Origin of the sequence: Sedimentitalea sp., assembly GCF_039973035.1 — a bacterium.
Classification (GTDB): domain Bacteria; phylum Pseudomonadota; class Alphaproteobacteria; order Rhodobacterales; family Rhodobacteraceae; genus Sedimentitalea.
In genome coordinates this window covers 1-57,671 of sequence record NZ_JBDWLR010000060.1, presented here as the reverse complement: position 1 = coordinate 57,671, position 57,671 = coordinate 1, and the positions used below count along the sequence as shown (strand labels likewise).

The 57,671-nt window shown below is 57.0% G+C and carries 46 protein-coding genes, 1 tRNA gene and 1 pseudogene (1 of these 48 running past the window's edge); 17 read left to right on the top strand and 31 right to left on the bottom strand.

Features of this window, described 5'->3' with window-relative positions; translation table 11 throughout:
* The 4 genes from ABJO75_RS14860 to ABJO75_RS14845 all read right to left on the bottom strand — a co-directional run.
* Positions 1 to 8,609 carry the 5' end (the start) of a malectin domain-containing carbohydrate-binding protein gene (locus ABJO75_RS14860; protein ID WP_348134168.1) on the bottom strand. Its footprint begins 10,453 nt before the window's first position, so 8,609 of the gene's 19,062 nt are visible here — the first part of the coding sequence; its start codon is at positions 8,607 to 8,609; its stop codon lies beyond the left edge, outside the window.
* A gap of 797 nt (positions 8,610 to 9,406) precedes the next feature.
* Positions 9,407 to 10,411, bottom strand: coding sequence for a hypothetical protein (locus ABJO75_RS14855; RefSeq protein ID WP_348134166.1), 1,005 nt, complete (start codon positions 10,409 to 10,411; stop codon positions 9,407 to 9,409).
* Positions 10,408 to 10,671 carry a hypothetical protein gene (locus ABJO75_RS14850; RefSeq protein ID WP_348134165.1) on the bottom strand — a complete coding sequence of 88 codons (264 nt, stop codon included), beginning with the start codon at positions 10,669 to 10,671 and terminating at the stop codon, positions 10,408 to 10,410. The genes ABJO75_RS14855 and ABJO75_RS14850 overlap by 4 nt, the downstream gene beginning before the upstream one ends.
* Complete coding sequence (locus ABJO75_RS14845) at positions 10,668 to 11,006, bottom strand: hypothetical protein (RefSeq protein ID WP_348134163.1); 339 nt, start codon at positions 11,004 to 11,006, stop codon at positions 10,668 to 10,670. Before ABJO75_RS14845 ends, ABJO75_RS14850 begins: the two co-directional genes overlap by 4 nt.
* A 399-nt stretch (positions 11,007 to 11,405) precedes the next feature.
* On the opposite strand from ABJO75_RS14845, the gene ABJO75_RS14840 reads away from it, so the two are divergent.
* The 7 genes from ABJO75_RS14840 (at position 11,406) to ABJO75_RS14810 (ending at position 19,938) form a co-directional block, all read left to right on the top strand.
* On the top strand, positions 11,406 to 13,535 hold the full coding sequence (locus ABJO75_RS14840; protein ID WP_348134161.1) for a polysaccharide biosynthesis tyrosine autokinase: 2,130 nt from the start codon (positions 11,406 to 11,408) through the stop codon (positions 13,533 to 13,535).
* 76 nt (positions 13,536 to 13,611) lie between these two features.
* Positions 13,612 to 14,871: a polysaccharide biosynthesis/export family protein gene (locus ABJO75_RS14835; RefSeq protein WP_348134159.1), complete on the top strand. Its 1,260-nt coding sequence runs from the start codon at positions 13,612 to 13,614 to the stop codon at positions 14,869 to 14,871.
* Positions 14,872 to 14,968: 97 nt separating this feature from the next.
* Complete coding sequence (locus ABJO75_RS14830; protein WP_348134157.1) at positions 14,969 to 15,760, top strand: metallophosphoesterase family protein; 792 nt, start codon at positions 14,969 to 14,971, stop codon at positions 15,758 to 15,760.
* Positions 15,761 to 16,081: 321 nt separating this feature from the next.
* On the top strand, positions 16,082 to 17,119 hold the full coding sequence (locus ABJO75_RS14825) for an IS110 family transposase (RefSeq protein WP_348134155.1): 1,038 nt from the start codon (positions 16,082 to 16,084) through the stop codon (positions 17,117 to 17,119).
* 457 nt (positions 17,120 to 17,576) lie between these two features.
* Positions 17,577 to 17,650, top strand: a tRNA-Gly gene (locus ABJO75_RS14820).
* 417 nt (positions 17,651 to 18,067) lie between these two features.
* Positions 18,068 to 18,997, top strand: coding sequence for an MBL fold metallo-hydrolase (locus ABJO75_RS14815; protein ID WP_348134153.1), 930 nt, complete (start codon positions 18,068 to 18,070; stop codon positions 18,995 to 18,997).
* Positions 18,994 to 19,938 carry an MBL fold metallo-hydrolase gene (locus ABJO75_RS14810; protein ID WP_348134151.1) on the top strand — a complete coding sequence of 315 codons (945 nt, stop codon included), beginning with the start codon at positions 18,994 to 18,996 and terminating at the stop codon, positions 19,936 to 19,938. The genes ABJO75_RS14815 and ABJO75_RS14810 overlap by 4 nt, the downstream gene beginning before the upstream one ends.
* 1 nt (position 19,939) lies before the next feature.
* Here the strand turns inward: ABJO75_RS14810 and ABJO75_RS14805 are convergent, their stop codons facing one another.
* From ABJO75_RS14805 to ABJO75_RS14745, 13 genes are all read right to left on the bottom strand, one after another.
* A complete protein-coding gene (locus tag ABJO75_RS14805; protein WP_348134149.1) occupies positions 19,940 to 20,998 on the bottom strand; it encodes a YeeE/YedE family protein in 1,059 nt (352 codons plus the stop codon).
* 149 nt (positions 20,999 to 21,147) lie between these two features.
* A complete protein-coding gene (locus tag ABJO75_RS14800; protein WP_348134147.1) occupies positions 21,148 to 21,582 on the bottom strand; it encodes a DUF302 domain-containing protein in 435 nt (144 codons plus the stop codon).
* An 80-nt stretch (positions 21,583 to 21,662) separates the two neighbouring features.
* The gene (locus ABJO75_RS14795; protein WP_348134145.1) at positions 21,663 to 22,925 is read right to left on the bottom strand and encodes an NAD(P)/FAD-dependent oxidoreductase; all 1,263 of its coding nucleotides are present in this window, start codon (positions 22,923 to 22,925) and stop codon (positions 21,663 to 21,665) included.
* Positions 22,926 to 22,949: 24 nt separating this feature from the next.
* Complete coding sequence (locus ABJO75_RS14790) at positions 22,950 to 23,657, bottom strand: c-type cytochrome (RefSeq protein ID WP_348134143.1); 708 nt, start codon at positions 23,655 to 23,657, stop codon at positions 22,950 to 22,952.
* Positions 23,658 to 23,659: 2 nt separating this feature from the next.
* Complete coding sequence (locus ABJO75_RS14785) at positions 23,660 to 24,700, bottom strand: c-type cytochrome (protein ID WP_348134141.1); 1,041 nt, start codon at positions 24,698 to 24,700, stop codon at positions 23,660 to 23,662.
* The gene (gene soxC, locus ABJO75_RS14780) at positions 24,684 to 25,955 is read right to left on the bottom strand and encodes a sulfite dehydrogenase (RefSeq protein ID WP_348134139.1); all 1,272 of its coding nucleotides are present in this window, start codon (positions 25,953 to 25,955) and stop codon (positions 24,684 to 24,686) included. Before soxC ends, ABJO75_RS14785 begins: the two co-directional genes overlap by 17 nt.
* Before the next feature lie 64 nt (positions 25,956 to 26,019).
* Positions 26,020 to 27,717: a thiosulfohydrolase SoxB gene (gene soxB / locus ABJO75_RS14775; RefSeq protein WP_348134137.1), complete on the bottom strand. Its 1,698-nt coding sequence runs from the start codon at positions 27,715 to 27,717 to the stop codon at positions 26,020 to 26,022.
* Positions 27,718 to 27,783: 66 nt separating this feature from the next.
* A complete protein-coding gene (gene soxA / locus ABJO75_RS14770) occupies positions 27,784 to 28,629 on the bottom strand; it encodes a sulfur oxidation c-type cytochrome SoxA (RefSeq protein WP_348134136.1) in 846 nt (281 codons plus the stop codon).
* A 57-nt stretch (positions 28,630 to 28,686) separates the two neighbouring features.
* Positions 28,687 to 29,016: a thiosulfate oxidation carrier complex protein SoxZ gene (gene soxZ / locus ABJO75_RS14765; protein ID WP_348134134.1), complete on the bottom strand. Its 330-nt coding sequence runs from the start codon at positions 29,014 to 29,016 to the stop codon at positions 28,687 to 28,689.
* A gap of 34 nt (positions 29,017 to 29,050) precedes the next feature.
* Positions 29,051 to 29,467 carry a thiosulfate oxidation carrier protein SoxY gene (gene soxY / locus ABJO75_RS14760; RefSeq protein ID WP_348134132.1) on the bottom strand — a complete coding sequence of 139 codons (417 nt, stop codon included), beginning with the start codon at positions 29,465 to 29,467 and terminating at the stop codon, positions 29,051 to 29,053.
* Between the two features lie 46 nt (positions 29,468 to 29,513).
* On the bottom strand, positions 29,514 to 29,990 hold the full coding sequence (gene soxX / locus ABJO75_RS14755) for a sulfur oxidation c-type cytochrome SoxX (protein WP_348134130.1): 477 nt from the start codon (positions 29,988 to 29,990) through the stop codon (positions 29,514 to 29,516).
* 131 nt (positions 29,991 to 30,121) lie between these two features.
* Positions 30,122 to 30,700 carry a thioredoxin family protein gene (locus ABJO75_RS14750; RefSeq protein ID WP_348134128.1) on the bottom strand — a complete coding sequence of 193 codons (579 nt, stop codon included), beginning with the start codon at positions 30,698 to 30,700 and terminating at the stop codon, positions 30,122 to 30,124.
* Positions 30,701 to 30,714: 14 nt separating this feature from the next.
* The gene (locus ABJO75_RS14745) at positions 30,715 to 31,455 is read right to left on the bottom strand and encodes a cytochrome c biogenesis protein CcdA (RefSeq protein ID WP_348134126.1); all 741 of its coding nucleotides are present in this window, start codon (positions 31,453 to 31,455) and stop codon (positions 30,715 to 30,717) included.
* 80 nt (positions 31,456 to 31,535) lie between these two features.
* Here ABJO75_RS14745 and ABJO75_RS14740 point away from each other — a divergent pair, with 80 nt between their 5' ends.
* The 4 genes from ABJO75_RS14740 to ABJO75_RS14725 all read left to right on the top strand — a co-directional run bounded on the left by ABJO75_RS14740 (position 31,536) and on the right by ABJO75_RS14725 (position 34,833).
* A complete protein-coding gene (locus ABJO75_RS14740; protein ID WP_348134124.1) occupies positions 31,536 to 31,910 on the top strand; it encodes a hypothetical protein in 375 nt (124 codons plus the stop codon).
* 100 nt (positions 31,911 to 32,010) lie between these two features.
* Positions 32,011 to 32,319, top strand: coding sequence for a metalloregulator ArsR/SmtB family transcription factor (locus tag ABJO75_RS14735; protein WP_348134572.1), 309 nt, complete (start codon positions 32,011 to 32,013; stop codon positions 32,317 to 32,319).
* Between the two features lie 42 nt (positions 32,320 to 32,361).
* Entirely contained in the window at positions 32,362 to 33,423 is a 1,062-nt protein-coding gene (locus ABJO75_RS14730; protein ID WP_348134122.1) for a YeeE/YedE family protein, read from the top strand.
* 387 nt (positions 33,424 to 33,810) lie between these two features.
* Entirely contained in the window at positions 33,811 to 34,833 is a 1,023-nt protein-coding gene (locus ABJO75_RS14725) for a Hint domain-containing protein (RefSeq protein ID WP_348134120.1), read from the top strand.
* On the opposite strand, the gene ABJO75_RS14720 is transcribed toward ABJO75_RS14725, so the two are convergent.
* Genes ABJO75_RS14720 through ABJO75_RS14710 form a run of 3 tightly spaced genes read right to left on the bottom strand, consistent with a single transcriptional unit; the run spans position 34,761 to position 37,692 of the window.
* Positions 34,761 to 35,531 (bottom strand): ABC transporter ATP-binding protein, encoded by a 771-nt coding sequence (locus tag ABJO75_RS14720; protein WP_348134118.1) that lies wholly within the window; start codon positions 35,529 to 35,531, stop codon positions 34,761 to 34,763. The two genes, ABJO75_RS14725 and ABJO75_RS14720, sit on opposite strands and share 73 nt — an antisense overlap.
* Positions 35,528 to 36,580, bottom strand: coding sequence for an iron ABC transporter permease (locus ABJO75_RS14715; protein ID WP_348134116.1), 1,053 nt, complete (start codon positions 36,578 to 36,580; stop codon positions 35,528 to 35,530). Before ABJO75_RS14715 ends, ABJO75_RS14720 begins: the two co-directional genes overlap by 4 nt.
* Positions 36,577 to 37,692: an ABC transporter substrate-binding protein gene (locus ABJO75_RS14710; RefSeq protein WP_348134114.1), complete on the bottom strand. Its 1,116-nt coding sequence runs from the start codon at positions 37,690 to 37,692 to the stop codon at positions 36,577 to 36,579. The genes ABJO75_RS14715 and ABJO75_RS14710 overlap by 4 nt, the downstream gene beginning before the upstream one ends.
* 86 nt (positions 37,693 to 37,778) lie before the next feature.
* Here ABJO75_RS14710 and ABJO75_RS14705 point away from each other — a divergent pair, with 86 nt between their 5' ends.
* Positions 37,779 to 38,699, top strand: a complete 921-nt coding sequence (locus ABJO75_RS14705; protein ID WP_348134112.1) for an alpha/beta hydrolase-fold protein — start codon at positions 37,779 to 37,781, stop codon at positions 38,697 to 38,699.
* A gap of 14 nt (positions 38,700 to 38,713) precedes the next feature.
* On the opposite strand, the gene ABJO75_RS14700 is transcribed toward ABJO75_RS14705, so the two are convergent.
* The 8 genes from ABJO75_RS14700 to ABJO75_RS14665 all read right to left on the bottom strand — a co-directional run bounded on the left by ABJO75_RS14700 (position 38,714) and on the right by ABJO75_RS14665 (position 50,580).
* The gene (locus ABJO75_RS14700; protein WP_348134110.1) at positions 38,714 to 42,598 is read right to left on the bottom strand and encodes an amino acid adenylation domain-containing protein; all 3,885 of its coding nucleotides are present in this window, start codon (positions 42,596 to 42,598) and stop codon (positions 38,714 to 38,716) included.
* Positions 42,595 to 42,840 (bottom strand): phosphopantetheine-binding protein, encoded by a 246-nt coding sequence (locus ABJO75_RS14695; RefSeq protein ID WP_348134108.1) that lies wholly within the window; start codon positions 42,838 to 42,840, stop codon positions 42,595 to 42,597. Before ABJO75_RS14695 ends, ABJO75_RS14700 begins: the two co-directional genes overlap by 4 nt.
* Complete coding sequence (locus tag ABJO75_RS14690; protein ID WP_348134106.1) at positions 42,837 to 44,465, bottom strand: AMP-binding protein; 1,629 nt, start codon at positions 44,463 to 44,465, stop codon at positions 42,837 to 42,839. The genes ABJO75_RS14695 and ABJO75_RS14690 overlap by 4 nt, the downstream gene beginning before the upstream one ends.
* A gap of 61 nt (positions 44,466 to 44,526) precedes the next feature.
* Entirely contained in the window at positions 44,527 to 45,930 is a 1,404-nt protein-coding gene (locus tag ABJO75_RS14685; RefSeq protein WP_348134104.1) for a beta-propeller fold lactonase family protein, read from the bottom strand.
* A gap of 73 nt (positions 45,931 to 46,003) precedes the next feature.
* Complete coding sequence (locus ABJO75_RS14680; RefSeq protein ID WP_348134103.1) at positions 46,004 to 46,771, bottom strand: SDR family oxidoreductase; 768 nt, start codon at positions 46,769 to 46,771, stop codon at positions 46,004 to 46,006.
* On the bottom strand, positions 46,768 to 47,430 hold the full coding sequence (locus ABJO75_RS14675) for an isochorismatase family protein (RefSeq protein ID WP_348134101.1): 663 nt from the start codon (positions 47,428 to 47,430) through the stop codon (positions 46,768 to 46,770). Before ABJO75_RS14675 ends, ABJO75_RS14680 begins: the two co-directional genes overlap by 4 nt.
* A 26-nt stretch (positions 47,431 to 47,456) precedes the next feature.
* Positions 47,457 to 48,560: an isochorismate synthase gene (locus ABJO75_RS14670; RefSeq protein WP_348134099.1), complete on the bottom strand. Its 1,104-nt coding sequence runs from the start codon at positions 48,558 to 48,560 to the stop codon at positions 47,457 to 47,459.
* Between the two features lie 106 nt (positions 48,561 to 48,666).
* Entirely contained in the window at positions 48,667 to 50,580 is a 1,914-nt protein-coding gene (locus ABJO75_RS14665; RefSeq protein ID WP_348134097.1) for a TonB-dependent receptor, read from the bottom strand.
* A 503-nt stretch (positions 50,581 to 51,083) separates the two neighbouring features.
* Between ABJO75_RS14665 and ABJO75_RS14660 the strand changes: the two genes are divergently transcribed.
* Genes ABJO75_RS14660 through ABJO75_RS14640 form a run of 5 tightly spaced genes read left to right on the top strand, consistent with a single transcriptional unit; the run spans position 51,084 to position 53,952 of the window.
* The gene (locus ABJO75_RS14660) at positions 51,084 to 51,482 is read left to right on the top strand and encodes a hypothetical protein (RefSeq protein WP_348134096.1); all 399 of its coding nucleotides are present in this window, start codon (positions 51,084 to 51,086) and stop codon (positions 51,480 to 51,482) included.
* Complete coding sequence (locus ABJO75_RS14655; protein WP_348134094.1) at positions 51,479 to 52,171, top strand: MotA/TolQ/ExbB proton channel family protein; 693 nt, start codon at positions 51,479 to 51,481, stop codon at positions 52,169 to 52,171. The genes ABJO75_RS14660 and ABJO75_RS14655 overlap by 4 nt, the downstream gene beginning before the upstream one ends.
* A 31-nt stretch (positions 52,172 to 52,202) precedes the next feature.
* Positions 52,203 to 52,556, top strand: a complete 354-nt coding sequence (locus ABJO75_RS14650; protein WP_348134092.1) for a biopolymer transporter ExbD — start codon at positions 52,203 to 52,205, stop codon at positions 52,554 to 52,556.
* The gene (locus tag ABJO75_RS14645; protein ID WP_348134090.1) at positions 52,556 to 52,945 is read left to right on the top strand and encodes a biopolymer transporter ExbD; all 390 of its coding nucleotides are present in this window, start codon (positions 52,556 to 52,558) and stop codon (positions 52,943 to 52,945) included. The genes ABJO75_RS14650 and ABJO75_RS14645 overlap by 1 nt, the downstream gene beginning before the upstream one ends.
* Complete coding sequence (locus ABJO75_RS14640) at positions 52,942 to 53,952, top strand: TonB family protein (RefSeq protein WP_348134088.1); 1,011 nt, start codon at positions 52,942 to 52,944, stop codon at positions 53,950 to 53,952. Before ABJO75_RS14645 ends, ABJO75_RS14640 begins: the two co-directional genes overlap by 4 nt.
* Before the next feature lie 82 nt (positions 53,953 to 54,034).
* Here the strand turns inward: ABJO75_RS14640 and ABJO75_RS14635 are convergent, their stop codons facing one another.
* The 3 genes and pseudogenes from ABJO75_RS14635 to ABJO75_RS14625 form a co-directional block, all read right to left on the bottom strand.
* Positions 54,035 to 55,009, bottom strand: coding sequence for a hypothetical protein (locus ABJO75_RS14635; RefSeq protein WP_348134087.1), 975 nt, complete (start codon positions 55,007 to 55,009; stop codon positions 54,035 to 54,037).
* A 230-nt stretch (positions 55,010 to 55,239) separates the two neighbouring features.
* Entirely contained in the window at positions 55,240 to 57,540 is a 2,301-nt protein-coding gene (locus ABJO75_RS14630; RefSeq protein WP_348134085.1) for a S8 family peptidase, read from the bottom strand.
* Positions 57,530 to 57,671 (bottom strand): annotated as a pseudogene (locus ABJO75_RS14625) (IS481 family transposase); the annotation flags it as partial. The pseudogene ABJO75_RS14625 and the gene ABJO75_RS14630, both read right to left, overlap by 11 nt.

The following is a 57,671-nucleotide window of genomic DNA, read 5'->3' as shown; positions in this document are numbered from 1 at the left end:
ATCTCCGGCGTCTGGTTTTGAAGGATGATATTCTCTTCCTTGATACCAGTCAGGCTGTTTTCCTGCGATAGCTGAAGGCGCGGTGTCGCTTGAAAACCACTGATCACGAACTTGATGTAGTCGTCAGTGCCACCGGCCCCAAGCGTTATGCCAAACGAGGCATACTGCAGCGGGATGGCGCCAAGAAAACCGCCCCGGACCACGCTTTCCACGACAAAGTGATCCACACCGGACACATCCGCCGCAGACTGATAGCTGTCTTTCAACGTGTTGCTCGCGCCTGTGCCCGTTGCGTAGGCGTCGGTTTCACTCGACTCGATCTTCAGAACGCCGTCTTCGATAAAGGATGTCGCTTCGGTCGTGCGGTCGCCATATGGATCGGCCTCGGAGGAACCGGTAGGCGAAAAGGCCGGATTGACCATGATGCCGGAGAACCCGCCATCTTCGCTGAACAGATCCGTGGTATCCACATCAAAGTCCTGACGATAGCTTCCACCCAAGGTCAGGGTGTTGCTCAGGCCATTGTCGCCATCATAAGCGAACGGATCCGCAGCGTTCAGGATACCATCGCCATCGATATCCGCAGGGTCGATCGCGTCGTCATCCAGAATGGTGACTGTGGAAACCCCGTTGCCCAATGACACGGGGCCAGTCGAAACGGCATCGGTGATGGTGACGGTGAAATCCACATCGCTGAGTTCCGTTTCATCATCGATCAACGTGATGGGCAGCGTCGCAGACGCCTCGCCCGCTGCAATCACGATGGTGTTGGTGAGTGGTGGTTCATAGTCGGTGCCAGCGATGGCCGTTCCGTCCGCGACGGCAAAGGTGACCGTCATCGCGTCTGTCAAATCGCCGGTACGGGCAAAGACGATGTCTGCAGTTCCTTCGCCCTCTTCCACCGAAATGTTGGAAATCGAGAGCGTCGTTTCGCCAGCTACCACTTCGACCGCTTCGCGGACGACGATGGCGCTGATCTTGCCGCGGTCGGCGCTTGCAAGGAAAGACAGGTCAATCGTGCCGTTTTCGCCCGGCGTGATCGGATCCGGCAATTCGATAATGATCGGAGCATTGATATCGCCGCCGTTGTAGGCCAGCGGGTCGAAGTTATCCAACACGCTGCCTTCGGCAGGTGCTTCGCCTTCGATGGCGACATCAAAGACGCGCACTCCGGGGACAGATGCATAAATCTCGGCGAAATACAGGTCTACATAGTAGCTGCCTGCCGGGTCGATACCCGGGAAGCTGATCGCGGCGCCGAACTCGAAATCACCATCGTCGTTGATCTCGGTTTCATAGACGGTTCCGTCAAAGGCCGGCTGAGCACCATTGCCACCATTCCCGTCAGTAAAGGCCGCGCCCCCGGTGAATGGAGCACCATCGGTACCGCTGGTTCCGGCAACAAAATCAATCCCGTCCTGGGTCAGAGCCGGACCACCTGCGTTGATCGCATAGAGAACCTCGCCGCGTTCATAGGTGCCGGTTCCCGCTGCATCGTCTTCAAGCACCTGGGCCGTCGCCGCAGTCGCATCGACGTCGACATCAAGTGCGCCACCAGCATCCACAGCACCCGTCAGTGTGACGGAAAGAGCTTCGGCACCGTTGTCGGTGTTGTCATTGTTCACCGAGAGAACCAACGCACCCGTACCGTCGACAAACGACACCAGCGCCGTCTCGCCGACAAGGTCCGCGGTGTCATAGGTAATCGTCAGATCGCCCGCAAAGTTGTCGGTTGCAGTCAGATCGAAACTGACGTCTGTCGATCCGAAATCACCCGCCTCGGTCACATCCGCAGGGCTGGCCACCGATACGGTGACATCGGCCGGAGCATCCGTGAGCTGGAAGTTGAGCGTCGCGGTCGACGGGAAATCGCCGCCTTGGTTCAGCCAGATTGTGTAGGTTCCGGCCTCGAGCGGCAGTTCAAAGCCCGAGAAATCGACGCCTTGTTGATTTCCGCCTGCTGCCAGTTCGGCCAGAATGTCGTTTCCGACAAGACCATCGCCATAGATAAGACCGCCCAGCAGATCGCCAACGTTTTCATAGGTGGTCGGGTTGGTCGTAACCGTGTCGCCCACCTGAATGCCGATAAAGCCATTCGTGTCAGTGCCGCCAGTGACGGCATAGCCATCCAGAATGATCGAAGACAGCACCTGCCCTTCTGGGACCTCAATGGTGAAATAGTCTCTGTCGCGGCCACCATCAGCGGCATCGCCCTGTTGGCTGGCCGTGATGACGTTGTCACCGTTCTCCAGCGCGGGAATGTCGGTGGGATCAAGCCCATCGTTTGAGAAGTCGCCGTAAACGACACCATCCGCAGCATCCGTGCCTTCGACAATCTCAACCTGTGGCGAGGTTACCCGCACATAATCCCAAGTGGCATCAAAGCTGTCGACACCGGCCCCGGCGTCATAGTCCGTCGACGTCACCCCGACAACTGATGTACCAGCATTGATCGCGGCAAGGACCGCCGGTGGGAGCGCCTGAGCCGGAGCTGTGGCAAACCCGTCCGTTGCGTCCGGACGGACTCCGCCTAGGACCTCTCCGGAGTCGTCGAAAAGGGTAACGAACTGCGCGATTGTCCCGGCAACTTTGTCAACAACCAGCGCCAGTTCGACAGATGCGACATCAAAGAGCGTGAATGGCGCTGCCGCTGCGTCGCTGATCGCAGTCAAGGAAATTTGTTGGTTGACTGGCAGTTGCGACCACATCTGTACTCCGTTGCCACTGCCACCACCAAAGATCAGCTTGGTGAATTGACCGGAATCCTGGTTGGTTGCGGCGTCATCGGTGGCGATGATGATGCCCTGTTGAAGGTAATTTGGAATGACTTCGCCAGTGATACCCAGACGTGTGAATTCTTCGGCGGTGAACGGGTTGTCAAATCGTGTGCTGATAAACACCTCTTGGAGGGCTGCATCAGAGATATCGACGGTTTGGACCAGATCGTTCTTGGACGCGGTCTGCGCAGGTTGGGACAGATCACCATCCGACGTGGTAATGACCAGCTTTCCATCCACTACCGACACTTTTGCATCCTCAAGCGCAGCGGCCCCACCGAGCAAAGTCGAGAAACCGGTCGCGGCGCTACCGCTGCCTGCTGTTTCGAATTCCAGGCCAAAGATTTCGCCGCCAGCCGGAAGGTCGGTTCCGATATCATTCGCCTCGATCGTCACAGTCGCATCGCTGTTCGCGGCGTCTGCGACCGCATCGCCAGATGTATTGCTGACGCCCGTGATGGAAACGGTGAAGGTTTCAGCGGCTTCCTCTTCGTCGTCGTCAATGGTCGGAATGGTGATGGATGCCGTCGCCTGATCCGCAGGGATCGTAACCGTGAATTCAGTCGGGGCAACAAAGTCGGCGCTGCTTGCACTGTCCAGGGTGACCGTGAACGTGACCTCAACCTCTTCGGTCAGATCGCCGATCCGTGTGAACGCAACCACCGCGTCGCTGCCCTCTGCCACAGTGACATCTGCAACGGAAATGGTGGGCGGCAGATCCGAGGGGATCGCGTCATAGACAACGATCGCACTGTATCCCGCCTGACCGGCCGAACTGTCGACATCAATCGTAATCGTACCGTCAGTGACGGTCACATTGTGCCGGAAGAAGGTGGGCGCATCCGCACCACCCGCATCCGCGAATGCGTCAAAGCCAACCTCGACCGATTCGCCCTGAATGTAAAAGTCTCCGACCCGCGTGCCCGCGCTGGTCTGGTAGAGTTCCGCGAAATGCAATTCCACGACATAGGTGCCGTTGGCGAAACCGTCATAGGTCGCTGTCCATGTGTCAGCGTTGCTGTCGCGATAGGTGTGGTACGCCGATCCATCCAGATCCACGCCGCCAGAGTTGCTGCCAGTGCTGCCTGATTGACCATCGACATTTGCATTCAACTGGGCGTTGGTCTTGGGGCTGGTGTAATATGTGCCGCTGTCAGCCTCGAACGCAATCGCGTTGCCAGCGACATCTGTGATCAGAGTATCGGCCGCAATCGCGCCGCCGTACCGATCGTTGTCGGTTCCGCCCCCAACAAGGTCAGTGCCGAGGTTTGCCGCGGCAGTCAGATCCGTGGTGCCGACGTTGATCGCACGAACAACTGTACCACGGACGAGATTGCCGAGATTTGGCTCTAGCACAAACGCACCGCTGGTCTCTGTCGAAACATTTGCGGCGGCGTCGGAATAGGCACCTGCGGCAACGGTGACCTGGCCTTCGCCAGCGGGCCACGAATTGTCATCGCGTGACAGCGTGTAGGTCAATGTCGCAATTGTTCCACCGGCGCTGAAAACGACCTCAGGGCTGGACACAGTGTCAGGGACGATCCCGCTGAACATCAATTCGGACCCGTCCAGAGCCGTGAAATCGGCCGCATCAAAACCGACATCGTCGCTGAGCACGACGGTCGCAAAACGGTCGCCGTCCTGAACACTCAGCGGGTTATCAACATAGATTTCTTCGATAACAGGAGCGGTCTCGTCAACTGGCGGTGCGACATAGCCCAATTGAGTGATCTGGATCGCGTTGACCTTGGGATTTTCGAACTCGTGCAGGAATTCGAGCGTCAGCGTGTCGTCGGTCGCCTCATAGGTGAATTCGCGCTGGAATGTTGTGCCGTTGATCGCTGCCTTTTGCGCAGCCGTCATCGTGTTTGTAACTGTGCCATAGCCCAGCAGATCGGCGGCTTCCTGGGCCGGGTTCAGGTTTTGGAATTCTGTGGGTACTTCGCCTTCGACCGAAACATCGAACTGGCGGGTCTGCCCACCATTGGCGTCCGCAAATCCATAAATGCCGTTCCAGTTCTCGGTGTAGAACAGCGTAATCGTGTAGGATGTACCCGCTTCGACATCAAATTCGTAGGTCAATTTTGGATCGGCAGCGGTATTGTCGCTCCGCTCATTCGCGAAAACCTGCCAGGGAACCTCGTCCAGATCGACGTTGCCCGAGTCGATTTCCGTCTCGGCGTCGGTTCCGCCGTTTGTATAAGTGTTGGCGGTATTCCCGGTCACCCTCACCGCACCGCTGCCATCAACAAGATCAGCGTCGCCGATCCAATCCGGTCCACCATCAATGGCTGCAATCGTGCCTTGGGTTCCTGCCGGGCCTTTGTCGGATCCGGCATTCACGCGGTAGAGGACGGTTTCAGGGGCAACAAGGCGGAGTTCCAGTCCACCGTCAGTTTCGGTGAACTGGAACATGCCCGGCCCCGTGAGTGGATCGAAATTTTCAAAGTCCGGCCCGGAGAACGTGATAGCCATGTCGCCCATCGTGATGATGGCCGAACCAGCCGAGTAGACGACACCATTGGCATCAGCCACCGTGGCATCGGTGATCAGGACGCGATCCGCCAGAGCGAAATCGGTGATTTCGTCCTGAGAAAGGGTCGCCATGGTGCCGACAATCGTGTCCTCACCCGCGCCGGTCGTGATTGTGTTATCCCCGGCGCCGACAACGAGGATGTTGTCGTTCGCGTTGCCTATGATGTCAAAATCCGCGGCGCTGCCGCTGCCATCAAAGTTCTCGACCGTGGCATCCAGCGGTGCAAGCGCGGTATCGGTGCCGGTGTATATGACTGTATCGAGACCATCTGTGCCCACCTGCCCGACTTCGGCTGCGGTGGTTGCGGCGATTTCGTTGCCAAAGGCTTCGATATCCAGATTGTTGAAATCGATTGCGAGCAGACCGTTAAAGCCCGCATCATCTTCGTCGTCTCCGCCCGTGTCTTCGGCAAGGAAACCAATCGCGGCGCCGGAATTCAGTTCATTGGCACCTGTGCCAATGGTGTAGTCTCCGGTCAGTACGTCCTGCAGAACACCGCTCGGCAGTGAGAATCCGGGCGTACCATCGTTCAGCGGCACATCGGTGAAATCGGTGTCCCCCAGCAGCCTGTACGAAACCGAGACAGCAAAGCCGTCGTCCATGTCGATCTCTAGCCGCAGGTCGAGTGTTTCAACCGAAACGTTCGCCAGTTCCGGCACGGCGATCTGCGCCAGCGTGACATAGTTGGCATCGCCGATCTCATATCCGACCTCGATGCCGGGTGCGCCGTTCACCGACCCAAAGACCGCGCGAACAAAGTTTGACTGCGTGCCATCCGAATAGATCAGTCCGGCCAATTGACCGTCCTGTTCGGTACCACCCATTGCCGGTATCCAGTTCTTCAGGTTCATCGTCGCGACAATGCGATGGACATCGTCGGACGGGCGGATGCCGGTGTGCAGCACGTCACGCGCGGCGTTTGCCGATCCGACGACCGACCCATCCTGTACGTTCTTGATCTGCAAGATCGGCGCGTTACCACCTGGCAGCACGTTGCCGCCGATGTCGTAGAGACCATCCTGCTGCTGATCTATCGAAAAGTTCTCGTCGGCTGTCTGCGCATCCTGGTTGGGGGTCACACCATCCAGCGCCGCCCCCAAGAGACCGGTTCCCGCCAGCGACGTCGGGAAATTCGTGTTCTGTGGGTTGAAGTCCAGCGTCAATGTCTGGCCAGCTTCAAGCGCATAACCGTTTTCGATGCTGTACTCGAACGGGTCAACAATATCGCCGACGCCATCCAGATCGTTGTCGAGCGGATCAACGATATCCGAACCCGCAAGCGCAACAGTCCCGTTTGCAGGCTGGAAAATCTCGATCAGAGGGCCGTTCTGGTTGTAGGTCGCAGCCCAGACCGATCCCTGGAACGGTGTGGTCAGACCCATCGTGTTCACATCGTCGCCCAGTGCCGCAAGACCCAGTGGTCCGCCCCCGGCATCCAGAGTGGTCCGATCAGATGCGACGGCGTACCCGCCATTCATCTCGCTTTCGACCTGCCCGTCCTCGTTCCGGCCCATGATGATCAGGTTGCCCTGGTTCAGCGAGGCCGCGAAGATTGCGCCAGACATCTTGATGCCGTTGGCTTCGTCATCCAGCAAAGTCGATGTGTACTCGGTCAGGCCATTGATCGATCCGTTGCCGGTATCCAATGCGCCATCGTGCTGGCCAGCTTCCAGATAGTCGCCTTCGATCGCATTGGGGCTGACGACAATCTCGGCGATGTCGGAGGGCAATCCGGCGGTGCCGATGAGCGTTCCGCCGGGCGACACACCACCCGTTTCCACGATCAGCGCCGAACCATCGGCCTGCACATAGATATCATAGGCAATGCCCGGAGTAACAGCGATGACCTTTTTGGTCAGCTCACCCGTGTCAGCACCGTAAATGCCGGTCGTCGGGAAATCGGTATCGTTGTCTTCAACCTCGGTCAGCCATGCGATGACTTCATCGTAGTCGCTGCCGCCGCCGTTGCCATAGCTATCCTGATTTGACACCAGCAGAAACGCGTTGTCCGTGCCATCTTCGGGCGAAAACAGAATGCCTGCACGGCTGCCTTCGGCCCGTGTCGGGTTCGGGTGACCACCATAGACAACCGTCAGCCCGGCGTCATTCTGATAGACCTGTTCACCGCCCGCCCCTTGCGACAGCTCGCGCCCATCCAGATCGTCCGAGCGCGTGACCTCGTGAAAGTTGTCCTTGTTGGACGGATTCCAAGCCTCAAGGTTGATGTCGTCGTTGCTGTTGCCTTCGCCATTGTTCAGGTTCGTCGCGATGTACCCAAGGGCCTGGGCGAAATCGACAGTGCCGGTCGATCCAGCCTCCCCAACCGGGCGCCCACCCCAAGAGTTGTTGGCGCCATTGTCATAAGTGAAAATTCGGCCATCGTCGGTGACTTCGACATCATAGGCGTTCCGGTAGCCGGGCGAATAGATTTGAACCGGGCTGTCAGCGGTGATTTTTGCAGAGTTCAAACCATCGTTGCCGCCATGCGGATCCCCGGCATCGTCCGTTCCCGCGCGCGTCGGATCGTCGAGTGTCGGGATATCATAGACATAGCTGCGCCCACTGTCGGGATCGGTCAGAACATCCATTTCGCCGATCGCGTCGAGATCGATTTCAAGGATTGCACCGGAATACGGCTGCTCCTGCTGACCTGCAAAGTTGTTCGACGGAGCACCGGAGTTGGCGTTACCGCCGTTGGCAACGATCAGACGCTCGGAAACCAGCAGTCCTTCAGCATCAAATTCCTGAATGACCTCAAGTCCGTTGAGCGCATGGTTTTCTTCCGACCGCGCCAGACCGCGGACGATATCCACCGCTTCCCAGCTGTCAGGGCCTGTCTGCGTCAGCTTTGTGATCGTTCCGGAATTGGTATCAAGATCGGCGTCGTTGCCTGACCCACCTGCACCGATCCTGCTGTCCGAAGACGTGACATACATCGTAACCGCTGGTTTTCCATCGATAAAAACCTGCTCGCCCGCGTCGTCATATTGCGCGGTCACGTCAATGCCAGTCACCTGACGATTGGACTGACCGCTGCTGGTGCCGTCATCATTGAAATTGGGAATGGACTTGACCTGGCTCAGCGTCAACGAGTCTGTAACGTAGAAACTTGCCGTGGGATCGTCGTCGGTGGGATCAACATCTCCGAACGCTACGGTCAGCACCTTAACGTCGCCATCAACCTCGGTCACGTAGAGCCGCCCATCCGCGCCCCAGACCAGCGCTGTCGGTTGTGAAAGGCTTACCTGTCCATTGAGATCAAGTGTGCTTGAGGCAAAGTTATTCGTTACAGCCATAACTGTTTATCCCTATCTGGGTTAATACAACAGCGCTCAGAGCGCCAAAATTTTCGAGTGAGGTATCGGCTCGTTTCGAAACACAAACCGTTTTCGTAGGCTGATCTCTATCGTTCACGCCATACGGTATATTCCGTACGGCGCGACCTTCATTTCCTGAGAACGCATATTTACTTCAATGCTTCCCTAACACTCACTTCCCTACAGAATATGGACCCCAACTGCGTTTTGCAGGCAAGCATTAATCTTCTGTTAACCTTATTTCGCCACCATCTTAGCCACATTGGAGAAAAAAGTTTCCAGAAAATATTTCTTTATCTCATACCCTTACATGAGATCTTGCCCAGATATTGACAGGTGAATAAATTTTTCGCACTTCTAGCGACCATCAACCGGCGCCTGCGCGTCGAGAAACGAAATTCCCTCATAGCGGTATTAATATTCTGCGGATTGAAGGTGTAAGCTGCCAGAATCAATTCTGTCAATTCCGACTCATTCCCAATCTGGATGAATTCGTAGTCTATGCATTTTGTGCTCTGACGTGGCTCTAATCTTGTGGTCGATTGTCAGAAACACTCTTTAGAAAATGAACGAATCTCCCAATTGTATGAGTATCGGCAACGATACCCTATCTTCAGCAACATTGTTTTTAAAACACAATGATGCATTGGCGAATATATTAATTGAGCAGTACGTATGTTCTGGCCACCGTCTGGTGGCAGCAAGACCCGACCATGTCGCCATCAGAGCTCGATCGCAATCCGCCTAGATGGACGGCGACGTGTCCGGCTGCAGGCTCACATCTCAAGTAAAAAACGATAGTAGATCACCAACGCAAATGTCATCGGCCATGATGCCAAAATCAGGAGTCGGCGGCTTTGGGCGGAGCTCGCTTGCGCGAGGATAGGTAAATAGAAGAAGAAATATCTCGCGTTCTGAAAAGCATGTGTGACTGACGTAAAGAGAAGAACCGTCAGAATGCCAGATCTGACATCGGGCTGATTGAACGCGCTGATATATGATGCCGGCTTGAAGAGCGACCAACCAAAGATCGCAAACAGCAGAAAAGCCGTATAGGTCAGGCCAAACATGAAATCGATCGGAGGCTGTAACGACATGGTCATCGATGCCAGAAAAACAATCACCGATTCAAAATGGCTGAATTCTGGATTCACAATATCGCGTGTCCAGCTATATTTCGCCAAGCTTGGAAACATAGAAGCCAGATTGTTGAAGTTCGCATCGATTACGACGATCGCAATGACTGCGAGCAGGAGAACATATATCCGCGGTCGAAATATCTGAAAAAATATGACGCCGAGACGAAAAAGAATGACGATGATTCCGTTATTATCTCCAGTTATATATGAAGTCGCCACCAGTGCTGAAATCACCACCATTTCCTTCTTCCACCCGAGATTTGTCGAGATCAATGCAAACGGGAAAAAGATGAATTCGATCCTGATTTTGGTCGCAAGATAGGCCGAGAACGGCAGTGCTAAATAGGTCACGAGGACCACTCGTTCCACAAGTCCGACAACCACCAACACGATGACGATGCACAGGGACGCCATCGCCATCAGGACGCGCAGAAAAACTTGGTTGGATTCGTCAAACACCTGCTGTCCATCAAACAACAGCGTGTTGAACTGGTTCCAGCCCCGGACGGCATCCCCATATCCTTGAGCTTCAGGATGAAAGAAGGCAATGCACATCAGCAGGTTTCCGATGAACACGATCCCCGCTTCCAGGACCTGCCGGTCGCTTGCGTTGCTCCTGACTGTTGGTATCGCACTGCTCACTTCTGGGCCAGCTTGTGTTCGTATCTGGCAAACGGTTTATCGACCCAAGAATACAGGAGCGTGGAGGCTATACAAAGCGACCCCGAGATTAACGCAGCAGCTTCGAGCTCAATTAGAACGACGGGCGGGTTCACGACCAGAAATACGGCGATAACCGTATAGATTATGAACTCTGCGACCTGCGCCCAATGTGCGTCGAGTGCATTCTCAAGTTCCAATGTATGCAGAACCGTGGTGATATCTACCGTGCAATCTGTCATACTTCGGCGGCCCGATCAGAGAAAATTGGCATGTTCAACGAATACCAGTGCATTAGATAAACCCGAAATATTCTTTTGGATATGAAATTGTAGATTGCTCCATCGCAGGCCGCACTTGGAATGCCAAGATAGTCTCCACGGAAAAATGACACGGCGCCACCAATTCTACCCGCATCCAAAACATAGATATAGAACAAACCCGAATTATCTGCGGTTTGCGAAAAATCGGCCTGCACTGCAGCTATACCGCCTACCGTTTCACTCAGGAGAAACCTGGCTGGTGCCAGATTGCCCCACCCCGCCTCATCAACAGATTGGGAAAAATCCTGTTTCATGGCTCGGTACTCTTTACAAACATCTTGCTCTAAATCAGAAACGCGGGGCGTTTCCCATACTAGTGATGCGTATAGTCCTTCATCCGGTCATGTAACAAGATGGCATCGTGCTGCAAAGCGCCTGCCTACATCTGCGACGACCATCTGCCCCGCTTTGGCAATCCTGCCTTTGATAGGGCATTTAGACTTGCAAAAGGTGATCGCATTGGCATCCGTGGTTTCATGGGTGTGGACAGGGTGGCTCATTCTTGACTATCTGGGCACACAGTTTTTGTGTTCGGCAAGCGTTTTTTGTTCAGGATGCTGATCCGCACGATCCGCCGCAAGGGACTGGCGAAAGTGTTAGCTTCCTGCACGCGATCTCAATCTGGGTGTCGGTCAAGTGAGAGTAGAAGGTTAATGAGTTTGCACAATACCCCCTCACGACAACATTCCATCTCGGAAGATGGGACCAGACAACTGGCCGAACTGACCAGCACCCTCTGGCGAGGCCGCCATACACTACTGGCGAGCACGCTAGTCGCGCTGGTTCTGGGTGCAGCCTATGTTTTCTATGTCGCGACGCCAATCTACAAGTCTGTCGCAACCTTGGTGCTTGAGGCCCGCGAAGAACAGGTGGTCGATTTGCAGGGTGTCATCAGTGGCCTGCCGCCTGACAGTTCTACTGTGACAACCGAGGTTGAGGTTCTGCGCAGCCGGGGATTGGCCGCCAAAGTCGTCGACTCGCTGAACCTGATTGAGGATCCGGAATTCAATGTGGCGCTGCGGCCCCCCTCTGTTTTGGACAAACTGGTGTCCGTGGCCCGCAGCGTCATACCCCGTCCGAACACCACAGAGATGCTCCCGGCAACCGAAGCTCAGGTCCGCGAGGCGGTCGTCGGCGAACTGCTCAAACGGCAGTCGGTGCAGAATGTCAGCGGCAGCCTGGTCTTTCATGTCTCGATCCTTAGCGGATCGGCAGAAAAGGCCGCATTGATCGCCAATACATTTGCCGAAGTCTACATTTCGGATCAGCTGCAAGTCAAATTCGACGCTGCAAATCAGGCAACCGACTGGTTGACCAAAAGAGTTGGTGAGTTGCAGGTCGAGCTTGAGAGAAGTGAAACTGCCGTCAGGACGTTTCGGTCCAAGACCGATCTGATCGACGCCGAGGCGCTGGCATTGTTGGACCGGCAGCAAAAGGAAGTACGCGCCCGTCTTGATGCTGCTCGCGCGGAACTTGCGGACCAGCGCGCTTATGATGGTAATCTGGCCACGGCATTGGATGCTGAACTGGCGGAGCTGACGCGGGATGCTACTTTGATGCGCATCCTGAGCGAGGCCGACGGGCCATTGAGCCCGGAACAAAGGACAAATTTCGATGCGGTTGCCAGCCGTCTTCGTGAGCAATCCGCACAAGCCCTGAATCAAACAACACAGGACGTTGCGACGCTCGACACGACTGCAAACGCGCTACAGCACCGCATCGACGAGCAATCTGCCGATCTTATCATACTAGACCAGCTCATGCGCGAGGCTCAGGCCAGCCGACTGCTTTACGAGTACTTTCTCAATCGAATGAAAGAAACGTCGGCCCAACAGGGCATCCAGCAGGCGGACAGCCGGGTGCTGTCCTATGCGGTCGCGCCAACCGACGCCGCATTACCGCGCGTTTCGCTGATTCTGGCGGTGGCCGGACTGGCAGGTTTCCTGTTGAGCGCCGCGTTCTGCATCAGCAGGGCAGTGTCTCTGGCAGGTGGGTTTCACACGTCAACCGAGCTCGAAGCGTTCACCGGCAAAGCCGTCCTTGGAGAGGTTCCCAGAATTCGGACCCGCAATCGGTCACAATTCTTCAAATACCTGCGCGAGAACCCGACGTCTGCCATTGCTGAGGCCTTCAGAAACCTTCGGACCTCCGTGCTTATGTCAAACTCAGATACTCGGCCGCGCGTTATACTTGTGTCCTCTTCTCTTAGCGGAGAAGGAAAATCTGGTATCAGTCTGGCTCTGGCCCACCAAATGTCCGAATTGGGTGGCAAGATCTTGTTGGTAGATGCGGATACCCGTCGCGGTGGGCTTGCCAGCTATCTGGGTGTGAACCCGTCGGAACGCACGCTGACCGAAGCCGTGAAAGAAGACCTCGACTGGCGCGACGCCGTGATCCCGGAAACCATCCACAACCTCGATTTTGTGCCCGGTGGTGCAGGGATTTCGAATATCCCCGACTATTTTGCCAAACAGTGGTTTCCCACCTTCATCGAGGAAGCCCTGCAGCAATATGACACCATCGTCATCGATACGCCTCCTGTCCTGCTGGTGACAGATGCGCGCATTCTAGCACGGATTGCCGACACCATCCTGTTCGTCGTGCGCTGGAACAGCACGTCGCAGCAGCAGGTTCAGGATGGTATCAAAAAATTCGAAAGCCTTGGCTATCCTGTCTCCGGGTTGATCATGTCGATGCTCGACGGCAAAGGAATGCGCCGATACGGCTATGATAACCCCTACGGCGCGACAAACGGCCGTGGCACGTCATATTTCAAGAACTGACATGTGCGGACTGTCAACAGACACGTCGCGACTGCGCGACATTCAGATGCCCTGTCAAAATGAAAAGGATTGGTTCTTGCGTTTGTCTATTGAACCCCTGTCAGTTCTCCGAGCTGTCGCCCTGACGGCATCATTCTGGCTTGTTTCGTCATCAGTTCTCATGGCGCAAACCGTTTCCGATTACGCGCTATCGCGCAACGATGTGCTGCGAATTGACGTCGTAGACAGGCTGGCGCAGGTCGATGTGCTGCCTCCCTTGGAGAAGGTTTCGGGCACTTACCAGATCGATTCCAGCGGCAGGGTCAACATTGCCTTTGTCGGCCCAATCACGGCACAGGGTTTGGCCGTTGGCGAGCTCTCAGAGCAATTGGCCAAAGAACTCGGCCGTGCCTTTGGCTTGATCGAACTGCCGGGTGTTGCGGTTTCGGTCGAACAATACGCCCCTGTCTATGTTGCAGGGCAAGTTGAGCTGTCAGGGGCCTACACACTGCCCCCCGGGGCGCTTGCCTTACAGGCGCTGGCTCTCGCGGGTGGTCTCAAATCCGCTGACGAGCAAACCTATGCGGTGGAACGCGATTTGTTCGAAGGCAAGTTCAACAACCTCATGCTAGAGGAAGGCATCCTGCGTCTTGAGGCACGATCTGCGCGGCTTGAGGCGGAACAGTCAGGGGCGGACGTTGTCACTTATCCGGGCTCCCTAAGCCAAGGCGCGCATCCTAATGCCGCCAAAATCATACAGCTTGAAAATCAAGCGTTCGACCTTGCCCGACAGCGGTATCTGGAAGACCTGGCCGCGCTCGACGAGCTCGAAGACCTTCTACGTACTGAACTCGCGTCCAACGAACGGAAACTGACAACGCAAAAGGAGCGGTTGGGTGTGGTTGCCGCTGCCGCGGATGATCTGGACCAACTGGCCGAACGCGGGTTGGTTCGGACCGATCGACTGCTTGCGATCCAATCCACGCAGGCCAGTATCGAAGTGACGGTGATCGACCTTGAGCAATCGATATACCAAGGGCGTGCCCGACTGGCTGAAATCGAACGGGAACGGCGGTTCGCAACAACGGACAGAGGCGAAAGAGCGTTGCTGGAACTGGTTCAGGTCCGCGAAGAACTTGCCATCGCGCAAACCACGCTGGAAATGGAAAATGCACTCTCGCGGGTTTCAGTGAACCACCTTGGCGCGGCACGGGCCGACGCGATCAACGCGACAGAACCAAGTTTCCGCATCCTTCGTGAGGGTCCAAACGGTCTGGAAACCATCGAGGCAACTGGACAAACCCAACTAAGGCCCAATGATTTCCTTGAGGTTCTCATCAATCAGGCGCGTGAGTAGCCCGTCGCATTTGGCTTCTGCATGCGATGAAGTCTATTAATCCATGCACGGTCCTGTCACCGTCACGACATTAATTAGCTACGAATGGCCTTGAATCGTGTCGAAGTTTTCACCTAGTTTGAAGGCGCGCCCGCTGAACTATCTCAGGCGGCTGTTCTCGCATAGGAATGATGACGACACGTTCCCACCCCCCAAACCGGGTGTGAGAATATTAGCCATCGGCGACGTGCACGGCTGTGCCCAACAGCTTGACGCAGTATTGCGCCAGAATGACTGTGAGCGGGTTGTCTTTCTGGGGGACATGATCGACCGCGGCCCTAACAGCCGGACGGTCCTTGAGCGTATTTTTTCGTTGCAGGAAGACAATCCCCAAACGGTATTTGCCCTGAAGGGAAATCACGAAGACATGGCGTTGCGCTTCCTCGATAACCCCGTACGGAACGGACCGTTTTGGTTGCGAAATGGCGGACTGCAAACGCTCGCCAGTTTCGGACTGACCGGGCTGTCGGAACTGTCCCGGCAAAACGCGCTCGAAGACGCCGCCATGAAATTCCGAGCTTCGCTCGGGCGAGAAATGGCAGAATGGTTACAAGACCTCCCCGCGCGCCTGCAATTCAGAAACGTCCATTTCGTACACGCCGGTGCCGATCCCGGTCGCCCAATGGGAACGCAGGACAACGCCTCCTGTATCTGGGGCCACCCGGACTTTCTGAGAGTGGCCCGGCAAGACTCCCAATGGGTCGTGCACGGTCACACCATCGTCGACCAACCGGCCATCAAGAACGGGAGAATTTCCGTTGACACCGGCGCCTATGCAACAGGGACGCTTACGGCAGCGGTGATCGACGATGGAGTGACATTCTTGCGGAGCGATGGCCAAGTTCCATAGCCATATCTGCTGAAAGACAAGTCATGACCTCGCGCGCGACTTGATCCATTTAGAATGCGGACATTAGACACAATAAGCGAAGCCGAGTTAATTAGACCTGTGAATCGCAGCGCATCATCGTCTTTCTGGGATGGTCGGTATTGCAGGAAACTCCGCACCATTAGCTCTGACGCCCGTGTAAATCACCATGTCACAGAATACCAAAGATGGTGTATCGCGGCGGCTGCGATTTCGAATGTCGTATTTGGGTTGCAGCCCCTTCATTTAAGATGATGTGATCGGGGTCATCCTGACCTTGAGCATCAAGGAAGGAATGGCGATATGGCACATTTTGTAGGATTGGACGTTTCGGTACAAGAAACAGCGGTGTGCGTTGTCGATGAAGTCGGTAAGGTGATCTGCGAGCGCAAAGTCCCAACTGAGCCGGATGACATAGCTGCTCTGCTGACCTCGATTGGCGGTGATTGTGCCCGGGTCGGGATTGAGGCAGGACCATTGTCGCAATGGCTGGTGAACGGGCTGACCGAGGCGGACCTGCCTGTCATATGCGTCGAGACACGGCATATGAAAGCGCTGCTCAAGGCCCAGCAGATCAACAAGAGTGATCGCAATGACGCCCGCGGGATCGCCCAGATGATGCGCGTGGGATTGTTCAAGCCGGTGCATGTCAAGACGCTGGCCGCTCAGGAACAAAGGATGCTGCTGACCAGTCGCAAGCTGCTCCAACGCAAATTGCTCGACATCGAGTGTGACATGCGCGGCACGCTACGCAACTTCGGCCTGAAGGTCGGTGTTGTTAGCACAAAGAACTACGACATGCGGATCCGCGAGTTGGTTGAAAGTCTCCCCAGACTGGCCGCAATCGTCGATCCTCTGCTGACGGTTCGGCAGGTGATGCGCCAGCAATTGGCAACCCTTCACAAGATGTTACTCAATATGGTGCGCGACGATCCGGTGTGTCGACGGTTCATGACAGTCCCAGGGGTCGGTCCGGTTGTTGCACTGACCTACCAAGCCTCGATCGATCAACCGCACCGCTTTGTGCATTCCCGGGATGTCGGCGCACATGCCGGTCTGACGCCCAAGCGATACCAGTCCGGCGAGATCGACTATGACGGCGGTATCTCCAAATGCGGTGACGCCATGCTGCGGAGCATGCTCTATGAGGCGGCACAATCGATGCTGACTCGTTCCAAAAATTGGTCATGGCTCAAGGCTTGGGCCATGCGGGTTGCACAGCGACGCGGCATGCGGCGCGCGACCGTAGCACTTGCCAGACGCATTGCTGTCATTCTCCACCGCATGTGGATTGATGGCACCGACTTCCGCTGGAGCAACAGCGCTGTAAAGGCGGCCTGACAAACACGCTCTGGTCCCGAGATCTGCCTCGGCAGAATGATGTCCTCACGGGGACGACGGGTGGGGCGAGTTCGCAGTGGCTGCAGATCCTGCTGCGTTTGCAGCAAGGGCGCCTCAAAGATTGAACCACTCCATTCTTCTTACCCCATCATGAGGCAGCCACACGCCGACCTCGAAGAGAAGCACGAGCTCCGTGACGGCACATCGGCTAGGCAGATCAATAGCTTAAAGGAACATAACATGACATGATAAACCCACTCTTGACATAGGCCGCGATAGAGAAGCAGCCCCTATGGGCGGATCGTACTCCTCTGATACTAAGAAAAGAAATTGACTCCGCCGATAGAGATCGAACCTAGGGACAAACGAGTAACAGCCAATCATAGGGATTCAGCTTCCCGAACCTGGTCTTGACTTGACGTTGGTTTTCCAATGGATTACCTGCTGAAACTATAGAGCGGGCGTTGTGTAGTGGTAAGACCTTAGCCTTCCAAGCTAATGACGCGAGTTCGATTCTCGCCGCCCGCTCCAGAGATACACCCTGAATAATCATATCTATTAGCCATGAGAGAACTGCGCCTGTTTCCCCTTGCACTTTGCTGGGACAAACACGGGTCGCATCAAGATGTTGATGAATGTGACATCAAAGCACATCGTCAAACGCAGGTCAGAACCCACTGAGACGACCTGCGACTCTGTCGGCTGACTGCTTAACAACGTCCCCTCATCTGATCAGTGACTGGGATCGGTTGCCAAACCGTGGTGGCATTGGGCTAGGTCCCGAGTGATGTATCTCTGTTTTTGCATTTCACATCCCGTTGGACAAACGCCAGCAGGACGTCGTTGAGGCACCCTCGTGGATGTCGCCGCCCACCCTATTTGCTGCGCTGCCTCGTTTGGCAGGCATTATCCGTTTACAAATTAATACATTCATCTTAATGATTGTGAATGAACAGAGAGCAACCTTTTACCCGGCGCGCCTTCCTGTATCACGGCGCATGTCTGGCGGCACTTGGCGCGCAGTCTAAACCATTGCTTGCAAACCTGCAGATCGGGGCAGCGGCGCAGATCACGACGCTATCGGACGGGAATTTGTCGTTGCCGCCTGAAATGGTCTTTGGGGCGATGCCGCAGAGAGAACTCGAAGAACTGATGACCCGTTACGGTGCAGATCTGATCAGATACGAGCCGGAATGTAACCTCGCGCTGTACCGTGATGGGGAAAACACAGTGTTGTTCGATGCGGGCGCCGGACCGGACTTTATGGCGACTTCGGGCAAGCTTGTTGACTCGCTTGATGCCATTGAGTTGTCTCCAGACGAAATAACACATGTTGTCTTTACCCATGCACACCCTGATCACATCTGGGGTGTACTGGACGACTTTGATGATCCGCTTTTTCCCAATGCATCGCATCACTTTGGTCGCAAAGAGTGGGATTTTTGGTGGAACCCCGCGACAGTGGACTCGATTGGTGCTGATCGCGCCGCATTCGCAGTCGGTGCTAAGCGGCGCATGCAAGTGATCGAAGACAAAGTTGAATTCTTTGACGACGGGCAAGAAATCCTCCCCGGTATAGCCGCGCGGGCAAGTTATGGGCACACGCCCGGTCATATGGCGTTTGAAATTCGAAATGGCAGCGATGTCGTGATGGTCGTGGGAGATGCGCTCGGCAACCCACATGTCGCGTTCGAACGCCCTGATTGGCACAGTGGCACGGACCAAGACCCTGATACGGCAGCTATCGCGCGCAAATCGCTCCTGGATCAAGTTTCTCATGAGCAAATGAAAATCGTTGGGTTCCATCTGCCCGACGGCGGGTTTGGCCAAGTAGAAAAGACCGGTTCCGCCTATCGATTTATTGGAGAGCCACTATGATACGACCGGTTTTGATGGCTGCCACCTTTGCCCTGCCCGTCTGCGCCAGCGAAGACATCGCCGACCAATACCCGCAGAGTGTGCTGTATTCAAAACCGGTTGAGTACATTCCCGGCGTCTATACGGCTGTTGGCGCGACAGCGCCGCCCACCTATGAAAACTCGGGCCATAACAACAACCTGAGCTTTATCGTAACCGGAGAGGGTGTCGTCGTGGTGAATGGTGGTGCCGCCTATGTTCTCGCCAAAGCCCTTCACCAGGAAATTCAGTCGATCACCGATCAGCCTGTCAAACTTGTCTTTAACGAGAACGGTCAGGGACACGCGGTTCTGGGCAATGCTTACTGGGCCGAGCTTGGCGTTCCCATCGTGGCCCATACAGATGCGGCAGCGGAAATCGAAGAATACGGCCCTCAGCTTCTGGCAGGAATGCAGAGGTACAATCAGGACAAGGCAAAGGGAACGTTTCTTGTGGGTCCCACCGAAACGTTTGACGATGAATATGTGGTCGAGATGGGCGAGTATCGGATCGAAGCAAAATATCTTGGACCTGCCCACAGCCCGGGTGATATTTCGATATGGCTGCCCAATCAAAGTCTCGTCATCGCCGGTGACATGGCGTTTCACGAACGTATGCTGCCGATCTTTCAAGATACCTATACTGCAGATTGGCTTGTGACTTGGGACAACGAATTTGAACCCTTGGGGGCCACCTATGTCATCCCGGGGCATGGCCATCCCACGAACATGAATCAGGTTCGCCGATACACACGTGACTATCTTGTGTACCTGCGTGGCAAGGTTCAGGAACATATGGACGCCGGTGGCGATCTGGCCGAAGCCTACTATGTCGATCAGTCGCCTTATGCCCATTTAGATACGTTTGAAGAGCTCGCAACAAAAAACGCCGGGCGGGTCTTTGAACAGATGGAATTTGAGTAAGTCAGGTTCGCTGAACGAATGGCCTTCGGACCGCAAGCCAATGCGTAGCAATCGCCCCGACCCACATCGAGAACACAGCGAGCCATGCGGTCAGGGACAACGCAGATCCACCGGAGAGACCGGCACCGACAGCGCATCCCCCTGCCAGCATCGCGCCGAAACCCATCAGAACAGCGCCAATGAGGTAGCGTTCCATTGGAGTGTCCGCGCCGAACCTTTCAATCCTCCACTCCCCCGACGCAACGGCTGATGTCGCAGCCCCGATTGCCACACCTGGGACAAGGCCGATACCAAAAGACAGAACAACGTTACGCTCGGCGACCAGTGCCATCAAAGTATCAGTGGCCGGGCCAGTAAACGTGATCGACGAAACAGGCACGACCTCAAACGACGCTTGAGCGATCGCGAATGTCACCAACCAGCCGAGCGCCACGGCCACGCCTACGCCTGCGGCCGCCGTTATCCTTGTTAGGGTAAGGCTCTGGTGTGCCGCAAATGCGATTGCCAACAACAGCCCCATTGCTGCCACGACAGCATAGGTCCCGGACGTCAAACCCAGTATGCTCGATAAGTCGCGCGTCGCCCCACCGGAAACCGTCCAGATATCGGCGAGATTCTCTCGGGCCGGGCTTAGCACGCCTGTATAGGCCGCCTGTGCCAGCAATGTCAGGATCAGCCCTGTCACCAGCGCCCGCAAGTTGCCGCACGACGCCAGAACCAGCAAACGCGACGCACATCCGCGCGACAGAACCATTCCGATACCGAACATCACTCCGCCGATCAATGCCCCGCTGATGCTGCCCGTCGAAGCGATCGCGCGCGTTTCGGACAGGTCCAAAACTTCAAATGAGACAAACCCTTGAACGAGCGTCAGCGCGGATGTGAATGCAATCAACCAAACAGCCAGACGTGGCCCCGGTTTACCCTCAGAAACTTCGACGGTCGCGGCCCGCAAGCAGAATCGGGATTTCTGAGCCGTGATACCAAACAAGAGACCAACAACCATCCCGGCAAGCGCCAAAGCCCCCGCATCCCCCAACTGTTCAATGAGCATCTCCATGGTCAGAAGCTCTCACCTCGTTGCGTGCTTGTCGTTGTTCTTGGTCAAACTCTCATAGGCCCGCATGCCAGATGGCATCGCGACTAAAGCTCGACCAATACAGGTAGAAACTGGTCAAACTGGTCCCGAGCTACTGCTGGTCCTTAACTTCAGTCGCTGACGGCCTCTTTGACAATCCCCGACAAAAGGGCTTCGACCTTTTCCATCGGACCATCAGGGTAGGACCGATAGCCGACCTGAACACCGCTCCCGTCTTCAGCTACGAAGATACCGTAAGGGCAGTAGCCGATATTCATCGGGTCGGCCTCCATCACTTCGCGCGAGACCTTTGCCGAGCAGAAGACAAAGATATCGGCGGCGGAGAATATTTGCGTGTCGCTGCCAACGTCCGCACCCGTCCGGTTCAGCATCTCTCCGACATGGCTCACATAGTCGATAACCAGCCCATGATCGACGATTGCAGATTCAACTGCAAATGTGGCGTCATCAAAGCTGCCATCAAAGGGAGTTGTGATCACCTCCTCAGCAAAGACCTGGCTTGCCAAGACAGCTGAACACGCGACCGCCGCGAGGTATGGTTTCATGATCGTTTTCCTCCAATGTAACCGCAGTTTCACAAATTGAGCGGCGGGAGGCTTTGACATCTGTCAACCCCCCACTCTTCTCAGCCGAACATGTCCGACGTGATGCCGGCATACCAACCAAGCGACTCTTCATAGGTTGCTTTCCTCAGATCGGCGCTTTCGCCTGTCTGGCTGATAAAGCCATCTACCTTGGCGATTTTTTCAGGCGTGGCTTCATAGGTTGCGCCCACCTTGACGCCGTCATCCGTGCCGATAAGCGACCAGCAGGTGTTCGAGAACTTGGCCGGGAACACTTTTGACCCGGTTAGCGCGCCGCGAACGGCATTCGCGCAAACCTTTGCCTGGCTGTTGGCCGAAAAACCGGATTTCGGCATATCACCTTGTTGGCTGGCATCCCCCAAGACATAGATGTCCGGATCCGCTTTCGACGACATGTCAGTGGCATTAACTGGTGCCCAATCTCCAGCGGTCACGCCTGCCATTTCGGCAATGCGACCCGCTTTCATTGCCGGGATCACGTTACAGACGTCAACTTTGGTCTCTTCGCCGTCGATGGTCACGGTCATGGCCTCGGGGTTCACCGAAACATTTCCACCACCGAAGTCTTCGCCAATCCAGTCAACCATGCCCTCATAGCTGTTCGCCCAGCCCTCTTGGAACAAAGCCATCTTTGAGAACTTAGGCTTTGGATCTGCGATGATGATCTTTGCGGATGGGTTGCTGGCTTTCAGCACATGCGCCACCATCGAAACCCGCTCGTATGGTCCCGGCGGGCAACGATATGGATTTGGCGGCGCAACCATCGCAAATGTTCCGCCCTCGGGCATCGCCATGATCTGCGCCTTGAGAAGCTCGGTCTGTGAGCCAGCCTTGTAAGCGTGCGGCATCTTGTTTTGCGCAGAGACATCCCAACCTTCGACGGCCCCATCGACAAAGTCGATACCGGGGCTGAGGATCAGCTTGTCGTAGGAAACGGAACCTCCGCCCGCCAAAGACACGGTCTTGGCGACGGGATTCACGCCAATGGCCCAATCATGAACAACATTGATGCCGTAGTCCGCTGCCAATTTTCCATAGCTGTGCGCGATGTCCGAAAGCTCCTGAAATCCACCCAGATAAAGGTTCGAGAAGAAACAGGTGTAATATGTTTGGGACGGCTCTATCAGGATGACGTCGATTTCACCTTTGCTGTCCTTGGCGATGTAGCGCGCCGCGGTTGCGCCGCCTGCCCCACCGCCGACAACCACAATGCGCGGCTTGCCCTGCGCCAGAACCATCGGCGCCGACAATCCGACGGCAAGTACCCCGGCGGTTCCAAGAAATGTGCGTCTATTAAGTGTCATCGCGTTTCCTCCCCTTAGCCATTGTCACTCTGGATCATTGAAATACGCGGCCAAGGCCGCGATCTCGTCATTGCTCAGCCGACCAGCGATCATCTGCATGACAGGATGCCGCCGTTGTTTTTCCTTGTAGGCGTGCAAGGCGACGACAAAGTCTTCGTCGGGCCAGTAGACGATTGAGGGAATGCCATCATCGCGCCCTTCAATCTGATGGCACGTCGTGCATTCGCTGCTGAGATATGCACCATATTCGGGATCCCCCTGAATCGCGAGTATTTCGGGATCGACTGAATGATCGGTTCCTTTGGCCGTCGGGTCTGCCTCGGGGATGTCACGCGGGTTGTCAGAGAACGCTCGGAGATAGGCAACGACGTTTGCGCGGTCTTTAGGGTCCTTAAGGCCGGCAAAGCTCATCCGTGTACCTGGCGCAAAGGCGCGCGGGTCTTGAATATAGGCGGAAAGGGTGTCGGCGTGCCATTCCAGACCAGAGTTTCCGGCGCGCTTCAGGCTTTTGGAGTATTTGAACCCCTCCAGCCCCGCAGCTTTGCGCCCAAAGACCCCGTTCAGATGTGGGCCGATCTTGTTTTTGGCACCTTCTCCGACTTGGTGGCAGACTTTGCATTTTGCGAATACGACTTTGCCAGCTTCGGCGTCACCAAGGCTTTCTGTTGCACCAACCGTTGTGGCGAGAATCCCGGCGACTGCTGAACAGATCAGGACGCGGGGCCAACGCATGATCAGGGTCCGAACGACTTAAGATAAACAATGACCGCTTCAATATCATCCGGCTTCCTGAGACCCGCAAAGGACATCCGCGTGCCTTTCATGTAGGCCTTGGGTTTGGCGAGAAAGGCGGCCATTTCTGCGTCGGTCCAGATCAGACCGGCGTCTGCGGCGTCCTTCATCGCTTTGGAATACGCAAAGCCTTCGGCGGTCCCTGCCGTGGCTCCGACAATACCATTCAATGCCGGGCCGGTGCGGTGCTTGGCCCCATCACCGACCTGATGGCAGGCTTTGCATTTCTTAAAGACCTTTTCTCCGCTTTCGATCATCTCGGGATCAAGCGCCGCAGTTTCCTCCGTCGCCTCTCCAACCTCTGCAGAAGCGTCCTGAACAGCGGGTTCAATCGCTTCTGCATCCGCCTGTGCTTCGTCCGGTGTCACGTCCAGAACGGCCGCCCGCATGGTGATTTCAACACTGTCCTTGCAATCTGTCATGCAAGGCTCGTCTGTCCAGAAATGGGCCTCGGCAGTCTCGCGATCGTCTACGATAAAGCCATCGGCATTCCGCATTTCGACGTCTAAAAAATTCTCATGCGACAGTGTAAATTCATCATCGACGACGTCGTTAGAGTAGAGAATATATGCCACCATCGCATAGACCTCATCGGTCTCAAGCGACTGGGCATTCCCGAATGGCATCGAACGGTTCACATAGTCCCAAACCGTCGATAGATAGGGCCAATAGGAGCCGACCGTCTTTAACGGGTCCTTGTCGGCAAGGGTCCCTTCGCCACCGGCCAGTTTGGGCCAGTTGCCCACACCTTCGGCAAAATCCCCGTGACATATGGCACACTGCTCGGCAAAGACTTCTTCGCCGGTGAACACATCGCCAGACCCTTCAGGCAATCCGGTTCCGTCAGGTGCGACGTCCAGATCCCATGCCGCGATCTCTTCCGGCAACGCAGCTCGACCAAGTCCGAATTTCTCGGCATTTGCCGGTACGGCCAAACAAAGTCCAAAGGCCCAGGCAGCAAAGAGCTTATGATACTTCGACATTTTCGACCTCTCCGCTTTCCTTGGTCCACCAGGTCTGGATGCAGTTGTTGTGATAAATCGAGTTCTCTCCACGCACTTCACGCAGCTGCGCCTTGCTGGGCTGCACATAACCGGTCGAGTCCTTGGCGCGAGCCTGCAAAAGCATCTCTGAGCCGTCCCAGTCATAGTCCAGATAGAACCGGGTCAGGGCCTTGTCTGTACCGGGTGCCGCCAATCGCGCGGGCTGCCAATTCTTGCCGCCATCGACCGATACGTCGACACCGGTGATCGAGCCCCTGCCGGACCAGGCTAGGCCAGTGATCACCAATGGCCCCGGACCGTGGGCAATCGGTGCCTGCGGGCTGGGTGACGTGACAACCGATTTGGCATCCATCACCCATGTCCATTTGCGCGAGGTGCCGTCTTCGAGCGTATCGGTATATTTGGAAGTCTCTTCCCGGCTTTCGATCGCCATTTCAGTGACTTCGATGCGGCGCAGCCATTTGACCCACATATTGCCTTCCCAACCGGGCACGACCAGCCGGACGGGATATCCATGTTCCTTACGCAGCGCTTCTCCATTGGCCTTGAACGCAACCAATACATCGTCCATCGCCTTTTCCAGCGGGATCGAGCGGCCGTTGGATGACGCATCCGCGCCCTCGACATAGACCCACTTGCCTTCAGGTTTGATACCGGCTTCTTCTAGCAAGGTACGCAAGGACACGCCTGAGTATTCCATATTGTGAATCATGCCATGCGTGAACTGCGCTCCGTTCAATTGCGCTCCGGCCCACTCCATGCCGGTATTCGCCGCGCATTCGCAAAAGTAGACGCGGTTTTCGCGTGGGAAGCGCTCAAGATCCTGGTAGCTGAAGACAAGAGGCGTATCCACCAGCCCGTTGATCATCAGTCGGTAATCCGCCTTGCTAATCTCGATGGCACCAGAATGGTGCCGTTCGAACGCACAGCCTTGCGGCGTGATCGTGCCGTCCAATGCGTGAATGGGCGTAAAATTGATCGAACTTATCGTGTCGGCGGTCAGCCATTCGACATTCTGGCGCACAACATCTTTTTCAAACTCGATCGGCAACCCATAGGGCGTGGCATCAACGCCCTCGCCTGTCGCCTGCGCCCATTCCTGAACCTGTGTTATCAACGGATCCGGCCCCTCAGCGCGGGCCGATCCGGCGCCAACGGCACCAACCCCGACAGCGGCTGCGCCCCTTAGGAACTGACGACGAGAAGGTGCCAATCCTTTGGATTTGTCACTCATTTGGTTTGCCTCCGTTACGCGATCAGCAAATCTTGTTGCCGTATCTCACCTGCGGGTCGCGGCATCAGGCGCCGATAACCTCGACCGATGTGTTTGGTTTGACCGTTACAGTGCCTTGGCTGCGGATGTGGTTTTCGACGACATCCCAGATCGGCGGACCTTCGGTATCTTCGTTGACGCTGGCCCAGCCCGCCACGACGTAGGATTTGGCCGCATCAATCGCCTCGCCGGTCTTGAGCAGCGTCATATCGCTGATCCGCTGCCCCTGTGGCTTGGTGACATCGATGCGATAGCCCAGCCCCCCGACACGAACCATATCGCCGCCCTGTTGGTAATAGGGGTCAGGATTGAACAGATTGTCGCCGACATCTTCGAGAATGACGTGGATGAATTTTCCTGTCATTTCAGTGCGGTAGGCATTCGGATAGGTCATCGAGGTGACGTTCCACAGATCCTCGCGGGTAATGTCTTGACCCGGCAAGACCGACGGACCCCAGCGGACTCCGGGTGACATGGCAATGTCGGCGTCGCGTTCACTCAGCAGCGCATCGCAGATCAGGTCATCCCATGTTCCGTTGAAGTTGCCGCGCCGATAGAGCAGCGAATCCGTTTTGCCAATCACCTCACTCAAGGCCGTTTCAAACGGCGCACGTTGTTCGTTGATGAGCGCCGTGATCGCCGGATCCGGCGCAATCACATCGGAAAAGATCGGGATCAGTTTGTGCTTTAGCCCCATCATCTGGCCGTCGCGCACATCCAGATCGACGCGGCTGATGAACTTGCCGTTGGACCCCGACGCGATGATATGCGTTTTGCCAACAAGAACAGGCTCGGGCAGCGCGTCGTGGGTGTGGCCGCTGAGGATCACATCGATCCCTTGGACCCGTCCGGCCATCTTCTTGTCGACATCGAAACCATTGTGACTGAGGACGACAACGACATCGGCGCCAGCATCGCGAACTTCGTCCACCATCGCCTGCATGTTCTCGTCGCGGATGCCAAAGGAGTACTCGGGGAACATCCAACCAGGATTTGCAATCGGCATATAGGGGAAGGCCTGACCGATAACGGCGACCTTGGCGCCTCCACGTTCAAAGAACTTGTAAGGCTGGAATAACTCGGCGGGTTCGTCCCATTCCGCGTCAAATATATTCTGACCAAGCGATGCAAAGGGCAAACCTTCGACAATTTCGTTAACCCGCTCGCTGCCCAGTGTGAACTCCCAATGGAATGTCATCGCATCCGGTTTAAGCGCGTTCATCACGTTGACCATATCCTGACCTGCCGTCTGATAGCAGGTGTAGGAACCGTGCCATGTGTCACCACCATCCAACAGCAGGGCATCGGGGCGATCTGCGCGGATGGCATTGATAACTGTCGACACCCGATCCAGCCCCCCGACCCGGCCATAGGTCTGGGCCAGTGCGTTGAAATCATTGTAGGTCAGCGCATAGGCGGACGGGCTTCCGTCTGCGATACCATAGGCTTTGCGAAAGGCCGCGCCCGTCACATGCGGCATCTGCCCGCTTGCGTCACCAATGCCAAGATTGACTTCTGGCTCGCGGAAATAGATCGGTTTCAGTTGCGCGTGAATATCGGTGATATGGATCAGGCTGATATTGCCGAAAGTCCCGAACTCCAGCAACTGGTCCTGCGTCAGACTCTGCTGCGCCGCCAGCCTTGCCCAGTTCCCAAATCCGGACGCCCCGTAAAGCGCCGAGGCCGCCATAGAGACCTGAAGAAAATCACGTCGCGAAATCATCTATCGGCTTCCCTATTTCACATATATATGTGTGAATGTTATTCTGCGAGCTACGCGCGCCAAAAGTTACTGACGAACCGCAGGCGTTTCGACCGAAAGTCCGTTGCCGCGCGATGCGACGTAGAGTTCCAGCGCTCGGAACTCGTCTGATCCCTCGGAAAAAGTCTCTGCTCGCGTATCGCGAATGCAGCCACGAAAGCGGTTGTGGCGCGAGATCAGCTTGGCCTGTTTCAAACGGTAGGTCGGAAATCCGTTGGTCATGCCCTGGCTCAGATGGTCGGCCCGGATCATGTTACCCCAGTTTTCTTCATGACAATTGGCACAGCTTAGCTCCAACTGACCATAGCGGGTATAATACATCTCCTTGCCCTGCTCCCAATACGGAGCAGCAGCGCCGTCAATGGCAACGCTCATCGGCATTCCGCGCGATTGCAGGCCAATCAATGCGACCATCGCCTGCATGTCTGCACCCGACCATTTCCAGGCATCCGCCTCCATTCGCTCGGTTCGGCACGTGTTGATCAGGTCTTCCATCACGACCAATTCACCACTTTCCGCATCGACTTTGGGCATTTCAGCGTGCAATCCCTTAAAGCTCTCCACGTCTTCATGACATGAGGCACAGCTTTTGCCTGCGGCTCCGTCAACGGCCTCATAGAGGTCCACAGCCTGATCAACAAAGATCATTGCCGGGTTGTCAAAATCGTCGATCTGAAGTGCCTGCGTTTCGTCAGTACGAAAATGCCAACCCGAGTAAATCGTATCCAGGTTTTCGGTATGCGCCGGCGCCTCGGTGACCGAGATAATGTTCAGTTCGTCATTGATTACGAGGTTGTCGTCGTCGGGTCCGGCGATTGCTGCGACTGGAACTGCCAGAACCACCGCGATCGCCATAAGAGCCTTTTTATTCATTGCATTCCTCCCTTGGTGGACCCGCGCCAGCGCTGATCTGCCTTAGTGCTCGAGCCGTCAGGCGATCTCGATCGATTTCTTGGTGTCGTAGACGGAGCCGTCGTCGTCATACCATGTAAAGACGAACTCTCCCGATTCAGGCACTGTTGCCTCGAACTGGAAATAGGGGTTCGTCGAAATAGCAGGCTCTAGCGTCACATCAATGACCATCCCGCCGTTGAATTCACAGGTGAAACGATTGATGATCGAACGCGGGATGAGGTTGCCCTCCTTGTCCTTGCGCTGACCACTTTCCATCTTGTGGCTGATCAGCGTCTTGATCGTGATTGCGTCGCCTGCTGCGGCGGTCTTGGGAACCTTGACGCGGGGCTTTACACCGGATGCCATGGGATAATCTCCTGTACTTTGGGGCGCGTGGCGATCAGCCGCCGCAGCCGCCAATTGTCACTTTTACGGTCGCCGTGGCTTTGGCAAAGCTGCCATCCGCCATCTTGGCCACCGCGATGACATCCTGCGTTCCTGCAAGACGGATCCGCGTCGACGCCGCCTGTTCCGCTGCCAGTGGCCCGAAATTGAATGTAGCAACGCCCGGTTCCGGGTTGCTTGCCGCCAAGATCAAAATCGACACAGCACCGGGCGCACTGACTTCGATCGGAACAGTGTTGCCGTTCTCTGCAATTTCCGGTGCCGTCAATGTCACGCCGCCTTCTGCAACCTCGGCCCCGCCGGTGAACGCGGCAATCCCGTCTTCGGCAGTCGCATTCGCGCGGAATGGCATCAGTGTCAGAACCGCGGCGCCCAGACCCAAGGTCAGAGTCTCGCGACGAGAGAGTTCCATTATCGATCTCCTTTGAATCCTCAAGAGTTCGCGCCCTCAGACGCGCTCAGTTTTCGTTCAGGGTCGCAAGAAACGCGACCACGTCCTCGATTTCCTGTGCGCTCAGAATAGACGTCAGCGGGGCCGTCGGAGCTTGGCCTGTATAAGCGTCACCCGGACGGATAAAACCATCATCCTTGTAGAACGCCGGCATTACCGTGCCTTCAAACGTCATCTTGGCGTTCGCCACCAATCCGCGAAGTTCTGCTTCGGTCCAACGGTCGCCAGCACCATCCAACATCGGGCCAACCTCACCATGGAACGGAATATCCGCAAGGGCCGTCAGTTGGTGACAAGCGACACAATTGCCTTTTGATTTGTCACCGACTATGGCCGCGCCGCTTACGGCGTCACCGGCGACCCCGGTCAGCGATTCCTCGACCGCTCCGTAGTCGTCAAATTGAACATCTTTTGGGCCTGTCTCTGCCGCGATGACTGCACCGCCTGACATCACACAGACCAGAGTTACAAGTCTCAGCTTCATGATCCCTCCCATTTTCTAACGCGCCAAAGACGCCTTGCGACCCAAAGCCTTTGGGTACCGTAGTCGACGAACGGGCTTTGTCGCAACATTAAATTCATAATGTTGAATTTTTTTATTTGTGACGGAGGTTGTCAATCTTGCGAAACATTGTTGCGTTCCTGGATGCGACGCGCGTGATATCGTTGAAAATCTTCCTCATTATCAGGCGCGTACCGCTTCTCGTTTACCCATGTAAAAAGGTCCAATGTCGTCCCTTTGGAAAACGCCCCCGGCATGACGGCAACCGCCGCTTCGATGGCCGTGGCATCCTCGGGCACATCTTCGGGTAGAAAGACGAGCGTTGGCGTGAACAGAATGCCCCACTTGCGCATCAGTGATCTTTGCTCGGTCTCCTCTCCATCAAAGTCGACGGCTGTTGCGCTGCCATGCAAATCCAGTTGAACAACAAAAAAGTTCTCTTCGATATAGGTTGCCAAGTCTGGCTGAGGGAAAACATCATCATGCATCTTCTTGCAATAGACACAGCCCCGCTGCTCGATGAACAGAACCAAGCGCTTGCCTTCCGCTGTGGCTTCCTCAAGGTCCTCCCGTAGGTCCTTGAACGTGTCACGCATCCAAGGCGCCTTGTGCAGACCATCATCACCAAGTTCGGCGGCAGACAACGCTCCGGCAAGCAGCCATACCACTATCATCCCAAAAATTCGCTTCATGACCTTCTCCTGAATTAGCCGATGGCGGCCAGCCACGGCATGTGGTCAAGCATCCATTGGGCGATTTGATTTACCGAGTTGGTTGCAATCAGCAGGCCAAACAGGATCAGCAGACTGCCCATCGCCTTTTCGATCAACCCCAGGTGCTTTCTGAAACACGCAATCCAACGCATGAATGGTCGCACCAGAAACGCCGCCAGAACGAATGGCGCGGTCATCCCCACCCCGTAGACAAGAAGGAGCGCAGCACCGCGCCAAGCTGTCTCGGTTCCTGCGGCCGTGAACAGAATGGCGGCCAGAACTGGCCCGACACAGGGTGTCCATCCAAATGCAAAGGCCAAGCCGAGGACGTAGGCACCGACCAGCCTTACATCCGAGGTTCCTCCCAAATCCGCACGTAACTGGCGATAGAGAAATCCGATCCGAATAACGCCCAGAAAATGCAGCCCCATCGCGATGATGACCGCCGCCGCCATCCATCGCAGGATGTCGAAATACTCCCGGACCAATTGCCCGAAAATCGACGCCGTCGCACCAAGCGCCATAAAGACCGTTATGATCCCCATCGCAAATGCCAAGGCCGCGACCGTTGCTTTGCGGCGGACATCACGGGGGATTTCGGCGTTGGTTGATATTTGCTCCATCCCGACACCAGCCAGATAACTGAGGTAGAATGGCACCATCGGCAGGATACAGGGCGATAGAAACGACAACAGCCCGGCCACCAAAGCTCCTGCAAATGTGATGTCGAGCATGGTCAAATCCGATCCAGAAGCCTATCATTCACACATTCAAAAATATAAAGATATTCTGTCGCGGTCAATCGGAGCTTGTGATGCGCCACTTCTACTTCATTCTGCTTGCCGTCACGACGCTGTTTGCGCCCGTGACTTTGCGTGCCGAAATGACGCTTTTGATGGCACAAGAAGACGGCTGTATGTGGTGCGCCCGCTGGGATTCCGAGATATCCGGGATCTACCCCAAGACCTCGGAAGGCAAGGCCGCCCCTCTTCGGCGCATCGACATTGACCAGCCCACGCCAGCGGATGTGACACTGGCGCGGCCACTGCATTTTACACCAACCTTTGTGCTGCTTGAGAACGGCGAGGAACTGGGCCGCATCGAAGGATATCCGGGCCAGGACTTTTTCTGGGGGTTGCTCGGTGTTCTGCTGCGTGACGCTGGGGTGTCGGTTGAGACCTCTGGCTAATCCGTGGCAAATCACATAGACTGATTTGAATGCGTGAAGTTATCAAAGCGAGGCGATCTTGTTGGACAAATCTTCGAAACTGCCTGTGTTTTCCACGGACATGTGCGCCGAAGACCAGGACAGAATGATGGAGAATGCTCAGACGGCATCAAACTTCCTCAAGGCGATTAGCCATGAGGGACGCCTGATGATCCTGTGCTATTTGGCGTCTGGTGAAAAATCCGTCACGCAGATGGAGGAAATGCTGTCAGCACGGCAGGCCGCGGTTTCACAACAACTGTCCCGCCTGCGATTTGAAGGCTTGGTCAAGACGCGGCGCGAAGGAAAGACGATCTACTACCGATTGGCAGATGACCGATCAACGCGGATCCTCGAAGTCGTTTACGATCTTTTCTGCAGAGAAAAGTAGGAACACGACGGATACACCGCCAGCTTTGGGAGGAGACTGGCAATGCTCGAACTCTTGGGAGATGCCAACACTGTTGCCCTGATTGGGCTTGTTGGCGGCATTGTTCTTGGTCTCGCCGCACGCATCGGTCGTTTCTGTACCTTGGGCGCGATCGAAGACTATCTCTATGCAAATGATGATCAGCGATTGCGGATGTGGGCCGTCGCGATTGGCGTCGCAATCGTCGGCAGCCACACGGCCATTGCTTTGGGGTGGCTCGACCCAGTTGGCACGACCTATCTTGCGCAGACCTGGAACCCCATTGGCTCGATCGTCGGCGGTCTCATGTTCGGATATGGCATGGCGATCAGCGGAAACTGCGGCTATGGCGCGCTGGCGCGGCTCGGCGGGGGCGATCTGCGATCATTCGTTATCGTTGTGATCATGGCGCTCTCTGCCTATGCCGTGATGTCAGGTCCCTTGGCGTATCTGAGGGTCTGGCTCTTCCCGATCGAAATGGATCTCAGCGCGCCACAAAGCGTCAGTTTTCTTGCCGAACGCCTGACCTCTGTTCCGGCATGGATACATGGTTTGATCGTCGGAGCTGCACTGGTGGTCTTCGCAGTTGCAAACGACCGGTTTCGCAGCACGCCCTCGCAGATCCTTTGGGGCGCAGCCGTCGGCGTGGCAATCGTGTCAGGCTGGCTTGGCACGAGTTGGGTTGCCGAACATGGCTTTGACGCAGAGACGGTGCAAACCCATACCTTCGCTGCGCCGCTCGGGGATACACTACTTTATGTCATGACAGCATCCGGAACCTCGCTGTCGTTCGCGGTTGGATCAGTTGCAGGAGTTCTCATCGGTGCGCTCCTCGGCTCTTGGTCGAAAGGTCATTTTCGCTGGGAAGCCTGCGAAGACCCCCGCGAACTCAAACGCCAGATGCTAGGTGCCGCAATAATGGGGCCCGGAGCCATCATCGCGGTTGGATGCAGCGTAGGACAGGGCATTTCCGCCTTCTCGCTACTCGCCTACAGCGCGCCAATCACGTTTGCGGCAATCTTTGCCGGGGCCGCCCTTGGACTTAAGCAGCTTGTGTCCGGGCTGTCATTTCTTGCCGAACGTTGAGTTCTGGCTCCTTCGCAGGCTGATCACGGCTTCTGTCGTCATGTTCTACGACAAAAAGAGTGGTTTCCGGGGTGTCGAACAAGCCTTTAACTCAAGAGATGACAAGGCGCGTCAACTTGTTCGAAAGCTGCTCAGGTATCGAACAATCGCCTGCCACCGTGATTCTGCTCACGAACGCTTGTGTTCGGTCAAGTTGGTTCGGAAGGCTTGATCTGCTAACGCGATAACGGGTTGTTAACCATTTCCCCAAGGGTCGCCCAATTGCCGTTCATACTCATATACGCCGCCTACGATTTCATTGTTGGTTCTGCTCCTCCAAACGAAGCAGGAGGTGCGGCCGCTGGAAGGCCCATATTCACCTTGTAGCTAAGACCCGGCGCAACACCGGTGAATGTGGAAGTAGACGACGCTGACGGTCAGATTGACGAGATCACTTCGGTAGGTCCGCAAACCTTCACCGAAGCTGTCACTATCGGCGAAGTCACCTACGCCGCAGGGACAACCTACAATTCCGCGTACGATCTTACGAACACAGCAACCGGGCACAAGGTAACGTCCATCCATTTTGGTGGAAACGGTACTCAGCAAGGCAGTGTTCAGGGAATTATTTCGACAGCACCGTTGGTGCCCGGCGTATCCTATACGTTCAACGCTGAAAGATCGTCGTATCTCAGAACCGACAACACATACGAAACATACGAAGAGGCCCCCTGCTTTACATCGGGTACGATGATCGACACGCTCGACGGACAGAAGGCCGTTGAGGATATCGTGGTTGGTGATCTTCTGCGGACCCGCGACAATGGTTTCCAGCCTGTTCGCTGGGTCGGATCGCGCTTTCTCGGACAGAGCAATCTTCAGACCGCTCCACGTCTTCGACCGATCCGGATTTCAGCAGGTGCTTTAGGGATGGGGCTTCCGGGATCAGATCTGCTTGTCTCTCCACAACACCGGATCCTCATTCGGTCTCGCATCGTTGCGCGGTCCTTTGACACGACCGAAGTTCTGGTGGCCGCAAAACATCTGACAGAGTGCCCCGGAATTGAGATTGCCGATGACGTAAAAGAGGTCGAGTACGTTCATTTCCTGTTTGATCAGCATGAAATCGTCTACGCCAACGGTGCCGAGACAGAGAGCCTCTACACGGGCGCGCAGGCGTTGAAATCAATTGGCAGCGCTGCACGAGAAGAGATTTTTTCGCTCTTTCCCGCGTTGGCCGATACAAAGGTCTTGCCCCCTGTCGGCTCGTCAGCTTGCATCGGGACGCCAAGCCCGCAACCTTGCGACGCGTCACCAGAAAAACGACCAACCTTTGGTCGCGCCGCTGCTCTAGCCCGTCACACCAGCCCATCCACGGCTGTGATCAGATTTCCCTTGCTGTCATGTTCGACGCGCGCTGAAATCTTGTAGACCTCGGCCAGAACATCCGGGGTCAACATGTTGCCAGGGCTACCCTGACCGTGAATGCAGCCCTCATGCAGCACGACGATCCGGTCGGCCCAGCGAGCTGCCTGGCTGAGGTCATGCAAGACCGCAATCACGATACGGCCTTCGCGCGCCAGGAGCTGCAGTTCGGACAGGATGCGAAACTGCATCGCCAGATCCAGCGCCGCCGTGGGTTCATCCAGCAACAGCAACGTTGGGTCCCGTACAAGCGACTGCGCCAGACCCACTGTCTGACGTTGACCACCCGACAGGCTCGACAGGGGTCGCTCCGTCAGGTGAGCAATGGAAAACCGACTAAGCAGCGCGTCGAACCTTGTCATCTGCACAGCCGCTTGCATGCGTTTGCCACCGCCCGCGTGCATCGCAACCAAAAGGCTTTCAAGCACGGTCAGATCTGTCTGACTCTGCAAGTTCTGTGGCAGATATCCAACCAGATCCGATCTCAGGCTCTGCTTCATCTTTGCTAGGTCCTGGCCGTTCAGAACCGCGCTGCCCTGATAGGGCAAGGTCTGTGAAAGCGCGCGCAGCAAGGTGGATTTTCCCGCCCCGTTCGGCCCCACAAGCGCAATGAATTCTCCCTGCTTGAACGGAAAAACCGATACGCCATTCAAGATGGATTTGCCCCTTCGTGACACGACGATATCGCGTAACTCTAATGTCATCCGATCGCGCGTCCCCGGCGCAGGATAAGAACAAAGAACACGGGCAAGCCGACCAGAGATGTCACGATGCCGATGGGCAACAGAATGCCGGGCACCAACATCTTGGATGCAATAGACGCAAAGGACATCATCACGGCACCGGTCAATACGGAGGCGGGCAATAAGAACCGATGATCTTCGCCAACGGCGATCCGCGCGATATGTGGACCTGCCAACCCGACAAAGCCGATCACCCCGGCGATGGAAACGGCGCCCGCCGCCAGCAGGCTGATCCGGATCAGCGCCCATTTACGCAGTGTCGCGACGTCCACACCGAACCCTTGCGCCTGCTCGGCCCCGAACCGCAGCGCGGTCAGCTTCCATGAGGCACGCATCGAGAATGGCAGCACGAGGGCGAAGGTCAGGGCCACCAGCAGAATCCCTTCCCATCGTGCTCCGGCGAGGCTCCCCATGGTCCAGAACACCAGTTGTTGCAACGCATCTGCTGAGGCCACGAACTGAACCAGCGCCAAGAGTGATCCGGCGGTAAAGTTCAGCGCGATTCCGAACAGGATGACGACAGTCGGCCCACCGGATCGCGAAACCGCCGCGACCTGCAGGATCATCAGTGACAGCAAGGCAAAGAGAAAGGCATTCGCGGTGACTGCCCAGGTCGCTGGCAGCATCGGCAGGCTCCACCCAAGAATGATGGCGATCCCGGCGCCCAATGCCGCCGATGACGAGACTCCCAGCGTAAAGGGTTCAGCCAGCGGATTTTCCAGAACCGTTTGCATTTCGGTGCCCGCCAGCGAAAGCGCCGCCCCCACGAGCAGCGCGAGCACGGCGACAGGAAGGCGCACGCTCCACACGATCACCTCGGCTCCACGCGTCGTTTCGCCGGTTCCTGTCAGGACCTTGAGCACTTCGCCAAGCGGCAAGCCCGACGGCCCAAGAACGATATCAGCCAGAACACCGCACAGGGCGAGAAACCCCAACCCGAAAACCAGCGCAACCCGGCGCTGATTTCTGCGCCGATGCGCGGCAATATATGTCTGTGAGGTGGCGGTCACGGGGCGTCGATCCACCAAGTCCCCGACACCGAAACCGAAGAGAACCGCCTCTGCATCTCGCGTAATGTCGCAGCTGGGTCGAGGTCCGAAAACACCTCGGGGTGGAATGTGCGGACCAGATGTTCGATCAGCACGATGTGCATGGGAGAGTCATTGAACAGATGCCAAAAGGCCATCGCATTTCCGTCTTCTACCGCGCGCAAATCTTTAACGCCGGGGGCGGCTAACAAGGTTGCAAAACTGTCGCGCGCCTCGTGACTGTCAACGCCTGCCCCCAAGACCAGACCCCCACGGGCCCGCAGATGTTGCCCACCTGAGGCCAGAAAGAAATCGGGATCCAACGCGATCAGGTTTTCTAAGCCCACGTTGCCCATGATGCCCGGCACGGTTTCGGCACCTAGATTACGACCGCCAGCGGCGGTGACAAAATCATGGAACACACCGCCACCAACCGTCGCGCAACACTGATCCGGCGTGGCGTGGACCTGCACAAAAACGCTTGGCCGAGGCGGATCAAGCTTGGCCAGCCGCTCCTGTATCTTCGCCAGATGCGCGTCATAGAACGCGATCAACTCTGTTGATTTGTCGGTGCTGCCCATAACCCGAGACAGAATTCCGATGCTCTTTGTCGTGTTTTCGAGCGGATGGCTAAAGAAATCCACGAAGACGACCGGTATGCCAGCCGCATCCAGCTGACCTAACAGGTATTCCGTATTGGGATCGCGGGCATCGATCAATGACAGCACAACAAGATCTGGCTCCAGCGCGATCGTGCTTTCGACCGACAGGCGACGATTGCCTGCGCCTACTGAGACAATGTCGGCAATGGACGGAAACCGCTCTTGAAACGCCGCAAGGCGCGCGGGATCAAGCGCCTTGTCCTGCCGCCAGCCCACGATGCGCGCAATCGGGTCGTCAACAATCATGTCCAAGACCACAACATGCCGGGCATCGCCCAGCACAATCCGGGTCGCCGGTGCCGCAAGCCGAATCTCGCGTCCGGTGATATCCACCACTGCAATTTCCGCCATCGCCGCAACAGGTGGAATCAAAAGACATGCCCAAACGGCAATCGTGCGCGTCCAGCGCCGGATAGCTAGACGACTCAACATTGCAGCTCCTTGATATTGCGAGAAGAGTTCGAGACCGCTATGGCATGAAAGCGCGTCATTCCCCCTCTCAAACGGTGTGAAGTCCGATGTCGGAAAAATCCGGAGATATAAGTGCTACGGCACCGCTGTTTGAGCCGATTATCCCGGCGGTCGAACTGGATCTGCCCCCCCATGGCGGTCGCAAAAGCGCACATCGGATTTTGCACGAGCCATGCGTGAGCCATGAGATCCAGATGCTTGATATCGAGGATATCGCCCATCTCATGGCAGACGTGAACGATGCGCCCTATCGAATATTTCGCGCGGTTCCCAGAACGCCAGCCCCGGCAGATGGCTGGCCGGTTCTTTACATGCTCGATGGAAATGCCGCCTTTGATTTCATCAGCGCGGAGCAGCTTGCCGATGTCCCGGAACTGGTTGTGATCGGCATCGGGCAGCGCACCGACGAACAGTTTGACCGTATCGCCCGTGCGCGTGACCTGAGTTTTCCGGATCAAACCGAGCGCCCATCCGCGACGGGCAACCAAGACCGTGCGATAGGCGGTGCTCCCGAATTTATCCCATTGCTGTTGCAGGGGTTGCGCGAACGCGCCGAAGCCGGAGTTGCAATAAATCCCGCGAAACGCACGATTTGGGGTCACTCGCTTGCGGGTCTGTTTGTGCTCAATCTGATGGTGTTGCATCCTGACAGCTTTGCGCGCTTTGCGGCGATCAGCCCGTCGCTCTGGCTGAACCCGGAACAATTTGACCGGGTTCTGGAAGCGGGTCTGCCACATCGCTCGGAGAACGGTCTGATCCGGCTCTATCTTGCCAGTGGCAACCGCGAAAAACGCACCGGCAGCCAAGGACCGATCCCCACTGACGCGCCCGCCACATTCCATGCCCTCGTCGCGCGCCTGAGCAAAATTGATGGAGTTGAGGTGTCGCATCAGGTTTATGACGGTGCGAAACATATCGCCAGCCTTCCGACATCGCTCGGCCCGGTGCTTCGCTTTGCAGCGTTCTGAGTGAACCACCCCCCTCACGCTGGCTCCTCCACCGGTCGCGCCAACAAGTCCAAGTACTGACGCACCACCCGGGCAGAGATCAAATCCGCATGGTGACAGTCGAGTTTCAAGCCTTGCACATGCCCGGCATAAGGCTTCCACATATCTACACTGCGGGTCGTGCCCGCTTGATCCCGCATGGCGGCGACATGAAACAACGGCGCGCGCATCGGCGTTTCCCGGTGCCGCCGGACCAGATCATTGGTCGCGCGCACCGAATTGATCACACCGCTCAGCACTGCCTCCGGTAGCTGTGCCAGCGCCTGTCCTTCGTCCTTGAGGAACCCCATGATCGCCGCAGGCGTATCAAGATCCATGTGTGCCTCCGGATCATAGCCGGCAATGGCCAGCAGCGCCCGCATCGCCTGACCTTCGTCCGGTTCAGGCTCTTTTCGCCAGCACTCTGACAGATAGGCATCAAGCAGCACAACCCGCTCGACAATCCGGCCACGCCGCTCTGCTTCGACGCCCATGGCCTGCGCGATGATGCCGCCCAGTGACCAACCCAGAAACACCAGCGGCCCGTCGGGTGCGATGTCTGCGGCAAGATCGACATAGGAGCGCGCCAGGGTGCCGAGGCTCTCGGGCGTATCAGCATCCGCATCCAGAAGTGGCGACTGCAAACCGATGATCGCCCTGTCCGGCATGACCGCTGCGAGCGATCGGTAACACCATGCAAGGCCACCGGCGGGATGCACGGCAAAGATCGGCGGCGCCGTTTCGTTTTTTGTAGATGACAGATGAATGAGCGGGCCAAGCCCGTCGTCGGCACCAGACGTTTCCGCAAGATGGCGGGCCAGATCACCAAGTACAGGGCGCTCAAGGATCGCACCAAACCCCGGATTACGACCCAAGGCCTCTTCTAACGTCAGACCCAGTCGGACAGCCCGCAGGGAATCTCCGCCAGCAAGGAAGAAATCTGTCTCGACAGGAAGCGGCCCGTGAAGCTCTAGCACCTCAGCAAAGCAGCGTGAGACCAAATGCTCCATATCGGTCTCCGGCAAAGACCCCGATATGTCCTGCAAGACATCAGGTTCCGGCAATGCCTTGCGGTCCAGCTTGCCACTCGGCGTGAGGGGCAAGGCATCCATCATGACAAAATGGGCAGGGATCATCGCTTGGGGGAGTCTGGCTGCAAGGTCTTCGCGAATATCTTTCGAATGTGCTTTGTCGCGAGCAACCAGATAGGCCACCAGCCGCGCACCGTTCTGAGTGTCAGGCAAAAGCAACACGGTCGCCTGATCGGCGAGGCCGCTATCCAGAATGGCCTGTTCGACCTCTGCGGGTTCGACCCGGACACCCCGAACCTTGATCTGTTGGTCCAGTCGTCCGACAAAGGTCAGAACGCCTTCCTCATCAGCAGACACCAGATCGCCAGTGTCATACATGCGAGCGCCGGGATTAAACGGGTCTGGCCGGAAACGATCGGCGGTCAGGTCCGGTTGCCCAAGATACCCTCGCGCCAATTGCCGACCCGCAATGAAAAGCCGCCCCGGAACGCCATCGGGTACCGGCCGATCCAAGCTGTCCAGCACATAGCAGGCGGTGTTCCAGACCGGGCGACCGATCGGGACGCTGGCGCTGTTTGGGGCGCCCTGCTCCGTGGCCGCCTTGCAGAATGTGACATCCACGGCGGCTTCGGTCGGTCCATAAAGGTTATGCAATTGTCCGCCGATGCGGCTATGGAACAGACTGGCCAACCGTGTCGGCAATGCCTCTCCGCTGGCAAATACCCGCGGGATCGCCAGCCCTTCGGACGCCGGGGCCGCCAGAAAGAGTTCAAGCATCGAAGGCACGAAATGGACTGCGGTGATGGCGTATTTCCGGATCAGGCCCGCGAGGGCCACTGGGTCACGATGCGCGCCGGGCGGCGCGACCACCAGTGTCGCCCCTGAAAGGAACGGCAAAAAGAACTCCCACACAGAGACATCAAAAGTCGTTGGTGTTTTTTGCAGGATCCGATCACCGGGACCAAAGCCGTAATGCGCGCGCATCCACAACAGGCGGTTGATGATCGCGTCGTGCTCGACCACGACACCCTTGGGTTTGCCGGTCGAGCCAGACGTGAACAGCACATAGGCAGGGTCAAACGGACGCGGTTGATCCGGGTCGGTTTCCGGACTCTCCGAAAATACGTCGATCACGGGGGTGTCGGCGGCTTTGAAACCGGCCTCGGCCAGTATAACCGAGGGGGCTGCACGGGCAATCATGTCGGTGCGCCGAGCGCTGTAATCGTCGGGGTCCAACGGCATAAAGGCAGCACCGGCCCGCAGAACACCGACCAAGGCGACGATCAACTCGACACTTCGCGGCAGGGCAACACCAACGAGACCCCCCCGTCTGACCCCACGTCCCGCAAGGCGCCGCGCCAATGCGGCGGTTAGCGTGTCCAGTTCTTGGTAGCTGAGCGTTCTATCGCCAAACACCACCGCATCCGCGTCAGGGGTTGCAGCCATCTGTTTCTCAATCAAGGCCGCCAATGTGGTTTCGGGGACCGGATGCGCGGTCGCATTGCGTTCGACTATATGGCGTCGGGTTTCCTGCGGAGTCAAAGTAGCAACGTCTGCCAGCCTGTCCGCTTGAGACGCCGCCATAAGAAAATGTGCCAGACGCATGGAATGCGCGCGCGTTTCGGTTTCTGAATAAAGACTGTTGTTGCTGTCGACCTGCGCCAACAGCCCTGTTTCCGGATCACCGCGAAAGCAAAAGGTGATGTCGTCAACCGATCCCGCACTCAGGATTTGCAGACGGGTTTCGCAGTGCAAAAATTGTGGGCAAGCGTCAAATGGCAGGATATTGACCAATGGTCCCCACAGCCGACGCCCTGCCCCGAGACGGCCGAACTCGCGTTGCAGCGCCTCGCCACGATACCGGGAATGGCGTCGCATTTCGGTAAGACGACCGCCGACGTGGTTCAACCAAGCAGTCAGAGGCGCATGTTCGTCCACCTGCAGATGCAACGGCAAGACGTTCACCTGAGTGGACGGTGTACGCGAGATGCGCCCCATGCGATTTTGCAGCGGGATACCCAACACCACATCCGTGCCAGCGCCCGAAGCGACCGAGGGCAGGTTTCGCGCCACATAGGCACCTGTCAACGCGGTCAGAACGTCTGTCCAGTTGCAGCCAGAAGCCTCAGCAAGGCGCAAAAGTGCCGCCCCGACATGCTCTGGTACAATTTCTTCTGCACGATGAAACCAGCGTCCATCCCCGCTTGTTTTCCCTCGGCTCATCGTGTCCACAATGGGCAGGTTTGCGAGTGTTGTACGCCAATAGTCTCGCTGCTTGGTGCGGGCGGGCGAGTGGGCAAAGCGTTCATCTTCTTGCAGGGCATGACGATAGGATGTCAGCGCCAACCCCATTACGCCACCTGTCAGATGCGCGTTGTAGAGCGCGGCAAGCCGTTGCGACATGTTCACCATCGCCTGACCATCGGCGGCGACATGGTGAATGCGTTCGCTGAGAATGTGGTGGTCCGTGCGCAGCTTCCACAGCGTGAAGCTGGCAACAGGGCCATTCGTAAGGTCAATCGGCGCGGTCTGCGCCTCGGCCAGAATTTCACTTTCAACGGATCCAGCCGTATCGCCGGTTCGGTCCTGAATACCAAGCACCGGCGCACCATTCCGTTCGATCCAATGCACTGGGCCTTGTGGGCCATCGCGCAATCGCATCGACAGGCATTCGGCTTCGGCAACAAGGTCCGCAACCGCCCGCTCCAACACTCCAACGTCCAGCGGGCCGCGAATGTGCAGCGCCTGACCGGTCATCAACATCGGGTTGGCGCTATCGCGCTGTTGCGCGAACCAGATACCGGTCTGCGCCTCACAAAGTGGGCGTGGAAGAGTAATTTCCGGGCTCACCCCTGCGTACTCCGAACGATATCCCAGAATTCGGCGATTGTCTCGGCCTCGTACATCCTTGCTGTGTCGATGCCCGGCTGAACCTCTTCCCATTTCATCAGCACCCGCATGAAGCCGATCGAATCCAGCCCCAGGTCCCCCAAATGGTCATCATCTGCGATGTCGACGGAGGGTGTATTCAGGGCGTCAGCCGTATCCTGACGTAACTGGGCCAACGTAAGGCCCTGTTTCATATCATTCATTGGGTCTGCTCCTGCTCCAGAACGCTGCTACGCAGGGTGGTCCGAAGATGACGGCGGCTGATCTTGCCCACCGCAGTGGTTTCAAATGCCTCGACAAAGCGAATGTCATCCGGAATCTTGAACGCCGCGATGTCCAGACCCCGCATGAATTTGCGGATATCAGCGGCAGAAGGCGCGCCGTTCTTGGGCTGGATGAACGCGCAAGCCCGTTCGCCCAGATGCGCGTCCGGGATCGAGACCACCACCGAGTCAAACACGGCGGGGTGCCGCAGGATCAGGTCTTCGATCTCTTCGGCGGAAATCTTTTCGCCGGAGCGGTTGATCTGATCGTTGGCGCGTCCTTGAACCACCAGATGCCCGGAGGGCAAGCGGATGACGACGTCGCCGGTTTTATAGTACCCATCGTCCGTAAAGCTGCGGGCATTTGCCGTCGGATCGCAATAATAGGCCCGGATGGTGTAGGGCCCTCGGGTCAACAGATTGCCGGGCTGACCATCAGCAACGGGATGGCCTTCGTCATCAAGTACCAAAATGTCGTCATCGGCGCTGATCGGCCTGCCCTGCGAATTGACGACAATCTCATCAGGGTCATCGTGCCGGGTATAATTCACCAGCCCCTCGGCCATGCCAAAGACCTGCTGCAAACGGCAGCCCAAAAGTGGCGCAACCTTGCGCGCACTTTCCTGAAGAAACTTGGCACCTCCGACTTGCAGGATTTTGAGCGTTGGAATGTCGGGCCGGGCCTTTTCCGCGGCCTGAAGCCATAGCAATGCCAGTGGCGGCACCAACCCGGTGATGGTCACACCCTCATCGCGGATCAGACGAAAGGCGACATCGGGCATCGGCACAGGGCACAGAACCACCCGCGCGCCCGCATAAAACGCGCCAAGTGTACCGGGCGAGGACATTGTAAAGTTATGGGCCAAAGGCAAAGTCGCCATAAAGACGCTCTCGCCAGTCAGCTCACAGATCCTGCTGCTTTCCCGTATGGAATAGATGTAATCGTCATGGGTGCGCGGGATGAGCTTGGGCAATCCTGTGCTGCCGCCCGATATCTGCAGAAATGCCACCGATTGCGGATCAGGATCAGTGGGTAATGTTGCAGGATCGCCGATAACGTCATCCATCGAAAGCGCACCGTCAAGCGCCGCCCCTGCAATGATTACATGGGAAAGGTTCGGCAAGTCGGATTTGATCGAAAGAGCCATGCTGGCATGGTCAAACCGTTCTATTCTTGGCTGGGTCACAATGGCCCGCACGTCGGCCTTGTCCGCAAGATGCGCGACCTCAGTCCGCCGGTGCGCCGGAAGCGCATAGACCGGGATCATGCCCGCCGCAAAGATGCCAAAGACAGCAGAAAAGAATTCGGGCACATTGCCGATCTGCACCAACACCCGATCACCGGGCGCAAGACCCAAAGCCAAGAGCCCCGCCCCGAAGAGACGCGCACGGTCGTTGAACTCACCATAGGTCCAACGCGCATCCCCCGCGACGATGGCGATGCGGTCAGGGTGGGCCGAGGCGCGATCCCGCAACATCTGCGGAAACGTTTCGCCGCGCCAGTATCCGAGCTTGCGGTAGCGCTCTGCCAGTTCTTGTGGCCAGGTCTGTTTCGGGATGTTCATATCTGTCTATATCTGTTTGGCGGCCGCCCGCCGCATCACTCGGCAGGCAGCCCGTTTCTTATTATTCTGCAGCCGATATGCGGGTGAGCTTGTTGCCAAGAGAGGCGTGCCCATCGCGCCGGGCCATATGCACGACAAAGATATTGCCGTTGCCATCCTGCGTGAGGTGATTGGGCAGCGAACCGGTGGGAAGGTTGGCCAGAATTTCACCCCCGGGTGACAACACAACAACATGATCCGCACTGCGCACGGTCACAAAGACGTTGCCTGTCTGCGGCTCGACCACTGCATTCAGTGGCTTGGCCCCGACATTCACACGCCTGAGGACTTCTCCGCTCTTTGCGTCAATGACCGATACCGTGTCATTGTTCTGGCCAACCGTATAAACGCGTGTGCCATCCGAATTTGCCGCGATACCAATTGTGCTTTTGGATCCATCCACAGCAAAGCCGCCCGATTGCGCACCGGTGGTAAGGTCGATCACAGCGAACTCGTCAGACCCGAGGCTGGCAATAAACAACTTGCCCGCATCCGCCGCCAGTGAGAGACCCGCCGCGCCAAAGGTCTTGGCGCGCCGTGCCGAACTCAGCTCGATCGGCGCGAGCATTTCCAGCGTTTCCGTATCGAACACGTGGACTTTTGGCGTAAAGGTGGCGGTGACATAGACCTTGCCATCATGGGCGACAACATCGCGCGGATGACTGACAATCCCGGCGTCGAACTGTTTGATCAAGCTGAGATCATCGGCGCTGTAGACCGCAACGGTATCCTGATGCGTGTTGGAGACCCAGATTTGACCTGCTTGCTCGGCAATACCGATGCCATGGACGGCAAAGTGCCCCATATCTCGTCCGTTGCGCTCGGGCGCAGGACCCGGTTGAACCTTTGCGATGGTTTCCAACGTCGCCGGGTCAATCTTGGCGACATAGGTTTCCGTAATCGGCGGACGCCCTTCAGAGGCCGCGACATAGATCGCGCCGTTTCCATAGGCCACCTGATAGGGTCGTTTCACGATCGGCGCCGAGGTAACAGCGTAAGCATCAACACCCATTTCGTCCAATTGTGCCGAGACAGTAACGTCAAAGGTGGTCGCAAATGGAGCGTCGCCACCCAGTTCTGCCACAACCGGATACATGCCGGGGTTCGCAGTTTCCGGGATGCTGATTTGCGCCCGCAGGCTGCCCTTGTCATCTGCCAAGTACGGCTCGCCACCGTTCAACGCCTCGCCGTTCTGACGCAGATAGACCGGCTGGTTCGGCTGAAAACCACGGCCCATCAGCATTGCTTCGCCACCCGGAACGATTGCTGTTTGATCCGGGCCAAACGCACGAATTCCGCCGTCATAGGCACCGACCGCCGTGAACGGTTCGGCAAGAGTCATGCTGCTTGTCGCCATCAGGAACGCCGAAACCGCCAATCCTTTAAAGATTGATCCTGTCCAGACTGCCGCTTGTTTCTCACTCATCTTTCGTATCCTTTGATCCGGAATGTGCATCCCATTGTATTTCTGGCTCCGGCACGCCTGCGGCCATGGCTGTTCAAGCTTTCAGAGTTGCGCCACCATCGACATACAGGTCCGCCATCGTCACGTGGCCTGCCTGATCGGACAGCAAAAACATCGTACTGGCGGCGATATCCTGGGGTTTGGCGAGCTTTCCCAAGGGGATACCGGTTTTGTAGGTCGCGAGATTGCCATCAATAACGGCCTGCGCACCACTCGTGTTTGACCACATACCTATTTGCATCGGGGTCAGCGTCGACCCGGGCGCCACGATATTGCAGCGGATGCCAAAGGGCGCGATCTCCAGCCCGAGACAGCGCATATGCATGTGCAGCGCGGCCTTACTCGCGGGATAGGCGCCCATTTCCAAACGCGGGATGTCAGCGGAATTAGAGCCGATAGCGACAATCGCGCCTTGCCGTCGTGGTACCATGGCTTTTGCAAGCGCGGTGGTGACATAGAACGCACCATTCAGATTGACGTCGAGAACCCGCAGCCAGTCTGCGGCCTTGGTTTCAAGGATTGTCCCTCCGCCCAATATCCCGGAACACACGATGCCATGGTACAACGGGCCAACGGCACCCTCGGCCTGTACCGCTGCGGCGGAAACGGCATCGGGGTCGGTTACGTCCAAAGCGGCCCTGATGACACCGGGCTGTTCGCCCATCCCATCGATGGCATCTGGTAGATCGGTCGCAAACACATGCGCCCCGGCATCCGCCAGCGCATCCACAATTGCACGCCCAATACCACCGGCGGCCCCCGTCACAAAAGCGCCCCGTCCTTTGAACCCGGTCAGCTTCATGCCTGCCCCTCGTCAAACGCAGCCAAAACCCCGCTGGTTGCAATGACCGCTCCGGAACATCCGGAAACCCAATCCAGGGCCATCTTGTGTTTCTCGGCCGAAAAATCCGCTACGGCATCGGCGACAAAGAACGGCTCGATATCTCGTTGAAATGCCTCGGTGGTGGTCGCAAGACAGCCGATATGGGCGTAGATTCCCGTCACCAGCAGTTGGTCGCGGCCACGCGCGCGCATCAAATCCTGCAGGTTGGAGCGTTGAAACGCGCTGTAACGATGCTTGACCAACTGGATATCACCCTTTTCGGGCCGCAGCGGATTAATGATCTCTTCATGGTCCGGGATGGCTTTCATGCCCGGTCCCCACAGGTCCTTTTGAAGGCCGCGATCCGCCGGGTGCTGGTTGCCCTTTTGCGCCGTGTAGAAAACCGGCATTCCGCTTGCACGGGCGCGCTTGGCAATCGATGCAATGTTCGACGTCACGGCCTGCAACAGCGACCCATCGCGGGTCAGGGCATCTTCGCCATAGGCCGCGCAGAAATAGCGCTGCATGTCGTGGATCAATAACGCAGCGCGATCAGTGCAAAGCCGGAACGGCGCACGGGACTCGGGCAAGTCGTCGGGCTTGGGCAGAGGATAATCCGCGATTTTCGGAAGGGCCATGATCTATCTCTGAAGTATTGCTGTGCTTACATGATGCCTGAGATGCCGAGCGCTCGCCGCATGGCGAGAAACTTGGCACCGGTTTCGGCGATCTCTTGTTCGGGTACTGAATCATCGACGATCCCTGCCCCGGCAAACAACTGCGCGCGCCGATCCTCGATGATGGCGCAGCGCAATGTGACGTGCCAATCGCCGTTGTTCTGGCCATCCACCCAGCCGAGCGTCCCGGCGTAGAAATCCCGGTCGAACGGTTCAGCCTTCTTGATTTCCGACAAGGCAAGCTCCAGCGGGGCACCGGCGACCGCAGGGGTCGGATGCAGCGCATGAACCAGTTGCAGACATGGCGTTTCTGGATCCCGCAGCACACCAGAAATCCGGGTCCCCAGATGCCACATGGATTTGGTTTGCATCAACTCGGGTCTGCCGGGTGTATGCAGTTGCTTGCAATAGGGCGCCAGAATATCGTGGATGTATTCCACGACAATCCGGTGTTCGTTCTCGTCCTTGTCAGAGCGCAGCAAGGCGGCTCCGGCCTCGGCATCTTTGCCTGCATCGGCAAGGCGGCGCGCGGACCCTGCCAACGGCGTCGACAGGACATTGGCGCCCTGTTTTTTCAGCAACCGTTCCGGCGTCGCGCCGACGAGCCAACGGTTTGATTGATCAGCATCGATCAGAGGGATGCAGTAACAGAGCACATTCCTGTCATCTGACAGCAACAGCGCGACCTGCATCGGATCGATCGGCACATCTGTCTCGTAAATCAGGGACCGGGCGAGCACTACCTTGTCCAGCCCATCCGCGCGTCGTGAAACCATCGCTGCAACTCGGGCTACTTCAAGACCGTATTTCTCTCTGGCCGGCAAACGCTCCAGCGCCACGCCGACTGCAGTAATGGCGGCCTGCTTTACCGGTCGGGGCTGCGGCGTGATTGTGCAGAGAAAACCGGTCTGTTCCCGGTCAAACGGAAAAACTCCGAACCGCCGTCCGGAGGTTTTGTGGTTTGCGAATGCCGAGAGCCGCCCCGTCTGGACATCGGCGATCGTCCCGAACTCCTCCCCTAGCAGCAAGGGCTGGCCCCGGTTTTCGGCGGCCATCGTGGGGAGTAAAGAAACTGAGTCTTGGGCGAGCATACGGGGCACCTTGGACAATCGTTTCGGCCAAAAGCTTGGCGTCGACTGGGCGTCTGGGTTTGGTGGGCGAACTGTGTTGCGACCGCCCACCAGTTTCTGGTCGGGGTCAGAACGTGTAGTTCAGCGAAACGTTGATAGAGCGACCCGGTTCGGCAAACAGAATGTCAGAGTCCACATCACGCGACTGGCGCGAAACATACTGTTCATTGAACAGGTTATCTACGCCAACGCGAATGTTGATCGTTTCGTTCTGAGGTGGCGTGTAACTCGCGAAAAGGTTGACGATCTGATAGCCTGGCAACGTCTGCTCCGCGACGTCATAGTCCAGCGCGGCCTCGACAAAGCCGCCGACAACCAGCCCATTTTCAAAGTCATAGCTGCCACGCAGCACCAGGATTTGACCAACCGGCGCACCGGAGTAATCAGCATAGCCCGACAGCAGTTCGCCATTCTCGCGAACATCGGCATCGGTATAGCCGAGCGATACGTTGCCGCGCTGGAACCGATAGCCGAGATCCGCGTCCCAGCCCTTGGTTTCCAATGTGTCGCCCGCCAGCGCACGCGCCCGCGTGTCACCTGCATTTTTGATCTTGGTGCGGAAGGCGTGAACACCACCATAAAGACCATTGGGCAGTGCTACATTGAAACCAACCCGGTAGTTGTCCGAGGTTTCGGCGTCACCATCGGTATAGACCACAGCGTTGCTCAGCGTGGCGGTCTCGCCAAAGTCATATCCGCCGAAAACATGCGAAACGCCCGCGTCCAGCGTTAGCCAGTGGTTTGCGTCGTACTCGGCATACAGGTTGGCGCTGTAGCCGTCATCCTTGCGGGAAAATCCGGAATCCGCTTGCCCGGTGAACTCGGTCCAGTCATAGCGCAAACCACCGGCGACACGCAGCCGGTTGGTGATGTCGGCATTGGCCTGAACGAAGATACCCGAGTTCTTGATCTTTTCGCCGACACGGTTCCAGTTGTTGTAGCTGCTCGCGTCGAGATAATCGAATCCAAAGCGAACTTCGCCGCCAGCGATGGCAACCTTGTTCTGCAGCTTCAGCGTGGTGTTCTGAGTGTTCACATCAACGTTGCTGCTGGTCGCTGTCGCAGGGTTGGCCCGGCGTTCCTGCCACTGGTCTTCCTGCGTGTGGGTCAGGCGAAATTCGGGATTGAAGAAGCCATCGACGAGATCGTCCGTATATTCCAGCGTGTAGGTATTCGTCGTCGTTTCGTTGGGAATGGCGTTCAGCTCACCACCGACTCCGAGGGCAATGTCGCTACGGATATTCCGGTCTTCCTTGTCCTGATAGTACGTGGTCGAAAAGGCAAGCCGACGCCCCTCGCCCAGATCGTAACCCAGCTTGGCAAGAGCGGAATTCACTCCGGTGCCTGTGAACGGAACGGTATTGCCATCGCCGTCTTCCCAGTTACCGCCATCCGCGGTGCTCAGGTACAGCAAATAGTCGAAATTCTCTGCCCGACCATAAACCGACCCTTCATAGGTCATGACATTGCCGTTGCTCTCGTATTGCGCGCCGACGAACCCACCGAAATCGTCACTCGGCTCAAGCATGTCCGCCGCATCGACGGTGGTAAAGACCAGCGCGCCTGCCGTGGCAAAGGGGCCGATATCGGCCGGGGTGATGCCGGCATACACGTCAACCTGTTCGAACAGGCGCGGGTTGATGCCACCCGGCCCACCGTGGTGCCAGACCTGACTGCCCACCGGTGCGCCGTCAACGGTGATGCTGGCCGAGTTGGTTTCAAGGCCGTTGATGAAGATACGCGTACCGGACGCGCTGGTACCGCTCGTCTGCACATTGGTGATCGACTGAAACAGCGTCGAGGCGCTGGTTGCGCCGGTGTCTTTGATGTCATCTGCCGTGATAGTTTCCGCCACTTCGTCATCAGTCGCGGCCTCATCAAGGACAAGCACGCCCAGATCAACGGTGTCGGTATCTTGGGCGTAAAGGGGGCTGACAGCCAGAATAGTGGTCGATGCCAGCCAAAGTGATAATCTAGCCATGCCAGAAATCTCCGAATTGTGTGATTCTTGGATTGGCTAACAAATGGCAATGATCTGTATGGCTTAGCGAGCCGATGGCCCGCCTGAGCGCGGTACCTAAGTAATTTTGTAAGAATTGACAACCCAGAAAAATTTGCGGTGATTTTAGGGTTCTGCGTAATAGTTGACAAACTTAGTCTGGTTTATTACGAGACCCAAGTCTCCTACAATTCGAGACACAAAATTCCACGCACTAGCCCGCCCCGAGCCAGCCACGTGATGCATACTGTACCAAGAGGGGCGATCTTGTGAAAATCCGGGAAAATCTGTGGGCTGACGTTGCTGTTACGGCCTCTGACGGCGCGAGGATCGTCGCAGTCACTCAGTTGTCATGGCATCGGATGAGACGTTCCGTGTTGGCGATTCCAGCGGCACCAAATCAGATTTCAGGAGCGTCAGAGACAATGCGTACCTACGGTCGCAACACAGCCGGACATCAATCAGCAATAATGGCTTGTTTATTGATGGCGGTCGCTAGCGGACCGGCATTTGCCGAACAGGCCGCGGGATCATCGTCGGTTCTGTCCATCGAACTCAACAACGCGGAACCGCAGGAAGACGCCTGCCGCCTGACCTTTGTCGCCCGCAATGAAATGGGGGCTGATCTGGACACGGCGATGTTTGAAACCGTGCTGTTTTCAACTGACGGTGCCGTGCTCAAACTGACGCTTTTTGACTTTCAGGCGTTGCCTGCCGAGCGCCCACGGGTTCGACAGTTTGATGTTCCGGGTGCCCAGTGCGAGGCCATCGGTCAGGTTCTGATCAATGGCGTCCATAAATGCACGGGCAACGGCATCGCCAATACCGATTGCGCCAAGGCGTTGCGCCCGCATTCCCGAACCCAGATTGAGGTGGTGGGATGATCCTGATCGAACAGGCCGTCGGCGCGGTCAGGAATTTCGTTGAACTGGGTGGCCCGGTTGTCGCCATCCTGCTTGGCCTCTCGGTCTTGGCCTTTGCCGTCATCATTTTTAAGTTCTGGCAGTTTCGCGTGTCAGGCGTAGGCCGGCGGTCCGCGCTCAACGAGGCGCTGGAGCACTGGGACGCCGGCTCCGAAGCGGCAGCACGCGGTGCCATCAAGCGCAGCCCCAACCATTTGGGCTCGCTTCTCGTCGAGGCGATGAACGCAGCGGGCACAGATAATGACCGCCAAATGCTGGCCGAGCGTCTGAATGCCCGCGCCGAAGCGCAGCTTGCCCGGTTGGAAAGCATGTTCCGCTTGCTCGACAGTGTCAGCCAGGTCGCGCCTTTGCTGGGTCTCTTCGGCACGGTTCTCGGGATGATCCAGGCCTTTCAAAAGTTGCAAGGCGCCGGTTCTTCGGTCGATCCATCCCTGCTGGCAGGCGGTATATGGGTTGCGTTGATGACGACAGCGGTCGGGTTGGCGGTTGCCATGCCGACATCTGTCATCCTGACCTTTCTGGAATCCCGGGTCGCCCGCGAACGGATCTTTGTCGACAAGGCCCTCCAGATGATCCTTTGCCCCGGTGAATTTGACAAAACCAGAGCCCAAAACACAGCCCCGGCAGGCCTGCAGGCCCATGCGCACTAGGCGGACCCGATTTCGCAGCCGGCGAATGTCGATGACCTCGCTTATCGACATCATCTTTTTGCTGCTGCTGTTCTTCATGCTGAGTTCGACCTTTACCCGCTTCTCCGAAGTGGAGCTTCTTAGCGCGGCTTCGGGTACGTCCGTTCCCAGCACTCCACCACTCTTTCTGCGACTGTCCGTCGATGACCTCTCGCTGAATGGGCAACCGGTCACGCTGGATGATCTGGCGACTACGGTGTCGGATAAGAGCGCAGAGTCCGGCGATGAAGGTACCTTGCTGCTGGTTAGCCCTGCTGACGGGGTTTCTTCTCAAGGTCTGGTTGATGTGCTGACCCGTCTGCGTCTGGTGCCGCAATTGTCCGTCCGGGTGCTGGGAGCAGGCTGATGCGCCGCAGAGCCATTCACAAACGCCCTCCGGAACCGACGATCGCGCTGATCAACATCGTCTTTCTGATGCTGATCTTTTTTCTGATCGCTGGAAGCATTGCTCCGCCGCTTGACCCCGATCTGACATTGGTATCGACCCGTGATCTGGACGGGCGCGAGCCACCTGATGCGCTGGTAATCACCGCCAAAGGCCGCTGTCTCTATCGCGGTGAAGAGATTTCGCCCGAGGCCTACATCGCCGAAATCGCGGCGGATCAGGACGCCCCGGAAATCCGCCTTGTCCCGGACCGGGATCTGCCCGTTGAAACGCTGTTGGCAATGGGGCGTGCCTTGCAAGAGGCGGGGGCGACAAAACTCTTTGTGGTGACGGAAAGAGGACTGGAATGATACAGAATCTGAAGTTTCCCGCTGCCTTGGCGCTGACCTTTTCGCTCGGAGCACATCTGGCCGGTTTCGGCATGACTGCCGGGCAGGAACGCACCCAGATTCAAGGTGGCGCCCCGCAAACGGTCGCGATGTTGGGCAACAGTCTCGCCAATATGGTGGAATCCGTAACCGAGCCGGTCGAGAACGTTGAACCGCTGACGCCAGAGACGCCGGTGTCCGATACCCCGATGCGACATGCTCCTCAACAGCCCGCGCTTGCGCCGCCGAAACAGGCCGAGACCCCTGCGGTGCCTGAACTGCGCCGCGCCCGCCCCGACGAACTGGCAGTCTTGCCGGTAAGCACATCACAGACACCGCTGACGACGCTGCCTGTGACCCCGATGGACCCTGAGATCGCCTCGGCAACCACGCCTGCAGCGCTTTCAGCGGTCGAACCCTCGCAAGCGGCGCCAGCGAAACCGGTCGAACCGGTCTCGATCAGACCGGAAACAGTGACGGCACGCGACCCGGTCGAGGTGCAAACCCCTGATCCGAACATACCCCGACCCAAGACGCGCCCTGATCCGCAAAAAGTGGAACCAAAACGGTCGAAACCGCAGACAACTCAACCCAAAAAGAAAACCACGCGCACCGCCAAGGTCGAAAGCGCGCAGGCCGCGCGCGAGGGGCAGGCAGATGGCAGCAAAGACGCCAAGGCGACGCAAAGTTCAAAATCCAGCGGCAAGGCTCAGGCTGCTGGCAACGCTGCCGCATCGAATTACCCAGGAAAAATCATGCGCAAGATCCAGCGCACCCGTAAGGAAAGTGCCGGCGCGCGCGGCACCGCGACCGTCGCGTTCAGGATCACCGCGTCAGGCGGTGTCTCATCGCTCAGGATTCAAAAGAGCTCAGGCTCGGCCAAGGTCGACCAGATTGCCCTGCGCCATATCCAACGTGCAGCCCCCTTTCCTCCTCCGCCCAACGGCGCACGGACGACGTTCAACCTCAAGATCGTGAGCAAAGGTTAGCCGAGATCGAGGACCGCTTCCACGCGGTTGGTCAATCTCCCGCTATTCGGTTTGGTACGTCGGTCGAGTACACCGAACTGCTTCAGTTGCAGATCGGCAGCACCCTAGGCGGCTGTTTAGGTAAGGACTGCCTCCATCGATTGATCACCGGTTGCAGCTTTCGCTTTGGCCAAAACTTGGGGGCGCCGATTGTTCGCAAGCATGCATCGTTCCAGTATAGCCCGGCGCTCGCAGGAGACCGTCCTTTCTTTACCGCCTTTGCGACGGCGTTGATGTCGTCGGCTTCGGGATAGATGTAGAGGGTCGTCGGATTCCCTTCCACCAGCGAGAGGATTTCCCGGGATTCAGAGGGCGACCAAGTCGTGCAACCATTGCTGCGCCCGCCGGTATAATTCACCAGTTTTCCGTAAGGGACATAGCCCTCCTTGTCGGCATGGCGGCTGGACGGGTTCTTGAAGCGGCACTGCTGTCTCAGGAAAACGGCCTCATGCCCACCGATGGCCCGTTCCCGGGCGTTTGTGGTATCCCCTTCCCCATCAAACAGCAGGAAGGTGCGGTGAAATGGCGTCAGCTTGCCAGATTGGTTATGATAGCCCTTAAACGACGTTCTTGTTTCGGCCGTCACATAGGCTCCGCCCATCGTTAGCTTGGAGCCTTCGGCGTTACTGAAATTCCTGGCGCATTGCCGACCGTTCGAAAAATTCGCCTGACTCAGTTTTCGTCCGTTGCCATAGCCGGATGACACCGCGCGGAACATTTTCTCAGACTCGCAAATGGTATAGAAACGTCGCCCCGCTTGACCGCTAGGCGACGTGCTCGGGCGCGTCGCATCCATGGCAAGGTAGCAGGGATTTCGGGTCGCCCCTCTGCGCAGTTTCTTCTGATAAAGTGCGCGTGCTCTCTGCAGAACGATCGGGGCAATCTGGCCATCGCCCGTGCCGACATGCTTTTGCAGCCATGTCGGAATGTCCAAATTTTGCGCGACCGCCGGGAACGGCCCCGACACGGCGATAATGATCATGAACGCAACGGTGAGACGGAGTGAAATCGACAGCAACGGGAAATCTCCTGCTAGACCACCTACAGGGCAAACATGCCATATTTCGCTGAAATGAACGTGGCCAAGCCGTGGATGACAGTCAATAGCTGAGGAGGCACCCCCCATCCCGCTAGAGCGGAATTGCGCGCTTTGGGGCGGGCCTTGATCGCGCGATTATCTTATGGCGGCTCTGGCTGCTGGATTGGCTGTCCGACAGCAGATGATCTTAACGAGTAAACCCATGCAACTTATACGGCGGGCTTCCCCGCGAACTGCTTGAGGTGGGCGTCGCGTTTCTTCAGTTCTTCTGCAGAGGCAAAACTCCAGGTTACCCTTCCCAGTTCTTCCTCACCTTCGAACTGTGCAGCCCACCCAAGGTATGACCGGTCTCGTTGTTCTTCGGGGATACTCACGCGCAACTCCAGTTCGTGGCGGATTTTGGGAGGAAAGCCAAAATCTCGAAAGCGCGTAATCCCCGCGGGGTTCAACGGTACGCCCACAGAGCCATCCTTCTTGTCGATTTTGAGGAATGGCGAACGGTGGAGCAGGAACGATTCAGCCAATTGTGGAGGCAAGTTCAGCAGCGCCTTCGCGCCTTTCGGAAGTCGCAACGCAATCTCAAGCCGCATCTTTCTGGTCTTGTCAAAGGCACCTGCCATCAGGAACTTTTGCGCGATCATTTCTAATCCCGGTGGAGGCGTATTTGGCACGACATTGAAGTTGCGCCAGGTGACATTGTTGTTGTTGCGGATGAACGCGCGGAAATTGTCCCAATCGAGGAAATCGGCTGGGGTTGCTCCAGGGTCCTGCGGATGAGATAGGATCGCGACAAAGCAGTAATGCCCTGGCGCCGGGAGATCAGCTTCTGCCCAGGTTATTGGACCAGCGGCCACCAAGGTGTCACCAGTTGGCAGGTTCGGCATGACAAGCGAGCCAACCGGTTGCCAGAGGTCTGGTGTCACCAACGTCGAGGCAGGAGACCAGAAAACATCAACTGTCGTGCCGGCGGCAAGTGCCCCACCCCTGTTCAACGAACGGAGATAGACAAAGTTGTCCTGACCACCTGTTGCTTCATAGCCCAGATTGCTCAGGTTTTCGGTACCGCTCCCATCACCATATGCCAGTTGGGGGTCTGCAACCGTGGCCGGAACCAAGATGACATCCGGGCTGGCGGAGATTGCGCCGGCGTGCGGGTCGCCAGTGTCGCCGACATAGTCGCGGATGTAGACATCAGGGCGCATGTTGAAATCGCCAGCTTCGATGATTGCCCTGAGGTTCGGCATAACCCCGATCCGGTCCACCATCGGGTTGTCGGAGGCGGTTGATGTAGCAGGATTGGTCAGCACCGCACGCATTTGTGCCGGTGATAGGCGTCCGCCCGTTGCGGCCTCGACCATGCCCTGAACCGACAGGGCCGCGCCGGTTACAATCGGCGAGGCCCCTGACGTACCGCCAAAGCTACTGGTATAGGCAGATGTAGAGGTTCCGGTCCACCCGTCGCCAGTCGTATCGATCCCTTCGCCCCAACCATAACAATCGATCCGTTCGCCATGGCTGGAGAAACCGAGCCTGCTGTGCGGTGCCGTATCGGATGCCGCACCGACGATGATCGCGCCGGAATCACGGAAAGAGGCATCGGTCGGATCAAAGAAATTCTCGCCACCTGTATTTGTGACAAGATTGAGATCTTCGCCTCCGTTGCCGCCGGCCTCGACAACGATGATCCCAAGCGCTGTGGCCAACCGGATCATTTCATATGTGTCATCGAAGGCTTCGACGGGCACCAATGAATATCCGTTAAAGCTGTTGTGTGCCTCCAACAGCAACACGTCGCCAAACCCCATCTGGCCACAAGCATCAAGGATTGCATCAGCGATGTCGAAATCAGTCGCAGTTCGCCACTGGCCAATCACGTTGACAGAGGCGAGTTCGGGCGTGATCCCCACGCACCCAATCGCGTTGTCGACCGCCGCAACTTCGCCCAACACCGCCGTTCCGTGGCCTTCGTAGCCGTTGTTCAGACCAGAAAGAAGCGCGGCACCATGCGCAACCAAATCCTCGTGATTCAGCGTCCAGCCCCATTCGATATCGACAAAGTTCTGCCCCGCTCCGTCGCCCCCTGCGATGGTCCAGGCGAACTCTGCATCGATGCCTTCGGGGGCCGGGTCGAGATAACCCTGATTGGGGAAACGCGGATCATTGTTCGGTGTGACCGGCGGTTCTTGTGGAACCGGTGCATGCCATGCATCCGCAACAGTTGACCAAGACTTCAGCCGCTTGATTATCTCAGACGGTTTCGCATCGTTGGGACAGATAATTTCAAAGTACTGAAAGATCGGTCCGGGACGATAGCTTGGATCGACTTGCTGAGCTTTCTCAAGCAACTTTTCCAACTGCGCCGTTTCGATCGAATGCCACCGGGGTCGCATCTTGAGGCCGGGAAAGTCAGCGGCGAGCTGTGGCCAAGGACCAAGTTCACCAGCCTCTATCAATTCGACTGTTTCGTCCGGATTTCTCGCTTTGATGAAGTCTTGCAGTCTAACTGTCACATCCCGGACGATAGTATGGCTGTTTCTCAAACAATTCCGGCTTGAGTTTGTGCCAGTCCTTCATGGCTTGCAAGGGCGTTTTGCTGCCTAATGCTGACTGCGGAAGCTGCTGGTTGTAAAGCCAAACGTAG

Coding starts and splice junctions, on each gene's coding strand:
- ABJO75_RS14850 (WP_348134165.1), bottom strand. CDS start 10,671: ATGACAGATTGCACGGTAGATATCACCACGGTTCTGCATACATTGGAA.
- ABJO75_RS14845 (WP_348134163.1), bottom strand. CDS start 11,006: ATGAAACAGGATTTTTCCCAATCTGTTGATGAGGCGGGGTGGGGCAAT.
- ABJO75_RS14840 (WP_348134161.1), top strand. CDS start 11,406: ATGAGTTTGCACAATACCCCCTCACGACAACATTCCATCTCGGAAGAT.
- ABJO75_RS14825 (WP_348134155.1), top strand. CDS start 16,082: ATGGCACATTTTGTAGGATTGGACGTTTCGGTACAAGAAACAGCGGTG.
- ABJO75_RS14815 (WP_348134153.1), top strand. CDS start 18,068: ATGAACAGAGAGCAACCTTTTACCCGGCGCGCCTTCCTGTATCACGGC.
- ABJO75_RS14810 (WP_348134151.1), top strand. CDS start 18,994: ATGATACGACCGGTTTTGATGGCTGCCACCTTTGCCCTGCCCGTCTGC.
- ABJO75_RS14805 (WP_348134149.1), bottom strand. CDS start 20,998: ATGGAGATGCTCATTGAACAGTTGGGGGATGCGGGGGCTTTGGCGCTT.
- ABJO75_RS14800 (WP_348134147.1), bottom strand. CDS start 21,582: ATGAAACCATACCTCGCGGCGGTCGCGTGTTCAGCTGTCTTGGCAAGC.
- ABJO75_RS14795 (WP_348134145.1), bottom strand. CDS start 22,925: ATGACACTTAATAGACGCACATTTCTTGGAACCGCCGGGGTACTTGCC.
- ABJO75_RS14790 (WP_348134143.1), bottom strand. CDS start 23,657: ATGCGTTGGCCCCGCGTCCTGATCTGTTCAGCAGTCGCCGGGATTCTC.
- ABJO75_RS14785 (WP_348134141.1), bottom strand. CDS start 24,700: ATGTCGAAGTATCATAAGCTCTTTGCTGCCTGGGCCTTTGGACTTTGT.
- soxC (WP_348134139.1), bottom strand. CDS start 25,955: ATGAGTGACAAATCCAAAGGATTGGCACCTTCTCGTCGTCAGTTCCTA.
- soxB (WP_348134137.1), bottom strand. CDS start 27,717: ATGATTTCGCGACGTGATTTTCTTCAGGTCTCTATGGCGGCCTCGGCG.
- soxA (WP_348134136.1), bottom strand. CDS start 28,629: ATGAATAAAAAGGCTCTTATGGCGATCGCGGTGGTTCTGGCAGTTCCA.
- soxZ (WP_348134134.1), bottom strand. CDS start 29,016: ATGGCATCCGGTGTAAAGCCCCGCGTCAAGGTTCCCAAGACCGCCGCA.
- soxY (WP_348134132.1), bottom strand. CDS start 29,467: ATGGAACTCTCTCGTCGCGAGACTCTGACCTTGGGTCTGGGCGCCGCG.
- soxX (WP_348134130.1), bottom strand. CDS start 29,990: ATGAAGCTGAGACTTGTAACTCTGGTCTGTGTGATGTCAGGCGGTGCA.
- ABJO75_RS14750 (WP_348134128.1), bottom strand. CDS start 30,700: ATGAAGCGAATTTTTGGGATGATAGTGGTATGGCTGCTTGCCGGAGCG.
- ABJO75_RS14745 (WP_348134126.1), bottom strand. CDS start 31,455: ATGCTCGACATCACATTTGCAGGAGCTTTGGTGGCCGGGCTGTTGTCG.
- ABJO75_RS14740 (WP_348134124.1), top strand. CDS start 31,536: ATGCGCCACTTCTACTTCATTCTGCTTGCCGTCACGACGCTGTTTGCG.
- ABJO75_RS14735 (WP_348134572.1), top strand. CDS start 32,011: ATGTGCGCCGAAGACCAGGACAGAATGATGGAGAATGCTCAGACGGCA.
- ABJO75_RS14730 (WP_348134122.1), top strand. CDS start 32,362: ATGCTCGAACTCTTGGGAGATGCCAACACTGTTGCCCTGATTGGGCTT.
- ABJO75_RS14720 (WP_348134118.1), bottom strand. CDS start 35,531: ATGACATTAGAGTTACGCGATATCGTCGTGTCACGAAGGGGCAAATCC.
- ABJO75_RS14710 (WP_348134114.1), bottom strand. CDS start 37,692: ATGTTGAGTCGTCTAGCTATCCGGCGCTGGACGCGCACGATTGCCGTT.
- ABJO75_RS14705 (WP_348134112.1), top strand. CDS start 37,779: ATGTCGGAAAAATCCGGAGATATAAGTGCTACGGCACCGCTGTTTGAG.
- ABJO75_RS14695 (WP_348134108.1), bottom strand. CDS start 42,840: ATGAATGATATGAAACAGGGCCTTACGTTGGCCCAGTTACGTCAGGAT.
- ABJO75_RS14690 (WP_348134106.1), bottom strand. CDS start 44,465: ATGAACATCCCGAAACAGACCTGGCCACAAGAACTGGCAGAGCGCTAC.
- ABJO75_RS14685 (WP_348134104.1), bottom strand. CDS start 45,930: ATGAGTGAGAAACAAGCGGCAGTCTGGACAGGATCAATCTTTAAAGGA.
- ABJO75_RS14680 (WP_348134103.1), bottom strand. CDS start 46,771: ATGAAGCTGACCGGGTTCAAAGGACGGGGCGCTTTTGTGACGGGGGCC.
- ABJO75_RS14675 (WP_348134101.1), bottom strand. CDS start 47,430: ATGGCCCTTCCGAAAATCGCGGATTATCCTCTGCCCAAGCCCGACGAC.
- ABJO75_RS14670 (WP_348134099.1), bottom strand. CDS start 48,560: ATGCTCGCCCAAGACTCAGTTTCTTTACTCCCCACGATGGCCGCCGAA.
- ABJO75_RS14665 (WP_348134097.1), bottom strand. CDS start 50,580: ATGGCTAGATTATCACTTTGGCTGGCATCGACCACTATTCTGGCTGTC.
- ABJO75_RS14660 (WP_348134096.1), top strand. CDS start 51,084: ATGGCGGTCGCTAGCGGACCGGCATTTGCCGAACAGGCCGCGGGATCA.
- ABJO75_RS14655 (WP_348134094.1), top strand. CDS start 51,479: ATGATCCTGATCGAACAGGCCGTCGGCGCGGTCAGGAATTTCGTTGAA.
- ABJO75_RS14650 (WP_348134092.1), top strand. CDS start 52,203: ATGACCTCGCTTATCGACATCATCTTTTTGCTGCTGCTGTTCTTCATG.
- ABJO75_RS14645 (WP_348134090.1), top strand. CDS start 52,556: ATGCGCCGCAGAGCCATTCACAAACGCCCTCCGGAACCGACGATCGCG.
- ABJO75_RS14640 (WP_348134088.1), top strand. CDS start 52,942: ATGATACAGAATCTGAAGTTTCCCGCTGCCTTGGCGCTGACCTTTTCG.